Origin of the sequence: Shewanella donghaensis, from assembly GCF_007567505.1 — a bacterium.
Taxonomy (GTDB): Bacteria; Pseudomonadota; Gammaproteobacteria; order Enterobacterales; family Shewanellaceae; genus Shewanella; species Shewanella donghaensis.
In genome coordinates this window covers 2,018,502-2,076,172 of record NZ_CP041783.1, presented here as the reverse complement: position 1 = coordinate 2,076,172, position 57,671 = coordinate 2,018,502, and the positions used below count along the sequence as shown (strand labels likewise).

The 57,671-nt window shown below is 40.8% G+C and carries 56 protein-coding genes; 26 read left to right on the top strand and 30 right to left on the bottom strand.

What is annotated here, in order from left to right; translation table 11 throughout:
• Positions 1-396: 396 nt before the first annotated feature.
• From FPK91_RS08910 to bufA2, 3 genes are all read right to left on the bottom strand, one after another.
• Positions 397-1,194 carry an HvfC/BufC N-terminal domain-containing protein gene (locus FPK91_RS08910; protein ID WP_144210594.1) on the bottom strand — a complete coding sequence of 266 codons (798 nt, stop codon included), beginning with the start codon at positions 1,192-1,194 and terminating at the stop codon, positions 397-399.
• Positions 1,191-2,108: an MNIO family bufferin maturase gene (gene bufB, locus FPK91_RS08905; RefSeq protein ID WP_144210592.1), complete on the bottom strand. Its 918-nt coding sequence runs from the start codon at positions 2,106-2,108 to the stop codon at positions 1,191-1,193. Before bufB ends, FPK91_RS08910 begins: the two co-directional genes overlap by 4 nt.
• 137 nt (positions 2,109-2,245) lie before the next feature.
• The gene (bufA2, locus tag FPK91_RS08900) at positions 2,246-2,704 is read right to left on the bottom strand and encodes a BufA2 family periplasmic bufferin-type metallophore (protein WP_144210590.1); all 459 of its coding nucleotides are present in this window, start codon (positions 2,702-2,704) and stop codon (positions 2,246-2,248) included.
• A 437-nt stretch (positions 2,705-3,141) separates the two neighbouring features.
• Here bufA2 and FPK91_RS08895 point away from each other — a divergent pair, with 437 nt between their 5' ends.
• A complete protein-coding gene (locus FPK91_RS08895) occupies positions 3,142-3,525 on the top strand; it encodes an MAPEG family protein (RefSeq protein ID WP_144210588.1) in 384 nt (127 codons plus the stop codon).
• Positions 3,526-3,611: 86 nt separating this feature from the next.
• On the opposite strand, the gene FPK91_RS08890 is transcribed toward FPK91_RS08895, so the two are convergent.
• The 7 genes from FPK91_RS08890 to FPK91_RS08865 all read right to left on the bottom strand — a co-directional run bounded on the left by FPK91_RS08890 (position 3,612) and on the right by FPK91_RS08865 (position 9,339).
• Complete coding sequence (locus tag FPK91_RS08890; RefSeq protein ID WP_144210586.1) at positions 3,612-4,094, bottom strand: AAA family ATPase; 483 nt, start codon at positions 4,092-4,094, stop codon at positions 3,612-3,614.
• Positions 4,095-4,169: 75 nt separating this feature from the next.
• Entirely contained in the window at positions 4,170-4,772 is a 603-nt protein-coding gene (locus FPK91_RS08885; protein WP_144210584.1) for a LysE/ArgO family amino acid transporter, read from the bottom strand.
• Between the two features lie 96 nt (positions 4,773-4,868).
• Positions 4,869-5,024 (bottom strand): hypothetical protein, encoded by a 156-nt coding sequence (locus FPK91_RS20905; RefSeq protein ID WP_158638070.1) that lies wholly within the window; start codon positions 5,022-5,024, stop codon positions 4,869-4,871.
• Positions 5,025-5,468: 444 nt separating this feature from the next.
• The gene (locus tag FPK91_RS08880) at positions 5,469-6,458 is read right to left on the bottom strand and encodes an efflux RND transporter periplasmic adaptor subunit (RefSeq protein WP_144210582.1); all 990 of its coding nucleotides are present in this window, start codon (positions 6,456-6,458) and stop codon (positions 5,469-5,471) included.
• Entirely contained in the window at positions 6,455-6,979 is a 525-nt protein-coding gene (locus FPK91_RS08875; protein ID WP_227006720.1) for a magnesium transporter, read from the bottom strand. The genes FPK91_RS08880 and FPK91_RS08875 overlap by 4 nt, the downstream gene beginning before the upstream one ends.
• Positions 6,980-7,070: 91 nt before the next feature.
• Positions 7,071-7,328: a hypothetical protein gene (locus FPK91_RS08870; protein WP_144210580.1), complete on the bottom strand. Its 258-nt coding sequence runs from the start codon at positions 7,326-7,328 to the stop codon at positions 7,071-7,073.
• A 103-nt stretch (positions 7,329-7,431) separates the two neighbouring features.
• Positions 7,432-9,339: an alkyl/aryl-sulfatase gene (locus tag FPK91_RS08865; protein WP_144210578.1), complete on the bottom strand. Its 1,908-nt coding sequence runs from the start codon at positions 9,337-9,339 to the stop codon at positions 7,432-7,434.
• 126 nt (positions 9,340-9,465) lie between these two features.
• On the opposite strand from FPK91_RS08865, the gene FPK91_RS08860 reads away from it, so the two are divergent.
• Together FPK91_RS08860 and FPK91_RS08855 are read left to right on the top strand one after the other, a co-directional pair.
• Positions 9,466-10,389 (top strand): LysR family transcriptional regulator, encoded by a 924-nt coding sequence (locus FPK91_RS08860; RefSeq protein WP_144210576.1) that lies wholly within the window; start codon positions 9,466-9,468, stop codon positions 10,387-10,389.
• 145 nt (positions 10,390-10,534) lie between these two features.
• Positions 10,535-10,963 (top strand): GNAT family N-acetyltransferase, encoded by a 429-nt coding sequence (locus FPK91_RS08855; protein WP_144210574.1) that lies wholly within the window; start codon positions 10,535-10,537, stop codon positions 10,961-10,963.
• Positions 10,964-11,111: 148 nt separating this feature from the next.
• On the opposite strand, the gene FPK91_RS08850 is transcribed toward FPK91_RS08855, so the two are convergent.
• Complete coding sequence (locus FPK91_RS08850; RefSeq protein WP_144210572.1) at positions 11,112-12,017, bottom strand: LysR family transcriptional regulator; 906 nt, start codon at positions 12,015-12,017, stop codon at positions 11,112-11,114.
• Between the two features lie 145 nt (positions 12,018-12,162).
• Here FPK91_RS08850 and FPK91_RS08845 point away from each other — a divergent pair, with 145 nt between their 5' ends.
• On the top strand, positions 12,163-12,606 hold the full coding sequence (locus FPK91_RS08845; RefSeq protein WP_144210570.1) for a PACE efflux transporter: 444 nt from the start codon (positions 12,163-12,165) through the stop codon (positions 12,604-12,606).
• Between the two features lie 417 nt (positions 12,607-13,023).
• Here the strand turns inward: FPK91_RS08845 and FPK91_RS08840 are convergent, their stop codons facing one another.
• Both FPK91_RS08840 and FPK91_RS08835 read right to left on the bottom strand, forming a co-directional pair.
• The gene (locus FPK91_RS08840) at positions 13,024-13,638 is read right to left on the bottom strand and encodes a DUF3299 domain-containing protein (RefSeq protein ID WP_144210568.1); all 615 of its coding nucleotides are present in this window, start codon (positions 13,636-13,638) and stop codon (positions 13,024-13,026) included.
• 89 nt (positions 13,639-13,727) lie between these two features.
• Positions 13,728-15,248: a M20 family peptidase gene (locus tag FPK91_RS08835; protein WP_168926916.1), complete on the bottom strand. Its 1,521-nt coding sequence runs from the start codon at positions 15,246-15,248 to the stop codon at positions 13,728-13,730.
• A 271-nt stretch (positions 15,249-15,519) separates the two neighbouring features.
• On the opposite strand from FPK91_RS08835, the gene FPK91_RS21260 reads away from it, so the two are divergent.
• Positions 15,520-15,714, top strand: a complete 195-nt coding sequence (locus tag FPK91_RS21260; protein ID WP_144210564.1) for a DUF3465 domain-containing protein — start codon at positions 15,520-15,522, stop codon at positions 15,712-15,714.
• 418 nt (positions 15,715-16,132) lie between these two features.
• Here FPK91_RS21260 and FPK91_RS08825 read toward each other — a convergent pair whose 3' ends face one another.
• Positions 16,133-16,825: an SDR family oxidoreductase gene (locus FPK91_RS08825; RefSeq protein WP_144210562.1), complete on the bottom strand. Its 693-nt coding sequence runs from the start codon at positions 16,823-16,825 to the stop codon at positions 16,133-16,135.
• Between the two features lie 135 nt (positions 16,826-16,960).
• On the bottom strand, positions 16,961-18,127 hold the full coding sequence (locus tag FPK91_RS08820; RefSeq protein WP_144210560.1) for an MFS transporter: 1,167 nt from the start codon (positions 18,125-18,127) through the stop codon (positions 16,961-16,963).
• Positions 18,128-18,318: 191 nt separating this feature from the next.
• Between FPK91_RS08820 and FPK91_RS08815 the strand changes: the two genes are divergently transcribed.
• The 4 genes from FPK91_RS08815 (at position 18,319) to FPK91_RS08800 (ending at position 22,517) form a co-directional block, all read left to right on the top strand.
• Positions 18,319-19,200, top strand: coding sequence for a LysR family transcriptional regulator (locus FPK91_RS08815; protein WP_144210558.1), 882 nt, complete (start codon positions 18,319-18,321; stop codon positions 19,198-19,200).
• Between the two features lie 115 nt (positions 19,201-19,315).
• Positions 19,316-20,413, top strand: coding sequence for an alkene reductase (locus FPK91_RS08810; protein WP_144210556.1), 1,098 nt, complete (start codon positions 19,316-19,318; stop codon positions 20,411-20,413).
• Positions 20,414-20,422: 9 nt separating this feature from the next.
• Positions 20,423-21,511 (top strand): alkene reductase, encoded by a 1,089-nt coding sequence (locus FPK91_RS08805; RefSeq protein ID WP_144210554.1) that lies wholly within the window; start codon positions 20,423-20,425, stop codon positions 21,509-21,511.
• A gap of 64 nt (positions 21,512-21,575) precedes the next feature.
• A complete protein-coding gene (locus tag FPK91_RS08800; protein WP_144210552.1) occupies positions 21,576-22,517 on the top strand; it encodes an alcohol dehydrogenase catalytic domain-containing protein in 942 nt (313 codons plus the stop codon).
• A gap of 284 nt (positions 22,518-22,801) precedes the next feature.
• On the opposite strand, the gene FPK91_RS08795 is transcribed toward FPK91_RS08800, so the two are convergent.
• The 3 genes from FPK91_RS08795 to FPK91_RS08785 form a co-directional block, all read right to left on the bottom strand.
• The gene (locus FPK91_RS08795; RefSeq protein ID WP_144210550.1) at positions 22,802-24,838 is read right to left on the bottom strand and encodes an alkyl/aryl-sulfatase; all 2,037 of its coding nucleotides are present in this window, start codon (positions 24,836-24,838) and stop codon (positions 22,802-22,804) included.
• 60 nt (positions 24,839-24,898) lie between these two features.
• Positions 24,899-25,951 (bottom strand): AraC family transcriptional regulator, encoded by a 1,053-nt coding sequence (locus tag FPK91_RS08790; RefSeq protein ID WP_144210548.1) that lies wholly within the window; start codon positions 25,949-25,951, stop codon positions 24,899-24,901.
• 264 nt (positions 25,952-26,215) lie between these two features.
• Entirely contained in the window at positions 26,216-26,701 is a 486-nt protein-coding gene (locus FPK91_RS08785; RefSeq protein WP_144210546.1) for a VOC family protein, read from the bottom strand.
• A gap of 427 nt (positions 26,702-27,128) precedes the next feature.
• On the opposite strand from FPK91_RS08785, the gene FPK91_RS08780 reads away from it, so the two are divergent.
• The gene (locus FPK91_RS08780) at positions 27,129-27,467 is read left to right on the top strand and encodes a DUF1971 domain-containing protein (protein ID WP_144210544.1); all 339 of its coding nucleotides are present in this window, start codon (positions 27,129-27,131) and stop codon (positions 27,465-27,467) included.
• A gap of 142 nt (positions 27,468-27,609) precedes the next feature.
• Here FPK91_RS08780 and FPK91_RS08775 read toward each other — a convergent pair whose 3' ends face one another.
• Genes FPK91_RS08775 through rimK form a run of 3 tightly spaced genes read right to left on the bottom strand, consistent with a single transcriptional unit; the run spans position 27,610 to position 30,007 of the window.
• The gene (locus FPK91_RS08775) at positions 27,610-28,053 is read right to left on the bottom strand and encodes an ATP-dependent zinc protease family protein (protein ID WP_144210542.1); all 444 of its coding nucleotides are present in this window, start codon (positions 28,051-28,053) and stop codon (positions 27,610-27,612) included.
• An 8-nt stretch (positions 28,054-28,061) separates the two neighbouring features.
• Positions 28,062-29,087 (bottom strand): succinylglutamate desuccinylase/aspartoacylase family protein, encoded by a 1,026-nt coding sequence (locus FPK91_RS08770; RefSeq protein ID WP_144210540.1) that lies wholly within the window; start codon positions 29,085-29,087, stop codon positions 28,062-28,064.
• A gap of 14 nt (positions 29,088-29,101) precedes the next feature.
• Positions 29,102-30,007: a 30S ribosomal protein S6--L-glutamate ligase gene (gene rimK, locus FPK91_RS08765; protein ID WP_144210538.1), complete on the bottom strand. Its 906-nt coding sequence runs from the start codon at positions 30,005-30,007 to the stop codon at positions 29,102-29,104.
• Positions 30,008-30,145: 138 nt separating this feature from the next.
• Here rimK and FPK91_RS08760 point away from each other — a divergent pair, with 138 nt between their 5' ends.
• A complete protein-coding gene (locus FPK91_RS08760; protein WP_144210536.1) occupies positions 30,146-30,994 on the top strand; it encodes a LysR family transcriptional regulator in 849 nt (282 codons plus the stop codon).
• Positions 30,995-31,380: 386 nt separating this feature from the next.
• Here FPK91_RS08760 and FPK91_RS08755 read toward each other — a convergent pair whose 3' ends face one another.
• Together FPK91_RS08755 and FPK91_RS08750 are read right to left on the bottom strand one after the other, a co-directional pair.
• A complete protein-coding gene (locus FPK91_RS08755) occupies positions 31,381-31,884 on the bottom strand; it encodes a hypothetical protein (protein ID WP_144210534.1) in 504 nt (167 codons plus the stop codon).
• A 130-nt stretch (positions 31,885-32,014) separates the two neighbouring features.
• Positions 32,015-33,991: an alkyl sulfatase dimerization domain-containing protein gene (locus FPK91_RS08750; RefSeq protein WP_144210532.1), complete on the bottom strand. Its 1,977-nt coding sequence runs from the start codon at positions 33,989-33,991 to the stop codon at positions 32,015-32,017.
• A gap of 160 nt (positions 33,992-34,151) precedes the next feature.
• On the opposite strand from FPK91_RS08750, the gene FPK91_RS08745 reads away from it, so the two are divergent.
• The gene (locus FPK91_RS08745; protein WP_144210530.1) at positions 34,152-35,096 is read left to right on the top strand and encodes a LysR family transcriptional regulator; all 945 of its coding nucleotides are present in this window, start codon (positions 34,152-34,154) and stop codon (positions 35,094-35,096) included.
• A gap of 132 nt (positions 35,097-35,228) precedes the next feature.
• Here the strand turns inward: FPK91_RS08745 and FPK91_RS08740 are convergent, their stop codons facing one another.
• From FPK91_RS08740 to FPK91_RS08725, 4 genes are all read right to left on the bottom strand, one after another.
• Positions 35,229-36,329, bottom strand: coding sequence for an alkene reductase (locus FPK91_RS08740; RefSeq protein ID WP_144210528.1), 1,101 nt, complete (start codon positions 36,327-36,329; stop codon positions 35,229-35,231).
• Positions 36,330-36,467: 138 nt separating this feature from the next.
• Positions 36,468-37,571: an alkene reductase gene (locus FPK91_RS08735; protein ID WP_144210526.1), complete on the bottom strand. Its 1,104-nt coding sequence runs from the start codon at positions 37,569-37,571 to the stop codon at positions 36,468-36,470.
• Between the two features lie 223 nt (positions 37,572-37,794).
• On the bottom strand, positions 37,795-38,418 hold the full coding sequence (locus FPK91_RS08730; RefSeq protein ID WP_144210524.1) for a TetR/AcrR family transcriptional regulator: 624 nt from the start codon (positions 38,416-38,418) through the stop codon (positions 37,795-37,797).
• Between the two features lie 155 nt (positions 38,419-38,573).
• Positions 38,574-39,998: a coniferyl aldehyde dehydrogenase gene (locus FPK91_RS08725; protein WP_144210523.1), complete on the bottom strand. Its 1,425-nt coding sequence runs from the start codon at positions 39,996-39,998 to the stop codon at positions 38,574-38,576.
• A 366-nt stretch (positions 39,999-40,364) separates the two neighbouring features.
• On the opposite strand from FPK91_RS08725, the gene FPK91_RS08720 reads away from it, so the two are divergent.
• Entirely contained in the window at positions 40,365-40,796 is a 432-nt protein-coding gene (locus FPK91_RS08720; protein WP_144210521.1) for a universal stress protein, read from the top strand.
• 246 nt (positions 40,797-41,042) lie between these two features.
• Here FPK91_RS08720 and FPK91_RS08715 read toward each other — a convergent pair whose 3' ends face one another.
• Together FPK91_RS08715 and FPK91_RS08710 are read right to left on the bottom strand one after the other, a co-directional pair.
• Positions 41,043-42,599 carry a PH domain-containing protein gene (locus tag FPK91_RS08715; RefSeq protein WP_144210519.1) on the bottom strand — a complete coding sequence of 519 codons (1,557 nt, stop codon included), beginning with the start codon at positions 42,597-42,599 and terminating at the stop codon, positions 41,043-41,045.
• Positions 42,592-43,230 carry a PH domain-containing protein gene (locus FPK91_RS08710; protein WP_144210517.1) on the bottom strand — a complete coding sequence of 213 codons (639 nt, stop codon included), beginning with the start codon at positions 43,228-43,230 and terminating at the stop codon, positions 42,592-42,594. Before FPK91_RS08710 ends, FPK91_RS08715 begins: the two co-directional genes overlap by 8 nt.
• Positions 43,231-43,397: 167 nt before the next feature.
• On the opposite strand from FPK91_RS08710, the gene FPK91_RS08705 reads away from it, so the two are divergent.
• Complete coding sequence (locus tag FPK91_RS08705; RefSeq protein ID WP_144210515.1) at positions 43,398-43,703, top strand: winged helix-turn-helix domain-containing protein; 306 nt, start codon at positions 43,398-43,400, stop codon at positions 43,701-43,703.
• Between the two features lie 66 nt (positions 43,704-43,769).
• On the opposite strand, the gene FPK91_RS08700 is transcribed toward FPK91_RS08705, so the two are convergent.
• Positions 43,770-45,467: a sensor domain-containing diguanylate cyclase gene (locus FPK91_RS08700; protein WP_158638069.1), complete on the bottom strand. Its 1,698-nt coding sequence runs from the start codon at positions 45,465-45,467 to the stop codon at positions 43,770-43,772.
• A gap of 290 nt (positions 45,468-45,757) precedes the next feature.
• Here FPK91_RS08700 and FPK91_RS08695 point away from each other — a divergent pair, with 290 nt between their 5' ends.
• The 12 genes from FPK91_RS08695 to nqrM all read left to right on the top strand — a co-directional run bounded on the left by FPK91_RS08695 (position 45,758) and on the right by nqrM (position 57,640).
• A complete protein-coding gene (locus tag FPK91_RS08695) occupies positions 45,758-46,402 on the top strand; it encodes an alpha-ketoglutarate-dependent dioxygenase AlkB family protein (protein WP_144210511.1) in 645 nt (214 codons plus the stop codon).
• A gap of 128 nt (positions 46,403-46,530) precedes the next feature.
• The gene (locus FPK91_RS08690) at positions 46,531-46,830 is read left to right on the top strand and encodes a BolA family protein (RefSeq protein ID WP_144210509.1); all 300 of its coding nucleotides are present in this window, start codon (positions 46,531-46,533) and stop codon (positions 46,828-46,830) included.
• A 269-nt stretch (positions 46,831-47,099) separates the two neighbouring features.
• On the top strand, positions 47,100-47,609 hold the full coding sequence (gene luxS / locus FPK91_RS08685; RefSeq protein WP_144210507.1) for an S-ribosylhomocysteine lyase: 510 nt from the start codon (positions 47,100-47,102) through the stop codon (positions 47,607-47,609).
• Positions 47,610-47,808: 199 nt separating this feature from the next.
• Complete coding sequence (locus FPK91_RS08680) at positions 47,809-49,887, top strand: TonB-dependent receptor (RefSeq protein ID WP_144210505.1); 2,079 nt, start codon at positions 47,809-47,811, stop codon at positions 49,885-49,887.
• Between the two features lie 426 nt (positions 49,888-50,313).
• The gene (locus FPK91_RS08675) at positions 50,314-51,648 is read left to right on the top strand and encodes a Na(+)-translocating NADH-quinone reductase subunit A (RefSeq protein ID WP_144214275.1); all 1,335 of its coding nucleotides are present in this window, start codon (positions 50,314-50,316) and stop codon (positions 51,646-51,648) included.
• Positions 51,648-52,847 carry an NADH:ubiquinone reductase (Na(+)-transporting) subunit B gene (locus tag FPK91_RS08670; RefSeq protein ID WP_144210503.1) on the top strand — a complete coding sequence of 400 codons (1,200 nt, stop codon included), beginning with the start codon at positions 51,648-51,650 and terminating at the stop codon, positions 52,845-52,847. The genes FPK91_RS08675 and FPK91_RS08670 overlap by 1 nt, the downstream gene beginning before the upstream one ends.
• Entirely contained in the window at positions 52,837-53,631 is a 795-nt protein-coding gene (locus FPK91_RS08665) for a Na(+)-translocating NADH-quinone reductase subunit C (protein ID WP_144210501.1), read from the top strand. The genes FPK91_RS08670 and FPK91_RS08665 overlap by 11 nt, the downstream gene beginning before the upstream one ends.
• Positions 53,631-54,263 (top strand): NADH:ubiquinone reductase (Na(+)-transporting) subunit D, encoded by a 633-nt coding sequence (locus FPK91_RS08660; RefSeq protein WP_144210499.1) that lies wholly within the window; start codon positions 53,631-53,633, stop codon positions 54,261-54,263. The genes FPK91_RS08665 and FPK91_RS08660 overlap by 1 nt, the downstream gene beginning before the upstream one ends.
• Before the next feature lie 5 nt (positions 54,264-54,268).
• Positions 54,269-54,877, top strand: a complete 609-nt coding sequence (gene nqrE, locus FPK91_RS08655; RefSeq protein WP_144210496.1) for an NADH:ubiquinone reductase (Na(+)-transporting) subunit E — start codon at positions 54,269-54,271, stop codon at positions 54,875-54,877.
• Between the two features lie 46 nt (positions 54,878-54,923).
• Positions 54,924-56,171, top strand: coding sequence for an NADH:ubiquinone reductase (Na(+)-transporting) subunit F (gene nqrF, locus FPK91_RS08650; RefSeq protein WP_144210494.1), 1,248 nt, complete (start codon positions 54,924-54,926; stop codon positions 56,169-56,171).
• A 186-nt stretch (positions 56,172-56,357) separates the two neighbouring features.
• On the top strand, positions 56,358-57,371 hold the full coding sequence (locus FPK91_RS08645) for an FAD:protein FMN transferase (protein ID WP_144210492.1): 1,014 nt from the start codon (positions 56,358-56,360) through the stop codon (positions 57,369-57,371).
• A gap of 47 nt (positions 57,372-57,418) precedes the next feature.
• Positions 57,419-57,640, top strand: a complete 222-nt coding sequence (gene nqrM, locus FPK91_RS08640) for a (Na+)-NQR maturation NqrM (protein ID WP_076542875.1) — start codon at positions 57,419-57,421, stop codon at positions 57,638-57,640.
• Positions 57,641-57,671: the final 31 nt, after the last annotated feature.

The following is a 57,671-nucleotide window of genomic DNA, read 5'->3' as shown; positions in this document are numbered from 1 at the left end:
ATTTGGTGACGCTATTTTTATGATTATTTAAATTCATTCGTTGGAGCATAAACTCTAACTTAACAACTTGTTAACAAGTGTGTCAAAAGGTTTTTTAAGAATAGTTACTTAAAACTTGTGCATAAAACAAATGGTAAACGTTCAAGATTAATACAGAAGCTGCATTTGCGTTACGGGGATTAAACTGGCAGGAATGTAGGTTTACTGGGGTTTTAATCAGAGTGATATATTTTAAGCCTTATGCATTAAGGCTTGTAGCAACGTGCTTAAACAGTAACTTGGTTCAAGAAGAAGGATTACTTAAGGTTTAGTTTGGTTTAAGTTACGATTAATTCTGCCTCAGACTTTATACTGACGCCATGGATAAAGCTTAAGTATTTTTATAAAAATAATTAATTAAACTATCACTGAACGGATGATGCCCTTAGCAAACCAATCCTGCAGAGTCTGTAATACTTTCATCGGCGCTAAATCTGCTTCATACCAATTGAGCATTAACTCACATTGTTGAGCGAAGTTATGGCCTTCAATAAAGCCATTAATTAAAGCAAATTGACTTTGATGTAACGATTCAAATTGGGTGAGTCGTTGTTGGTTACGCCACAGTAACCAGTATCGCTCAATTTGATAATCTGGTGCTTTAGGTTGTTCATCCCCTTTCAATGCTTGCCAGCTTTCTACGGCATTACTTTTACATTTAAAAAGCTGCACGCTGGGGTGGAATCGTAAACAGATATCAGGCCATTGTTGAGGTGGGATATTTTGTAATTCACTATAATCAGCTCTTGGGGCTTCAGCAGCATCAAAGGCGTTGAGTAAACGGCGTTCAAATCTGGCTAAGTCAGCAAGTATTGGGTGTGCTGAAAAAAAGCTATCGCTAGCCAAAAATGAAGGTAAATTATCACAAAACTGACGTAAAGATTTGGCTTTAGAAGGAAATGCTTGGGTGTATTCTTTAGCCATTTTATCAAACAGATCATCACCCAAATATAAACCTAATATTTGATGATCAGTTTCCATGGTTTCGGTTAATCGAATTCGGTAGGCATTAGCGTAAATTTGTAATCGGTGTTTGGCCGATAAACCCTGTTGTTGGCTAATCTGATGAGTTAATTCTTCGCTATCTGATTTGTCATTATCAGCAGCTAAAAGGTAGTGCATAAACTGCTGCTGAATTTCTGCTAATCGACTCATGCCATTACCTTGTGTTGCTGTAACAGCGGATTATTCATGCCATTGGGTCTAAGTCTAGACTTAGCGATATCTGCATTATTTGGCAAGGTTAACTCTGCTATGTGTTTAGCTTCAAGTAGCTCTTGATACATCGCTGGGAACTCAGGGATATTAGCATCTCGCTCTATCATGGTACTGATTGAACCAAAGCGTTCTAATGCCGCTTGATAAAGTGTCCATACCGTTGGTGGCACATCATGATCGTGGGTATCAATAACATACTCACCATGATCTGAATGACCGGCCAAATGAAATTGTTGCACCCGTCGAGGATCAATTTTATTCAAATAATCTAACGGATTAAAAAAATGGTTACGGGCGCTGACGTAGATATTATTAATATCTAATAATATTAAGCAATCAGCTTCTTCCGCGACTTGAGATAAAAAGTCCCATTCATCCATGGTGGAATCTTTGTAAGATAAGTAGCTAGACACATTTTCAAGCAATAATCGTCGCCCTAAAAAGTCTTGAACAATTTTGACTCTTTCGGCCACATGCTTAACGGTTTCTTCGGTATAGGGCAGAGGCAATAAATCGTGACTGTTAATGCCATGGATGGATGTCCAACAGATATGATCTGAAATCCACTTAGGATTAATTTCGTTACTGAGCTTTTTTAATGATTTAAGGTAATCCATATCTAAGGGATCGGTGCTGCCAATCGACATTGACACACCATGCATGACCACAGGGTATTGCTCTGCAATGGCTTCTAGGTAATAGCGGGGTTTTCCACCATCTACCAAATAATTTTCAGTTAATACTTCAAACCAGTCGATGTCTGGTTGGTTATTTAAAATATACTCGAAATGATCTGTCCGTAGACCTAATCCAAAGCCAATAAAATCATGGGTGATTTTTGGGTCTATCATTCAATGTATCCTTTAAATCTTTATAAGACAGTTCAATACGTGCTAGATCAATAGAAGATCAACGATTCGGCATTCAGGGGATGAATCATACCGAAACGTTAATTCTATCAATATATGGCTAGCACAATTCGGTGGTATTACGAATTGGTGTTGCCGCCTATATCAGCACAAGATTTTGCAGTGGTATTTACAAATCCAGTCCCTTTACAGCTTGCATGACCGCCACAGGCATTATCAGCGCCTTTACAATCATTATGGCCTTTACATACATTCACGCCGTAGCAATGCACTAAGTCAGCCTTGGTTATTTTACCAACCCAATCATCTTTTACTGTTCCGCCAACATCGCCACAGGCTTTTGAAGGCATACCAACAAAGCCGGTTCCTTCGCAACTTGCTTGGCCCTTACAGGCATTGTCTGCTGTTCCGCAATCATTGTGGCCTTTACACACATTCACATCGTAACAATGGACTAAATCAGTTTCGCCAGCAGCAGGGGCCGTGTTTGTTTCACCCGCCATTGCTTGACCCGATAAACTTGCCATTGCTAGAGCTAATGCTGCACCTGATAAGGTATTTTGTGCTTTGGTATTCATGATATTTCCTTGCTTCAATAAGTAATATTTTGACCTGAATTCAGGCGCTAATCGTGGTATTTATATGCCTTCCTACCTATAGATTGATATGTATAACCAGTGTGTTTAACTGTAATCATTCTTCAAAGCAGGTGTTTATATTGACCGTTCACTGGAGCAAGAACTTTCAGTATAGATGAATATTGTTACTGAACTGTTACGTTTTTGAGGCGAAGAATTTTAGTTTTATCTTTATATTTTAGGCGCTTAAATATGATTCAGTTTGTTTAAATTAAATTCTGGTGACAGTGCATAAATTAATGATTAAGCGGTAGGTAAGCCATACAGTTGAACTAAAACAACCATTTATCAATGATAAGTTTTATTATTTGTTGCGTTAAAAAAGCAATTAATGATTTACTAGCAGCTAATAAACTTAACTTGCTCGGAAATAATTTATGCAAACGTTATTAATTTGTCTGTTTATCGCGATGTTATTACCTTATTTAGCCAAAGGCCCAGTTGCTGTTGCAATGGCAAAGTTGGGTGGCTATGACAACGATCATCCTCGGGCGCAGCAAGCACAATTAACAGGTTTTGGTGCAAGGGCGGTTGCAGGGCATCAAAATGCGTTTGAATCATTGATCGTTTTTGGCGTGTGTTGCTTAACTGCTATCGCAACCGATAACGTTAATGCCACGGTATCGACGTTAGCAATTGTCCATGTGGTGGCGCGAGTGGTTTATCACTTACTGTATTTGAAAGGGCTATCGACCATGCGATCAATGTCTTGGTTTGTGGCAATATTCAGTTCGTTCGGGATCTTTTGGCAAGCTTTTTAACGACTGTTTAATACACCAAAAGGGGATGTGTTGGTTCTCTTTTTATGTGATTTTTGTGTAATTGTTTGTACCACTCACTTGATGCATTAACCGTTGTTGATAAGCATGGTTTTTGTGCCCTTAAATCGGTCATAGAAGTCTTGATGAGATTGTTGAGAGAAGGTATCTGTTCTCTGATTATATTGCGAAATCCAGTCTAATAGCATGGCTAAGTTAGCGTCTTGAGCTTGTTTCGATTCATATTTGTGTGGCTCCCACGGTCGCTTTTTTGCATTTTCAATACAGACTTCAATGGGCAGATTCATGAAGATAACCTCATTGGCACTGGTGACAGTTAACTCCAGTAAGTCGGTATAACAGCCTTCAATAATCCAACCTTTATTTGCCGATTTAATGAATTTTTGTATGGTAATATTTGACGTCGTTAATGCTTCCCTTTGCGGTGGTATTGTTTTCTGCCACGCTAGGGTATCAAGATCTAAATGGGCTAGATTTTCTCTTTGAACTAATGACTTTGCCAGCGTTGATTTACCAGATGCCGAATTGCCAAACAGTAGAATTTTTCGCACGCTTTCACTCCTAGTATTGCAGTAAACAGATTCGATTTTATTATATCCCCAATAGTATCTATCAATTTATCCGTCTTAGTTATTAAAAATGAGAGATAAGGCCAGCAGTAACATGGTTAAGCCTACTAAGAATTCTAATATTTTCCAGGATTTTGGCTGACTAAAAAGAGGGGCTAAGAATTTACTGAAATAACCCAGTGAGAAAAAGAACACGAATGAAGCAGTGACAGCTCCTAGCCCAAATTCAAATTGGTGCGGTTGATACTGAGTCGAAATCGAACCGAGTAAAACGACGGTATCTAAATATACATGGGGATTTAGCCAGGTGAAGGCCAGCGACATTGCGATGGTTTTTTTCAACGAGTGTGGAGATTGTATATGGGTATCTAGGGCATGATTAGCCGTAAAAGCCGATTTAAAACTTAAAAAAGCGTAGATGAATAAGAACAATGCACCAGCATATCTGGCGGCTAATTCAATCTGTGGAAATTCGTTGATTAACACCCCAAAGCCCGCAACTCCCATGCTAATTAAGATGGCATCAGATATTGCACACACAGCGCAAATGATGAAAACGTGTTGGTTTTTTATGCCTTGCTTCAAAATAAAGGCATTTTGAGAGCCGATCGCAAGAATAAGTGAGAGCCCTAAGCTAAAACCTGCAATATACGAAGTCATTATTAATTGTCACCTTATTACAGATATTTAGGCTGCGAGTCTGCCCTATAAAATAATCAACTTCACCTGTGGGATATATACCTAATAAAGGGTGTTTTAGCTGTGCTTTTTGTTACGGTTAACAAGAAGTCCGTAATAACTTAAGCTACTAAAAGTGAGGATGACTAAGCCTAATAAAGCCAGGGTGTAACCGTGAAATGCCTTACGAACACCTTGTAAGATGAATAACTCAGGTAGTCCTTTATAAATCATAAATCCACTCAGAATGATGAAACCAGTAAATATAAACACTAACGCAATTAATCGACGTTTAGCGCATTGAGTTAGGAATTCGGAGCGTAAATAAGCATGGTAGAAGTGTTTTGATTTGAAAAAAAATATCAGCAGTAGAATTGACACTGGAGTTACCAATAAATCAATGGTGGTAATCGGTATTTGCTTGGACCGAAAAAATATCTCGAGACTGACCGTTGTGACAAATATGACAAAAACGAAAAGTGCTTTTTTCACTGATTAAAATTCCATTTTAATACTGCTCCTTAATTTGCAAAGCTTACCTGTAATGATATCGACTATAAAGTGTTTGCTTTAAATTATCCTTCAAGCCCTTAGGCTCATATCATGATTTATTCTTGACGAATAAAAAAGGCATTGCTGAATTCAATCAACAATGCCGATAGCCATTTTTAGTCAGTATTACAATGCATTCAGGTATGATTTGTACGAATGTAAACGAACAGTCGCAGCGCCGATTACATCTATGAAACCAAATGCTGAGTGAGGCTTATTAGCTGAAATCCAAGCTGAACCCGTTGCGCCAATAGGAATAAGCTTACCTTCTGGCTCAAAGATTTCTAAGATAACTGTACGGCCATGAGCACTGGTATTAGCCCCAACATGTTGGCGAACACTTTGTGGACCTTGGACTGGTGACACTGAAGATTCTCCGGTACCAGCAGTAAAGCTATGCACTCGCGCTCGGAAAACTTCACCCGGATAGGCATCAACATAGAATTCAGCAAATTGACCTGGTTCTACATAACGATATGTTTGGTCTGCAATGCGCATTTCCATAAATTTACGTGAAGTATCGTAAATGTGCATGTTGCCTACACGGCTACCATCAGCGACGTTAACGACGGCAATCTGGCCATCAAATGGTGCTCGAATGGTTTTTCTTTGTTGCTCAAACTCAACTTGCTGATGATCTGCATGCAATGATGTTAGCGTTGCAGCAGCAATTCTTAACTCTGATCTGTAGCTTTCGATATCACGCTCTTTGAAAATTTCAGGTGATATTTTTGCACGAGCTAAATCTCGGTTCATCTGTGCCATCGCTTCTTCTTGCTTAACGATAGATGCATTAATTTTTTCTAGCTCAGCGTTCGAGCTGGTATCAACTAGGGTGTAAATGACATCACCTTCTTTCACATGCTGATTGTGGTCAACATAAATGGTATCGATTTCTTCACGCAATAATGTTGAAAGAATTGAGTGTGGTGCTTTGACTGTTGATGAATAAGTTAAATCTACTGGAGCCCATAAGCGCGATAATATGCCAAGAAAAACCAGAATGAATACACCGCCTGATGAAATCCAAAAAGCACTTTTTAAGTTCCACTTAATTGCGCCTGTTGAAACAAGTATCCACATGAGTAGTACGTAAGGGATCATAATTTCTTTCATGACTGAACCTCCGATTGGGTATTTGTTTTCTCTGCATCCACTGCGTCAGTATTAGATGTTTTAAAGCTCTTAAAACCATCACGAATAACACTACTGATTGATGCGCCAATGTGTTCCCAGTTAGCGAATGCGATAATAATCGCTAATACCCACCAGGCTTTATGTAAGAACAATCCACATAAAGACAGCGCGAAGACTAATTGAATGTGAGAACTCTTTTTCTCTTGTGCTTTATGTACGGCAACTTCGTGAAGTTCCCACAATAAGTAAGCCACAAATAACGCTAAAGCAATGGTGACGGCAAATAAGTAACCGCTGAAATATTCAGAGTTAAAAATGACCATCATTGTTTCATTTGGGGTATTGGTAAACAGGCTTAAATCAATGTCTTTTGAATTAATTGTGCCCATTGGTGCGAGGATATAAGCGCCACCTAACATCACAGCCATGAAGCTGATGAACTTAAGTAACACCTTAAAAATTGTAAAGATTACGCGCATAATACTTTTGATTACGTTCATAATGCTTTCCTTACTGTAGTTGACTAAAAATAGTAAAATCTAATATTGAAAATGTGTGTTTAGGATTCTATTAAGCAATGAATTAGGTGAACTAATCGGCTTTAATCTCTTTTTCATGACTGACCACTTCATGATGATGTTTTTCAAGTTTGCCAGCGAAAATCTGATGGATGTCTATTTGCTTAAGCTCGGTTTGCATCAGTTTGCTATGGTGGGCGTTTTTAACGCTGTTTAGCATGTCTGCTTCGTCATGGATATGCGGTATCGACATGTGTACATCGCCGCCACAGGCTAATGTAGTAGATGAAAAGGCTATCAATGAAAGAGTGATTATTTGGCGTTTGTTCATTCTGTGTCTCCCTAAAGAGTACATTCCTTAAAGATTGCTCTCACTGATGAGAGCATGTCTTAAACAGAACATGCCACAAGCGTGGCATGTTCAGGTTCAGTATTTAACGTAATGTAATTTTTGGGTCTGTCGCTGGCTTGTCGAATAAGCTGAAGAACTCTGCTACTGCTGTAGCATCGCCACCAATTTGGATATAGCCATCTTTAACTGCTTGGGTAAAATCAACTTTGCCAACCAGTAAACCTAAGAACACAGGCTTGGTGATTTTAACCGTTGCTTTAGCTTCGCCTTCAAAATCTTTATGGAACTGAGCGACGCTGCGTCGAATTTCAAGTGCGTGAGTCTCTTGGTAATCACCGAACTCAAATGCAACAGTAAAGTGCTTATCTTGGCTACGCTGCGCATTTAGACTGAAGCGCATCGCACCAACAAGTTGAGATGGTTCAAACTCGGCCATTAAATCAGGCGCTTGAAGGTTAATTTTCTTAGAGTAGTCGATGGTACCGTCTAGCTCTTGAGCAGACGTTAAGTACCAGTTACGCCAGTTATTGTTGGTTTCACGGTAGCCCAATTCACGTAACGCTTTAGCCTTCAATAAACGCGGCTCCATGTCTTCTAAATCAACACGAACAGCATGAGTAGCAAGTTCAGCACACCATTGGTAGTCACCGGTTTCACAGGCTTGATTCGCTAAGCTCATCATTGCATCCTTACCGCCAACCATTGATACATAACGCTTTGAAGCTGTTACTGAGTAAGTTGGGTTTAGTGTTGTTGGGTCTCCATCGAACCAACCCATTTCACCGACGAATATCTGCTTTGCTGCATGGCGGATTGAACCGTAGAAGTCACCTAACCAAGGGTGGCTTTCAAGATGTTTAGGCAGCTTGATTTGACGAATCAAATCTTCTTGGGTTGCACCATCGTTAATGGCTTTAATTGACTGGTCGTAAGTGAATTGAATCGCATCGCGGTAAGACGTTAGCGTGTCATCAACGTGCTTAGCACCAACAACAGGACGGCCATGAGAAAGCATCATTGCTTTAGCGTTATAGTCACGTAATGTATCGATACCAGGGAACCAAATACTTGGGTCACGGTACTGAGTACCACGAATAGTATGTAAGTTAGGGAAACTCTCGCCTTGAATGACTTCTGAGCCAAATAATAAATCGAACTCAGGGAAGTAAGCGGTTATTTCATCAGATGCTTCAGAAGGTACGTGTTTAAACTCAACCTGTACGCCTTCAATGGTCATTTCTAAGATGCCATTTTTACCTTTAACTAAGGTATTTGGTGCAATTAAGCTGTGCTCACGGATTTCAAAGTCAGGTCCTAAACCCCCATTGATACGTCCGTCTTCTTCAACGCTAAGTAATGTCCCTAATGAATAGTCAACGCGGAAACCAAGTGCTGGACCGTTACCACCCATAGATCCTTTTACAACGTTAGCCATAAAAGTATCGTGAGCAATAATTTTAGCGTTTTCAGCGCCTGCAATACCACGTACGCCAGCATAATGATCAGGATGCCAATGTGAATACATAATCGCGGCGACAGGTTTCAAATTACCGGTAACCTTGCGGAAATCAGTCATAACATCTTTCATTTTGTCGACTGATTCAACAGGGTCTAAAATGATTAAACCATCATCACCATCCACAATCATGGGAGATGTTAAGCCGTAGCCATAAACTTGGAAGAATTTTTTCTTGAATGAAAAAATACCTTTTTTCATTTTGTTTGAATGGGCAGTCAGCTCTGGGTGAACCTTGTCTGAAACTTGCTCGTAAGCATCGTTACCGCCAGTCGCAGTGAATGACATATCTTTGTTGTCACCGTGCCAAAAATGCGTAGCGCCAGAACCTTGACCTAAATAGTAGTCATGAGACAAGGTTGGAATTTTAACGCTTACACCGTCAAAGCGATGATTGTGGCTTTCATCTGCAATACTGATAGATGAGAAAGAGGTGGCGAGTAGTACTGATAACGTAATGATAGATTTCTTCATATATAGCCTCGAATGACTTTAGTTACTAGTTGATGGCGCTATATTAAGAAATTTTCACAGAAGATGGCTGATATGTGATATAAGTTTTCTTATATCACTAAGGGTTATTTCATTTTAGGTTAAGTAATGAAGCATTCAGACTACAGTTTGATCCCCACATTTGTGGCCATAGTTGAAGAGAAGAGCTATACCAAAGCGGCAAAACGTTTAGGTATTAGTCAATCGGCGGTAAGTCAGGGGGTAACAAGGTTGCAGGAGGTGTTTAAGGACACCTTATTTATTCGTGGTAGTCGCGGAGTTGAGCCAACACAATTTGCGTTAGATATTTATCCCACGCTATCTAATGCGGTTGAAAACATCGCTTATATGATGCCGGAATATAAAAAGTTTGACCCTTTAAAGTGTGATAAACAATTTACTATTTCTTCTTTGAGCGTGTTCGGTTTCACTATTTTACCTGAGCTGGCATCAATGATGGGACAAGATGCACCGTTAGCCAGTATTAAGATTGAACCACTTTATAATCACGACTTAACCAGTATGTTGCGATCGCAGCATTTTGACTTAGTGATTGAAGCGCATTCGAATCAATATCCACAGTTACGCTCGAAAGTCATTATGGAAGATACCCTGTGTGTGATGTGCCGAATTGATCATCCAAGATTAACCGGTGATTCAATTACACGAGAGGAGTTTTTAGCTGAAAAGCATGTTACCCATTCACAGCTGGATCAAAAAGGCGGTTACCTTGTGGGTCGTGGCTTAAAAGAAGAAGAACTACTAGGAAAACGTCAAGTGGCGTGGCAGGCCAGCGGTATTATGGAAATGCTACCTATCATCGAACGTTGCGATTATATCGCGCTATTACCTAAAAGGCTGGTGGATCAGTATCGAGATACCTATCAATTGAAACAGCTTAAAACGACCTTTTTAATTGATCCGATCGAAGTGGCGATGTATTGGCATTCATCCAGAAGCAATGATCCAACTCATAAATGGTTAAGGGAGCAAGTCGTTAAGGCGACTCAAAGGTTTAGAAAAAGTGAATAGGGTTAAATTCAATGTAAATAGGTGTGACAAATCCCCAAACTATCATCAAAAAGCGTGATGTGATGGACATACATAGGCGTATGAGCTGGTTACCATTCTCTGCTGCAGTTCTGATAGCTAACGCCACGCTAATGAGAAGATTAAAATGATAGAAAATGTCCTACCTGAAGATTATTCAGAAATGCTGACCGTTTGGGAGAGCTCAGTTCGAGCGACTCATGACTTCATCACAGAAGATGATATCGCTTTTTTTAAACCCATCATTATGGAACAGGCTTTTCCTGCTGTTACGTTGAAATGTGTTAAAAATGAAAGTGGCGCAATCGTGGGTTTTGTCGGTGTCCATGAAGCCAAAGTTGAAATGCTATTTATTGCCAATGCATCAAGGGGTCTTGGGATCGGTAAGTTGTTGTTACGATATGCCATTGAACATTTAGGCGCGATGAAAGTGGATGTAAACGAACAAAACCCGCTCGCCGTCGGTTTCTACCTACATGAAGGCTTTACTGTGACTTCTCGTTCACCACTTGATGATATGGGTAAACCCTTTCCGATACTGCACATGGCGCGCTAACTGTTATTTCTCGGTTCTTAATGTTCGGTTATCAAGGTTCAGTTATCAAAGTTCAGTACTTAATTTTCAGATCTCAACATTCAGAGCTCATTTATTAGCTTGTCGTCATCACATTAGCGAGAAGCAGTCTTCTCGCTTAAACCTACTATTAACTTCTAACCTTCCAGCTATCGTGACTAAAATGATGCAGTTGCAGAGCATCGATCAAACTCGCCAGTACTGGGCCTGATTGGTGGCTTCGTGAAACCAAGCACCCCACAGGGGTTAGCCAGCCATTGTATTCATGGGTAACTGGCAAGGCGATAATCTTACCTTGGCTAATCAGCTCTTTTACTAATAGCTCTGGCACGTTCGCCCAGCCAATGCCTTGATGAACTAACTCAACCAGTGTTTGGTGAGTATTGGCATACCACAGCATCGAGCTAATGCCGTAACTAAACCACAACTCCTTTTGTTCTGCACTGCGATGTACGCATTGTCGATAGCGCTTTAAATCTGCATCTTGCACCTTAGTGAGTTTAGCTAACTCGTGATTAGGTGATGATACAGTCAAAAAACGTGCCTGCCCCAACAGGAAAAAATCCATATCCACTTTTAATTCACCGTCCGCATACACAATACCGGCTTGCGCCTTACCAGATCGGACGAGTTGTTCAACATCAAACGTTGACGTGGTGATGATGTCAAAGTGGGTGATGGGGTACTTATCTGCAAGCGGTGTGAGTATGTTTAAAAAATCCGCGCTCATTACACTCTCATCAACGGCGATAACGATTTCATGTTCATATTCTTTGCTGAGCGATTCTATTTTTTGATCAAAATACTTTTGTTGATGCAGAATCGATTTCGCAATTGGCAGCAAGGCTTTGCCGTTATCAGTTAAAACAGGAGTGTTTTTATCACGGTTGAACAACTCTTGATTAATGGCTATTTCAAGGTTTGAAATAGCTTGGCTTACGCCTGATTGAGCACGCTTTAATTTACGCGCCGCCGCTGAAAAGGAACCTGTTTCGCATACGGTGATAAACACTTTTAATTGCTCAAAGCTATACATGGCGTCTCAAAGTTTTACTGGTATTTGACTCAGGCTATCACTCTTCGTGATGGTTGTTAACTTTATCTGTTTTTATTTACTGTCATAATCGCCGCTTAACAATTTCGTTACCCTTGTGTAGATAAGATTTTATTGGAGAAATAGTATGGGAACATTAGAGCGTGTGTTTCATTCGGTGTTATTTGAAGTATTAGCAGTGACACTATCGATTGCGGGTCTGGCTATTTTTACTGATCATGATGTCGCTTCATTATCAGGAACGATGATAGTTATTGCCAGTATTGCGATGGTTTGGAATTATGCTTTTAACTGGGTATTTGATCTTTATGTCAAAGGCGATAAAACCAAGCGTACGTTTTCAATGCGCATATTTCATGTCAGCTTATTTGAAGCGGGTTTATTAGTGTTAACCATTCCGGTGATGGCTTATTTTTTATCGGTGAGCTTATGGAATGCTTTCTTAATGGATTTAGGTGTGACGATTTTTATTACGATTTATGCTTTCCTATTTAATTTAAGTTACGACCATATTAGGTCAGCAGTCATGCAACGCCGCGCTAATAATGTGGTAGTTAACAGCGCTATGTGATGGGATATTATTACTGAACGAAATTGATATTTTAAATGTGATAAAACGGACATAGTGGCTCGTATTAGATAAGGCATAATATCGATCTCGCACCACTAATTGACGCTATATCAATGGTGGTGCAATTCAGTTTTATGGAGAATATGAGTGGAATGAAAAGGTTGTGTCGTGTCTTTGTGCGGTAGCCTAGTGCATTGGACTCACTGAGATCCAAATGGGAAACACATACACGGTTGGTTAAAACATAATGGCAGAATGTTTCAATAGCGGCCTGATGATTAAAACTACAGGTAACTCACTTTTCCCCTAAGGCCTTAGTCATAGAAACTAGATTTATTAAGGCCAAATCCAAAGCCCTACATAGAGCTATTTTGTTCGTCGGCTACGTAAACGTCTGCCAATTTCGGACTTATTCCTTTATTGATACGTTTCAATAGCCGTGGCATTAATCATATAACCCGTGTCACGGATTTGATTGCCATCAGACAAGGCTACCGAGGTCGTAGCCGATCCCGCTTTAATATCACCTTTTATCAATACTCGCGTATACAAGCTAGGTAACTCATATCCTTCAGGGAAGTTGACCAATACCGTTTGGCTTGCTGGCGCAGGCGCGGTATGGCTGCAAGCCCCTGCTGTTGGTACTAAAACAAACTGCGTTCCTGTTTTATTTTCAAATGCCAGCGGGACTAAATAACCTGTCAGTTTAATGTCTTCAGCAGCCAGTTCGCTGACGGTATTATGTGCTTCTAGTTCACTATTTTCTATTTGTTCAAGCAACTCTCGCACGTTCAAATTAAACTTTTGAGCTAACAGAACACGTTGGTTGTAACCATCCATTTCCGCTGGACTTAACTGACGCGATTTTTGCGCAACCTCATAGGCATAAATCTCGTTAATAAGCGCTTTATTAGCCGGCGAAATTTCTTGATATTGAGTCGTCAAAGGTTTTAATGATTGCCAAGTTATAGTTTCAGATGCATGGGTATATTGAGTAAAAACGGCGGCTAACATGAAGATTATGTATTTCATTTCAATATTCCCAATTTGTCGAAACTAAAGTTAATAAAACGGTGGACTATCAATAAAATAGGCCACTGCAAGCAGTGGCCAGGTGAGGATTAAAGTTTATCTAGGTTGTCCATCAGTTGATAAAAGAAACCGATTGAACGTCCGTATTCGTCAACAAGAATACGTTCATTTACACCGTGAAAACCTTCGAATTCTTTGGTGCTTTCTAGCTGGATTGCCGTCATGGTGTACACATCTGGTGCGAAGCTACGTGCTTGGAAATGCTTTGAATCTGAACCGCCAATCACAAAGAAAGGTGATACGATTAAATCATTGCCCCAAGTTTGACGAATGGTTTTCTCTAATACTTTGTATCCTTCACCATGCGGATCAGCAACGTTAGTCGCGGGCGTTGATGCAGAGATGTCACGGATGGTCATTCTGTCATCACCAATCGCTTTTCTCACATGCTCAATAATCACTTCAGGTGTATCACCAGGCATAGGTCTAAAATTGACTACCGCAGTCGCTGCTGGTGGCAGTACATTATCTTTAATACCTGCATTAAACATGGTTACAGCCGTAGTGGTGTGGATCATCGCACGGGTTATTTGATTGGTCGCCATGACGTCTAGGAACTTTTTCTCTAAATCAGTCACGGTATCATCATTACCATAAGCAACGGCTTTATAAAGAGGTTGCTGTTCTTCTGCTAGCTCTGGCCCCATAAAGCGGTACTGGTATCGAACTGCCTCGTGAATTTTATAAGGGAACTGCGCCGCCTCGACTTTTTCTACTGCTTTAGCTAATGCCACAATGTTTGACTCGTCACCGGGTTGCGATGAATGGCCACCGACACCATTAATGGCAATTTCTAAACTGACAAAGCCTTTTTGAGCAATACCGATCAAGGCGGTATTTTCACGAATACCAGGGAATACACCCGGAATAAGTGGCGCAGATTCGTCCATCACAAAGGCAATTTTTTCATAACGTTTTTCAATGATATCAGCGGCGTGTTTCGCGCCTTCAGGGCCACCGACTTCTTCATCATGACCAAATACAAAAAGAATGGTGCGTTCTGGTTGGAAGCCTTCTTTCAGTTTCATTTCTGTTGCTTCAAGGATCGCATGAATTTGGTTTTTATCATCTAAAGAACCACGTCCCCAGATATAGCCATCTTTTACATCACCAGAGAAAGGTTCAACTTTCCATTGGTCACGAGACTCTTCAGCAATGGGTACCACATCTTGGTGAGCCATAAAGATTGCTGGTGGGAGTGATGGATCTTTTCCTTCCCAGGTGTAAATCAAGCTAAATGGGCGTGGGGCACCCACTTCTTCGCGTTTTAGTGTTTTATGAACCAAAGGGTACGATTCTTCAAGGAACTGGTGATAGTCTTTGAAAGCTTGTTCATCAAAGTCACTGCGATCCTGGTTTGAGATAGTTTGAAACTGAACCGCTTTTGATAGACGTTGTGTTGCGCCTTCTAGATCAACCTTTATCTCAACTTGTTCAATACCTTGCATTTGCATTGAACTAAAATCCTGGTCATCAGCCCAAGCAGTAACGCTTGCTGTTAATGCCAGTGCTGAGGCGATACTGGTAAATATTTTGGATGGCTTAGTCATTAGAATATTTCCTTAAGTTGATAAGAAGTCGATGTCTTTTTGATGTGCCTAGTATTGTTGAAAAAAGTCTACTGAACGAATCGCTTTTAGAGGATCTCACCCTGCATAAATAGAATAGTGCAATAAAGATATTGTCTCTATCTGACTTTTGGTTGATTAACATACTGTAAAATTGATGATCAAATTCTATCTTTTTAAGCTCTCGACAAGGATGACGAATGGCAGGTAGGTTTACAGATACTTAGAAAACTGAATACGACTTCTAGTCTTTATGTTAAACACTAATAATATCGTTCTCGCGCTGCGAATGAACCCTATATCAATGGATGATGCAATTCAGTTTTATGGAAAGTTTGATGGAATGATAAAGGTGGTGTCGTGGTGTAGTTTAGTGCATTGGACTCACCGAGATCCAAACGGGAAACACATACACGGTTGGTTAAAACATAATGACAAAATGTTTTAATAGTCACTTATGAGTTAAGGAGTACTTAACTCACTTTTGCCCCATTTCACGTTAACGTATTTACTCCGCTTTAGATCAAGCCTGAAAGTTTTCCATAGGTTCATTAATCTGCTTAGACTTTTTTTCGTTTATTATAGTGACTGATAATGAAATACTTAAAGCCCCTAAGATGTTACCTCTTCATCGGGCTTTAATGCGGAAAGCTTCCAAAAATCACAACTTGGTATAGGAAGCTTTAATGTAGACAATACCAAATCATAGGTATTCATCGTCTTCCCACCCCCAGTCAATTTGGGAAATATCACAAGACACTTTTTGCAAATACCAGCCGAGCAAAGCAATAATGAAAAGCGTTAAAATCATAAAAGCGAATAACATTTTGTAGCCTCAGAACGTGTAAATGACGTCAATACCCGATTTACCATGGCAGTTGAGTGCCATCGTAAACAAAAAATGAGCCTGAGTGTTTTGCTTTTAAATTATCAATGACATTAAGCATTCCCTTGACACTTGCTTCAGCTGTCAACTTGCCGTCTTTTCCGCCCATATCGGTTTGCACCCAGCCCGGATGAATCGCCATGGTTTTTACACCAGAGTCCGATAACTCACAGGCCAATGATTTAATAATCTGATTAAGTGCTGCTTTTGATGCTCGATAGCTGTATCGGCCCCCTGAGCGGTTATCATCAATGCTGGCCAGTATTGATGTCATCCCAATAATGGTTTTATCTTGGCCTGCGAGAATATTATTGAGCAAGGCTTGTGTAATTAACATCGGTGCGATGGTATTAACCTTTAACACCTCGACCCATCCTTGCTGATCCATATTGCCTAAGTTGTCACATCCTTCACCACTCACCCCAGCATTATGAATAAGCACATCAATAGGTTGATCTTTAAATACCTCAGTTAAAGCGAGAATATCTGTTTCATTACTGACATCTAAAGCATAAGGGTGAATGGTTGAAAAATTTTGTGCTAATAGGGTTAATTCATGAGCTGAATCAATATCGCGACAGCAAGCGATGACCTTGTAGTTACGCTGTGCATATTGCTTTGTAAGCTCTAGTCCTAAGCCACGATTAGCTCCAGTAATAAAAACGGTTTTCATTATGTACCTCTGTCATTTTTGAATTTTGTTTAATACCGATTAATATAAGTTACGAAGAGTTGGCCAATGCGGCTGCATAGGCCAATCTCTAAGGGTAAGAGTCGTGTTTATTTCATTAATACACTTTTTATAGCACTAACTTTCTGCACGCTTATCTAGGTGCCCACTAAAGCGGGTCAAAGCAAGCGCTATCAGTACCACTACCGCACCGATCCAAGGTGTATGCATTAACCCAGCTTCAGAGACAATCACTCCTCCGCCCCATGAACCAAGTGCAATACCAACGTTAAACGCTGCGATGTTCAAACCTACAGCAACATCCACTGCATCTGGGGTGTATTTTTCAGCGAGTTTCAATACATATACTTGTAAACCAGGAACATTACCGAATGCAAATGCCCCCCAAACTAAAATAGTGGCTACCGCTGCAATAGGGTTAACGGCGGTAAAATTGAACACGATAAGCACAGCAGCAAGACCAGTAAAAATAATGGTAAGTGCTTTTATTGGTCCCATTTTATCGGCCATTTTACCGCCCCAAATATTACCAATAGCAACGGATACACCATAAACCAACATAATTAAACTAATTGCATTAGCACTAAAGCCTGTTTCTTGCTGCAAAATCGGGGCAAGGAAAGTGAATGCTGTAAAAGTACCGCCATAACCCAGCGCGGTAATCGCATAAACCAGTAATAATCTAGGTTGAGTTAACACCTTAAGCTGCGATGAAAGCTTAGCTGCGGGAGGTTGCTTTAAGTTATTTGGTACTAATAAAGCACTACCAATTAATGCGATTAAACCTAATAGCGCAACAATTAAGAAGGTTGATTGCCAGCCAAAGGTTTGACCTATGTAAGTCCCAAGCGGCACGCCTGTGACTAACGCCACGGTTAAACCAGTGAACATAATCGCAATGGCGCTTGCAGCTTTTTCTTTTGGTACCAGACCTGTAGCAATGGTTGAACCAATTGAGAAAAATACACCATGGGCTAAACCCGTCAAAATACGAGCGATAATCAAGGTGTTATATCCAGGTGCTTGCCATGCAATTAAGTTACCGACAACAAATAGTGACATTACGGTAATCAATACGTGTTTACGATTCCATTTTCCTGTTAAAGCCGTTAAAACGGGGGCACCAATGGCAACACCAAGTGCATAAAGGCTAACCAGCAAGCCTGCTGAAGGTAGTGATACATTTAAGTCGGAGGCCATGGTCGGCAGTAGCCCCACGATCACAAACTCCGTTGTTCCGATAGCAAAGGCGCTGAGCGTCAATGCGAGAAGTGCTAAAGGCATAATATTTATTCTCTGTTGTTTGAAAATGACCAGCGATAGCTGATGTATTTGTTGCTATGCAGTCGTGTAGTTAATTGATGGGGGCATTTTGCATTAAAGCTGTTTTGTGAAAAATAGAGGTTTTTACAAATAATATTTGTTATAAATGCAATAAAGCTGATGGGCGAGTTGATAAAATTGAGGGGAATAGCATGCGAACAAAATCTGATGATTTAGCCATTTTACAAGCTGTAGTCGATACGGGAGGTTTTTCAGCGGCAGCAGAGAGCCTAGATATTCAAGTCGCGCGAGTATCCAGAGCGGTCAGTAAAGTGGAGAGCCAACTTGGGGTCACTATTTTAAACCGAACCACCAGACGTATTGAATTAACCGATGAAGGGCGCCAGTTCATTGACTCAGTGCGGGTGGGGTTAATGCAATTACAACAGGCGGAAGAAGATATTATTTCCCGTGGGGAATTGCCCAAAGGCCGTTTACGTGTCGACGCGGCTAGTCCGTTTGTGTTTCACCAACTGGTGCCATTGGTGCAGTCATTTAATCAAGCCTATCCCGATATTGAGTTAGAAATAACCTCCAATGAAGGCATTGTGGATTTGCTAGAAAAGAAAACCGATTTAGCAATCCGTATTGGCGCGTTAAGCGATTCGACCTTGCATGCTCGGTCGCTGGGTCGCAGCCCCTTGTATATTGTGGCTTCACCAGAATATATATCAAAACGAGGGCTCCCCACTAAAACCAGCGATCTCGCTCAGCATAATCTCATTGGATTTGTCGCCCCCAAGATTTTGAATGACTGGCCTTTAAAAGGTTTTAGCCAGTTAGACGCTTTAATGTCATCAAGTAATGGCGAAACTATTCGACAAATCGTGTTGGCAGGAAATGGCATTGCATGTCTATCAGGGTTTATGGTGAATAAAGATATTGCCGAAGGACGTTTAATCCCGCTGTTGGAGAGTGAAAAAATCAGCCACCCAAGAAGAGAGCAAGTCAACGCTGTGTATTATAAGACTTCTTCTGTGGCCAAGCGGATCTCCGCTTTTATTGATTTTATTAAGCCTAAGTTAACCCTGTAGACAGCATAAATGAGCTAATTATTGCAAATTTAACAAATATTATTTGTCTTTGTTGCTATAAATGCTTGGTGATTCATTTGCTAGTATGCACCTATCAAATGAAGAGGGCTCAACTATGTCACTATCACTATTTCAACCATTCACGCTGGGTGGACTCACACTCAAAAACCGCATTGTCATGCCACCGATGACGCGTTCAAGAGCCAGTCAGCCTGGTGATGTCGCTAATGACATGATGGCAACCTATTACGCTCAGCGTGCCAGTGCAGGGCTGATAGTGTCTGAAGGCACGCAAATTTCAGCTACTGCAAAAGGCTATGCGTGGACCCCAGGAATTTACACACCAGAGCAGATTGCTGGTTGGCGTAAAGTGACAGACGCTGTGCATGCCAAACAAGGCGCGATTTTTGCGCAGTTATGGCATGTAGGCCGAGTGACTCATCCAGATAATATCGGTGGCGAACAACCCATTTCTTCATCATCGCTAAAAGCTGAAAATGTAAAAGTATTTGTCGATAATGGCAGTGATGCGCCCGGTTTTGTTGATGTGGTAGAACCCAGAGCGATGACAAAAGCCGATATTCAGCAAGTGATTGAAGATTACCGCCAAGCCGCATTGAATGCCATTGAGGCAGGCTTTGATGGTATTGAACTGCATGCCGCGAATGGTTATTTAATTAACCAATTTATTGATTCAGAGGCGAATGATCGCACTGATGAGTACGGTGGCTGCCTTGAAAATCGTCTTCGTTTTCTTGATGAGGTTGTTACTGCAATGGTCGATGCTATTGGCGCAGATCGCATTGGTGTGCGCTTGGCACCTTTAACAACCCTCAATGGTACCGTTGATGCGAACCCTATTGATACCTATACCGCTGCCGCAGCGTTACTCAATAAACATCAGATCGTGTACCTACATATTGCTGAAGTCGATTGGGATGATGCACCAGATACACCCGTCTCATTCAAACGTGCAATGCGCAATGCTTTTCAAGGCGTGCTGATCTACGCAGGTCGCTATAACGCAGACAAAGCAGAACACGCTATTAATGATGGATTGGCAGATATGATTGGCTTTGGTCGACCTTTTGTGGCTAATCCAGATTTGCCTGAACGCATGAGAAATGGCTATCCCCTTGCTGAGCACGACCCAAATACCTTATTTGGTGGCACAGAAAAAGGGCTCACTGACTATCCAATTTATCAAGCTTAGGGGAAACACATGTTAAACACATTCAAAGGTAAAACACTAGAAACCAATAATCGGATTGCGATGGCACCGATGACTCGTTCACGCACTTCTCAACCTGGTGATATACCTAATGAGATAATGGCGACATATTACCGTCAACGAGCCAGTGCTGGACTCATTGTATCTGAGGGCACCCCGATATCAGCTGCTGCACGAGGTTATTCGATGACTCCGGGCATTTATACCCCAGAGCACATCGAAGGCTGGAAAAAAACCACCCAAGCCGTGCATCAAGAAGGCGGGAAAATATTTGCACAACTTTGGCATGTGGGGCGACGCAGTCATTCTGATATTTCAGGTACTAAGCCGTTAGCCCCATCAGCGATTAAAATACCAGATCAAGTATTTGGTCCACTAGCTGAAGGTGGCTTTGGGATGATTGAAACTGAAACGCCACGGGAGATGACGCTTCAAGACATTAAGATCACGATTGCGGATTTTGTACAAGCTGGCAAAAACGCCATTGAAGCTGGTTTTGATGGCGTGGAAGTCCATGCAGCACATGGGTACTTATTTGATACTTTTTTGCGTTTAGAAAGCAATCAACGAACTGATCAATATGGCGGTAGCCAAGACAACCGCATGCGTTTTCTACTTGATACGTTGCAAGAACTTACAGAGGCAATTGGCGGTGAAAAAGTCGCCGTACGTTTATCGCCTCATATCGGTGAAGGCTTTGCTGGAGATGACGCTGAAATTGTTCCCTTAACGCTAGCATTATTGCAAAAACTGCAGCCAATGAACCTTGCGTATGTGCATTTTTCAGAAAACATTTCGCGTTATGTAGAGGTGCCTGAAGCATTTCGCCAGCAGGTACGTCGCATATACACTAACCCGATAATGGTTGCAGGGAAATTAACTAAGCAATCTGCACAAGCATTACTTGATAAGCAGTACGCAGATTTCGTTGCCTTTGGTACTCCTTTTGTCACTAATCCAGATTTAGTCTCCCGTTTTGCTCATGATTGGCCACTGACTGAGTTTGATGCCGATGCCAGACTTACACTGTATGGTGGCGCTGAATCTGGCTACACCGATTACCCTACTTATCAGGGCTAATATACTAGGTACCAAGGACAACGCCTTGGTGCCTTGTTTTTTTTATTAAGCGAACGGAAAAACGATGCAACAACATCAAATTTGGCAATATCAAACTGAGTTAAATAGTGTTGCTTTAGGTAAGGCCGCAATTCCACTTTTAGCAGACAATGAAATATTAGTGCTAAACAAAGCCATTGGTATCAATCCTGTGGATTGGAAGTTTATTCAAGCCAACCCCTTGAATTGGCCCGATGGTCATGTGCCAGGAGTTGATGGTGCAGGTGTTATTGTACAAGTCGGTACTAACCTTGATCAGAGTTTAATTGACCGTCGAGTGGCATACCATGCATCCCTTAATCGCCATGGTAGCTTTGCTGAGTGTACAGTGTTGAATGCTGGGCGAGTCATGATGTTGCCTGATAGTCTCTCATTTGAACTTGCCGCCGCGCTACCTTGCCCAATGCTCACTGCATGGCAAGCATATGAAAAAATTCCATTAACCAGCCAGAGGGAAGTCCTTATCGTTGGTTTTGGAGCGGTCAATAATTTGCTATCTCAGATTTTAATAAATGCAGGTTATATTGTTGATGTTGTCTCTGCTAGTTTGAGCGAAGAGCGTGTAAAAAAGCTTGGCATACGCCAGCTTTATAGAGAACAATCGCAACTTAATATAAAGTATTTCGCCATTTTCGATGCGGTCAGTGGCGAAAATTCCGCTCATTTAGTGCCACAGTTAAGAGCAAATGGACACATTGTTTGTATTCAAGATCGCATACCTGCGCCCATTGACCCAGCATTTACCCGCACTATTTCTTATCACGAAATTGCACTTGGAGCGTTACATGATTTTGGCGATATAAATGACTGGAATGCCCTGATGCGAAACGGCGAAGCATTACTTGAACGAGTTGCTAAAGGTCATATTGATATTAGTGTTCCAATCACTTTTAAATTTGGGCAGATGCCTGAAGCATTGGAGCACAGTGAATTAAAAAAATTAAAAACTGTAATTACATTGAGTTAGATTGCACGATGTAACTTCTTGGGCTGAGTTACATAACTGGCTCCCTACGCTTAGCTTGGATAGTGGATCACATAACTGATGATGAGTAAAACTAATCTTTACGACTTTTTTTTAAATCATGTACTAAATGATTTCTGTCCAAAAGTGATTTAGAAATATCGACTTACCTTATCTATAAACAAACATTTTTTAGCTTATTATCTCAATTCATTACGTTTATGTTTAAGTGACTAACTCATCGTCTCAAGCAATGAGTTAGTCCTATTAAATCGTCACCTCAAACCTTACGGGGTCACGATATTAAACACGCCTTTAGGTTTATCTAGTTTAGAGAAAAAACTGGCTAAATCGATCTTGCTGCCTTCTATCTCTAAATCATCTGAGAACAAGACATCTGACACTCCGACGTTACCGATAATAAGGTCGATAAACAGTTCGTGACTGATATTTAGCGTGGCATTTGCTGTGGTCGATTTAGAGGCCAATTTGTGGTGCAGTACCGCATTACTGAGCGTTAGCACGTAGTTTTTGTTCAAATCAGTAAAGTTAATATTAAGCTCAAAGTCTTCGCCAAAGACTTCAGGGCCGATAACTCGTGAGGCCATTGATTGCAGGAAATTTTCTATGGGCGATCGCATTAAGATTTGCTTCATCGATACGAGATCGATGCCCTTTTCCGGCGCGCCGTGACGTAGCTCAAAAGCCGCGCTTAAGTAAACATCTCGCCATGGCGCTGACTCTGATTGATAACCTAGCTGATCATAGCTGCTCGCCAGTAATTCTTTGGCGCGGCTGTTGCCGTCATCTGCTACAACAAGGTGATTAATAAGCTCGGCGGCCCAGCGATACTCGCCGTTGGCAATGGCTATTTCAGTCTGTTGGATGACCTTGTCAGCGCCGCCAATCAATTCTACATATTTCACTGCTGAATCGACTGCTGGCAACGGGTCTAGGTGAACCGGATTCGCATCATACCAACCTAAGTAAGCTTGATATACCGCCTTGGCATTATGCTTGGCTGTGCCGTAATAGCCGCGGCTAGCAAAGGTGTTTGCAAGCTCGGGTGGCATGACGATGGCTTCAGCAATTTCAGCAGGAGTGAGTCCTGCGTTAAGCATACGAACGGATTGGTCATGGATGTATTTGTAGGTATCACGTTGTTTTTCCAAAAAGCTGTTGATGGCATCTTGTCCCCAGATTGGCCAATGGTGACTGCCAAAATAAACTTGAGTATCGCGTTGGGCGTTAAGCGCGCTGTCGATTGCGCTGCTCCAGGTGAGTGCGTCACGCACCTTAGCGCCGCGAAGCGTATAGAGGTTATGCATGTTCTTAGAGACGAGTTCAGCGCCGCAATAAGCCTGTTGCTCAGGTAGATAGAAAGTAAACTCTGCAGGGGCTTCAGAGCCCGAGACTATTTGAAATTCAAAAGGTACGCCATCGATCATTTGTGTTGAGTCTTGCTTAATTACAGTGGTGGGGCTTAAGATCCCAAATTGACCGAATGCAGGCTCTTTGCCTAAACCTGAGTCAATATGTCCTCGAGCAGAGCGGGGGAGTTGCTTGCCATACATATACATGGCGCGGCGACTCATGGCGGTGCCTGCCATAACGTTTTCGCTGGTGGCTTCATGCATAAAGCCTGCGGGGGCAATGATATCTATGTTTTTAAATGCTTCCTCATCCAGAGTTTTATCGCCTAATAATCCTAATGCGCCGCCAAAATGATCCATATGGCTATGGGTAAATAATATGGCGGTAATGGGTCGTTTGCCTAATTGTTGATTAATAAACTCAAGCGCGACAGTGGCTGTTTCTGCAGTGGTCAGTGGATCGACAATGATCCAGCCGGTTTTACCTGAGATGACGGTCATATTGGCTAAGTCAAAACCGCGCAGTTGGTAAACGCCTTTAGTGACTTCAAATAAACCGTCATAATTGTTTAATGTCGCTTGTCGCCATAGGCTAGGGTTAACACTGCTGGGTGCTTCGCCTTTAACGAAGTCATAGCTGGTTCTATCCCAGATTGTTTTACCCTGTTCATCAACCACAATCAGCTCGGGCATTTTGGCAATAAACCCCCGTTGAGCATCTTCGAAATCTTGAGTGTCGCTAAAGGGCAACTCTGTTAATACGGCATTATTGGCGTCGATAGTGTGAGTACTTGCTGAGGTAAAGCCATATTCATCAACGGCTTCGTTGTTAACAGTGGTTTGATTTGGCTGGCATCCCACGAGTAGCAAAGCGGTTAGGCCACTGACTAGTAGAGGTGAGTAAGTACTGGGAGTAGACAATAAACAGGATAATTTGGCTTGGGTTAGCATAGGGACTCACAGGCTAATAAGTTAACAATTACCTGTAAGTTATTACAACTTGATAACTAGTTAGTTATCATTTTTCGCCAAATTTGCGGCGGACTCTAAATGACTGCTGCATTGTAAGCGGTAATTTGATGGACTCATGCCTTGCCAGTTATGGAAAAAACGACTGAAATTACTGACGCTGCTATAACCTAGGGTGTCAGATAAGCTACTGATGGTCATTTGGGTATTCGCCAGGTAATGGAGAGCTAATTCTTGGCGCTTTAATTTCAACAGCTCCCTAAAGCCAGTCCCTTCAAGTTGCAGATAACGGTTTAAACTGCGTTCGCTGATATTAAACATCTGCGCAATTTTCAATGCTCTGGGTTCTTCGTTAACAAGTAATGCATGGATCCCTTGGCTGGTTTTTTCTTGCCAGGTTAATGCCTGCATCTTATCTAAATATTGTCGTACTGCCTTTTCGCTGAGTTTGGCGAGTAACGGATCTTTACTGATGATACTTTGCTCAAGCATCGCCCGATCCATCCACATACAGTTATTGCCCGCGTTCATCGTCACTGGGCAATTAAACATATCTAACCAAGGCTGTTGTGATTTTGGCTTGGGTCTAATTAATTCTACTTTGCGGACAAAATCGCTATGGCCAATCATTTGTTTACCATGAAGCATCAAGCTTGAAAAAAATGCGTCTATGGCTAGATGACTAATCTTAACGCCGTTAAGTGGGTTAATGGTGAAGCCGAGCAGGTGTGGCGTTCGTTGCAAACTAATCACGGCAGAGTTACTGACTAATGCTGCATAATCGGGCAAGGTTTCGAAGGCTTGTGCTAGCGTATCGCAGCGCATCATCAATGCTCCCAATGAGCGAAAATTGATGGGGTAAGCATATTGGCCAACGGTTAAACCAAAGGCCATTGAGCCAGATGCATGTTCGGCAGCTTGCCAAAGTAAGGTCATGTTATCAATAGCGACCCGTGAGTCGGGCTCGGATTCTAATTGAGGTAGGCTTAACCCTGCTTCACCAAATATTGAGTTAGCGTCAATATTACTGGCGCGAAGTGCACGGGCTATCGCTAGAGACCAAGCTGCTATTGTGCTGTATTTGGGGGATGTCAAAGATACCTACTTAAATGTACTCAGCTGATATTGCTAGCGTATTATTAAAGTCATTGTATCGCTAAGTTATTATTAATTGATATGACTGTTATTGATATGACTGTTATTGATTCTGCACTCATTCATTAGCGTTTAAGTCTGGCGAACTTGCTGGCTGTAAACGTATGCAGTAATAACAAAAAAATCAGCAGCTAACTGATGTCGGCTGCTGATTTATGATTGTCTGACTTATTAATAGTCTAACTTTAAGTGGTTAACTCGTGCTTATTCGTACTCAGATGAATAAGTTTCTGAATATGAATGAGAATATAGTTCAAGCAGGCTACCAAATGGGTCTTCTAAATAGACCATTTTGTATGGCTTGTTATCATCTTCTGGATGATATCTCATGGTGTCCATTCTTGCTTTACCGCCGTATTGTTTAACACGCTCAATCACACCTTCGAAATCATCTGTTTCTAAAGCGTAATGAAATAGGCCTATTTTGCTGAAGTCGACATTATGTCTAGCTTCACGGTCTTTCATTTCAAATAGCTCGAAACCAATACCATCTTTAGTGACAAGGTGGGCAATATTAAACCCTTTGAAGCCTTCACCAAATACTGCGATACACATGGCGCCAATGGCTGTTTCTTTTTCTTCAATGACTTCAGACTTGCCCATGACAATTTCAAGACCTAATGCTTTGGTATAAAACTCGACAGCTATATCCATGTCGCCAACCATAATGCCTATATGACTCATCTTCATATTGATTCACCTTTACGTTAATTTATCGTCGTTGCTTGTTCGTTTTGATGGGAGAATTATAGGGATAACTTTCAATTCAGTAAAATTATCAAAAATTATAAATATAATAATTTTTTGTTATCGATAAAGGCGTAGCTTCAAGTTACTGGGCCAAAGGTTATGATTATTTCAATGCGGGCATCAAATCTTAGTTCCATTTTAAGGTGTAACTTATATACCGTTATCGGTCAGGCCGATTTACCAAGCTTTGAGCTTGATCGTTCGGATGGGAAATAAAAATTTAGCGCCAAAGGTTTGCTACCTATCAATCTATAGAGAGGCTATCAACCTATAGAGAACCTATCAATTTGGTGTTACGGTATATTGCATAAGACCGTGTTATAAAACATATTCTGATCAGCAATTAATTTAATACCAAAGGATCAACATGATATCTATTCCAGACGATTTTATTAATTACAAATCCACACCAGAGTTTACCAAAGCGACTATCCCAAAAATGTTTTTACATTTACACAATACCAAAGCGGGTGTGTACGGAAAAATTGGCGTAACCAAAGGCCAATTAAAATTTTATGGCTTTACTAGTCGTCGTGGTGAGGTCGAGCAAGAAGTGATTATTGAAGCCGGAGATTCGGGGATATCACCACCAGAATATTGGCATAAAGTGGCGTTTTTAACCGATGACACAGAGTTTCATGTGGATTTTTACGCACAGAAAGATTCTGACATTGTGAAACAAAACTTATCTGAACGTAATGATTAACTAGCACTAGCAATAAAGCAGTCGCTCGATACTATCTGTTAAGCATACAAGGGGGGTTATTCATCCCCCTTAAACATGCATTTTTGAGTTAGTTCGAGTAATAGCGTTGAATAAACTCTAGCGGTTGTTAAATCAATAGTGATTACTCCGATGGTTCACTTTTGGCTAGAAACACTTGCGATGGGTCCACTAAAAACCGAGAGCCAAGAGCCTCACGACCGAATAGCATCAAATAGCTCATATCAGAACGGTCAGTCAGCGTGATTTCAATTGACCATTTCTCACTGCCCATAATGATTGGTGTGGTAATCACGTAACGCTGCTCTGAAGTGCCATTAGATGATTTAATTTTACGTATATCACTGATCGGCGCAGTACACTTTTTAATATTTTTTACATTGTGTGAATCAGGATGAATATCAAACGACACACTATGAACACCATCAATGATTATTTTTTGAATATTATCCACATGAAGAGAGGATGTTTTCGCGCCAGTATCGACGCGAACTTGCAACTCTTTTATCCCCATTTTAGGCAGGCTTATAGACTCTAACCGCCCAATAATCGTTTTATTCTCTGTCATTTTGTAACCTAATAATCAACATTAACGGGTAATAATTGCTCTTGTACATTTTCAATTTGTTCGGCAATCTTTTCATCATTTTCACTAAAGTAGGCAATATGGAACATGGCTTCGCCTTCTTGTACTAACGGTATATTTTGTTTACCGATCAATATGCCGGAGCGTGATGCTATAACTGAGTCAATCACTTCGCCATAGGGACTGCCAATTTCTGCCAGCACTTGCCCTTTAGATATTTGGTCTCCCAAATTAGCCAGGTTGTGCACAATACCGCTGGCATTTGCGCGAACCCACTGACTGCCGTTGGCAATAAAGGGGGCGAGCTTTTTCTTTTTATTAATTGATACTTTTCTTATCATACCTAAATGTTGCAAGACATTAAGTATACCTTTCATTCCTGCTCTTATTGAGAACTCATCAAATCTTAGTGCCTCACCAGCTTCATATAACAGTATTTTGGTTTGATTTTTCACTGCTGATTCTCGCAATGAACCATCAACCAAATTAGAATTCAGGATAACCGGTACACCAAAGACTTCGGCTAACTCTTTGGTTTCTGCATCAGCCATATCCGCTCTTATTTGAGGTAGGTTAGACCGATGGATTGCACCTGTATGTAGATCAATACCGTAGTCACAATGCCTTACTATTTCATTCAAGAATATATGCGCTACTCGTCCAGCTAAAGAGCCTCTGGCTGAACCTGGGAAGCAGCGGTTCAAGTCTCGTCTGTCTGGCATATATCGACTTTGATTAACCACACCATATACGTTCACCATTGGCACCGCGATGAGTGTACCTCTGGTGATTTTGAATTTGTTTTGTTTAATCAATCTACGAATAATTTCAATACCATTTAATTCGTCGCCATGAACCGCTGCACTCACAAATATCGTTGGCCCTGGTTTTTTAGCGCGAATAATATGCACAGGTAAAGAAACATCCGCATCGGTATATAACTTAGCAACAGGTAGCTCTATTTTTCGTTGCTCGCCGGGTAATATTTCAAAATTACCAATGGTTAATTTTTCCATTTTTTAGACCCTAATTAGCCTTTGCCACGAGTTTTGTTGCTATGGGGTTTGGCATTTTTTGCTAAAAAATCAAATACCATAGCTGCTACATCTTTACCTGTTGCTTTTTCAATACCTTCAAGACCCGGAGAGGAATTGACTTCCATTACCATTGGGCCATTTTGAGAACGCAGTAAGTCTACACCACATAAATTGAGTCCCATTATTTTGGCTGCATTGACCGCTGTTTCACGTTCTTCTTTGGTTAATTTAACCACTTCAGCAGAGCCACCACGATGTAAGTTAGAACGAAATTCGCCTTCTGCACCCTGACGTTTCATTGCTGCAACGACTTTTCCGCCAATCACTAGGCAACGAATATCAGCACCACCTGCTTCTTTAATAAATTCTTGTACTAATATGTTTGCCTTTAAACCCATAAATGCTTCAATGATGGCTTCTGCTGCTTTAGCTGTATCAGCTAACACGACACCAATGCCTTGAGTTCCTTCTAGCAATTTAATCACCACGGGTGCGCCACCGACGTTCTTGATTAAATCTTTGATATTGTCAGGCTTGTTAGCAAAACCAGTACGCGGCAAACCGATACCTTTACGTGACAATAATTGTAATGAACGTAACTTGTCTCGTGAGCGGCTAATTGCGACCGATTCGTTAATGTTGAATGTGCCCATCATTTCAAATTGTCTTGCCACCGCGGTGCCATAAAACGTAACGGATGCGCCAATACGAGGAATGACAGCGTCGTACATTGGTAGCTCTTTACCATCGTAACGTAACGTAGGCTTACTGCTGGTGATATCCATATAACAATGAAGCGTATCAATAATATCAACAGTGTGGCCCATGGCTTCGCCGGCTTCTTTTAAGCGACGAGTTGAGTATAACTTTGGGTTTCTTGATAAAATGGCAACTCTCATAATATGTCCTTATTGTTTCTTTTATTTTGTAATGGTGGTGTAATTAGCCGCAGTGTAAGCCCACATTTTAGATTAATAAAACGTTATATTTTGATGTGTTTAATCAAAAAAATTAATCACTGCTTTTTAAGGATTTTAATGAAAATTGAATTATTAAAGACATTTTTGGAAGTCAGCAGTACCTTGCATTTTAGGGTGGCATCGGAAAATTTATTTATCACCCAGTCTGCAGTGAGTGCCAGAATCAAGTTGCTAGAAGATGATCTTGGTGTGTTGCTTTTTGACCGGAGTAAAAAACATCTTAAGTTGACACCTGAAGGCAATCGATTAATCAAGCACGCCAATGAATTACTGATGATGTGGCAGAAAACCAAGCAAGATGTTGGTATTGCAGATGGTGATACTCATCAACTGGCTATCGGTTCAATCATGTCGATATGGGATATCGTACTGCAAGGCTGGTTAACTAAAATACATCTCAATATTGAAGGCATGAGCTTATTAACTAATACGCTTTCACCTGTTGAATTAAGGAAAAGTTTATTAAGCCGAGTGATTGATGTGGCCTTCTTATTTGAGCCACCATATGTGGAAGATTTAGTGATAAAAAAAGTGGCGACTGTCCCTTTGTATCTTGTCAGCACTGAAGTCAACCGCGACAGCCAAATGTCGACCTTAGAAAACTATATTATGGTGGATTATGGTGAGTCGATTAACACCCAATATAGACGAAGCTTTCAAGATGCACCGCCAGCAAAGCATTCTATGAATCAGCCGAGAGTGGCGTTAAACTTTTTACTGGATGTGGGAGGTTGTGCTTATTTGCCAAGACAGATGGCCTTTGAATACATTGAAAGTAGACGTCTTTTTGTTGTAGAAAGTGCACCCGTATTTTCCCGTGAAGTGTTTGCCGTATATTTAAATAAAAGTCAGAAAGTCGATATTATCGAACAAACACTACAGCTATTCCCTCATCTAAAAACCTAAGACTTTTAAGTTTTCTTTATTTGCTGAAAATAACAGTATCTGAATAGATTTATCTGATTTATGCCATCAATCAAGGATTGTATGCCTGGCTAATGGCTAATGGCTAATGGCTAATGGCTAATGGCTAATGGCTAATGGCTAATGGCTAATGGCTAATGGCTAATGGCTATGCTTTAGTTATTACTAGCGTATGCTTTGTTTGATGAGCACTTCGCTATAGTCACTTCGCTATGAATACACCAATTCTCTAAACCACTATTTTCGACATTATACTTGCTTCGGCAGTATTAGTTTTTTCAACCTGTATATAGAACCATGTTGTTTTTAGCGTTAATATCGAAGCATGTTTTGAGAGTTTACTTGGGTCCAGTACGGGTAAGCTTTGTTCAAAGCGTGTCTGGCTCTGGGAACATATGGTTAAACCATATATCTAAGGTTTCTACCTCGTCCTTCAAACCATTTACGGTGACTAAGCCTAAGGTTTTAGCTTGTTGCCACGATAACTCATTGGTGGCGAGGGCATCCAATATATCAACTTCAGTAATGACTAATAAGTTGGTTTCATCTGGTTGCTTATGTCGGGCTTCGATTGCAATAGTGTTATTTATAAGGACTTCACTGTAATGGCCCTTTATAGCTTCAAATAGGTTGAAACTTATTTTATCTGGGGCTGGTTTATTCAGTGCGGTGTTAAATGAAATACGCTTTAAATAATCCAATTTATCAGCGTTGCTGAGTAGATTCGATTGCCTGATCTCTACGACTTTTCCAAACACGTCTAAAGAGCCGGGCTCAGTGACAAAGTTGAATCCGGTATCATTATGCACCCCGCAGGCTAGGGAAGTTGAAGATATAAAAGTTATTAAAAGTAGTAAACGATGATATTTCATGGCCGGCTCCAAGGTGGTTATTAGCAGTGCATCAATCAAATTTTGGTGATAAAAAAGGAACCAACACTGGCTTGGTAGCTGGTGATGGTCCCTTATAACTGTTGTTACTTGAAGGAAGACCCCAAGACTATTAACGTACGATAAGCATGATGTCCTGTGGCGACATAGGTGTATCGAAGTAGCCCATGAACTTACCAAAGTCTTGGATGCTGCCGTTTGCGAAGCTAAAGTCACCCGATTGTAGGTTGCTACCAATCACTTGCTGGGCATTAGGCCCCGCCATTAATATTTGGTTAAGCACTTCTCGGCTAGTGTTGATTTGAACGTCAGCACCTTCAATGGCTTTTTCATGTAACTGAGCAATACCGTTACGAATTTCAATAGTGAATGCTTCGTTAGTATCGGCAAAGTTATAGGTCATGGCCATTTGCACATCTAAGGTGTTTTCAGCAATTAATGTTGCTGTCATCATGTCAAAGATTTGCTTGCTTGGTAGTGCCGTTAATACGTCAACCGATGCGAAGCTGATTAGGTTAGAAAAGTCACGTGTACCTTCCAGTTCAGCCGCGGCATTTAATGCCCAGTTGCGCCAGTTGATGTTCACTTGATCTGCTGACCATGCTTTGTAAGCCATCGCTTTCAGTTGGCGAGCTTGTGTATCATCTTTGTTCACCGTGATCGGGTAAGACAAAATTTCTGCGGCAAAGGTGTAGTTTTCTGCTTCAATTGCGGCAGTTGCTGATGCGATAATGTTGTCACGACCGCCCATGATTTCAACAAAAGCTTTAGCACGTTGCTGGTATGCCATTGGCTCTAACTGCCATGGGTCGCCCTCAAAGAAACCGTTATAACCTACATATATCTGACGAACCGCATGGGCTACCGTGCCGTAATGCTCACCTAACCAAGGGTGCTCGGCTAAATGTTTCGGTAGTTTAACTACCTCAACTAATTCATCTGGCGTCATACCTTTATTCATATAACGAATAGTTTGGTCATGGGTGTATTGAATCGCGTCACGGTACGCTGTTAATACATCAGCAACGGCTTCTTTGCCTTCAACTGGGCGACCATGTGAGTTAATCATAATCTCGGTGTCGAAGCCGCGCATTACATCAATACCTTTGAACCACATTGCTGGGTCGCGGAATTTTGTGCCGCGAATAGTGTGTAAGTTAGGGAAATTCTCGCCTTGTAATACTTCTGCAGCATGTAAGATTTTTTGCTCTGGAAGATACACTACAATTTCATCTTTGGTTTCAGAAGGCACGTTTACAATCTGCATACGTACGCCTGAAATCGTAATATCTAAGGTACCGTTTGCTTCTATTAACGTGTTTGGTTCAATAAATGAGATATCGCCTTGCATGAAGCGAGGGCCTAAACCGTCATTAACAGTGCCGTGTTCACCTTCTTCAACATGCTTAGCGCCAGTGTATGATGTGCGATGACCGAATAGCGTTCCTAGGTTTGAAGACCAGTTAGCGACAGCTGCAGTTAGCCCTTCTTGAGCGATGATTTTCACTTCACCAGAAGCGACAGCTTCATCGGTTGTCCATGCTCGAACACCAGAAATATGGTCGATATGATTGTGCGAGTAGATGATAGCTTTTAAAGGCTTATCGGTGATCTGACGGAACTGCTCTCTGACTGATTCAGCCATTTGCACTGATTCACCAGGATCGACAATGATAATGCCGTCATCACCAACGATCATAACCGGAGTATCAAGTCCGAAGCCGTAACCTAAATAGACATTGTCATCGACTTGAATGATGGCTTGGTCCATTTTTAGACCGTGCTTAGTCAGTGTTGGATGTACATGTTCTGATTCAGCAGTAAAAGCTAAAGAGTCGCCGGTTTTAGACAATACTTTTATGCGATCGCCTTTACCCCAAAATAAGTTAGATTCATTTTCAAATAACACCTCTCCTTGGTAACGGGCATTCAAATCAATATTTTGGTATTGAGATGCAGAGCTAGTTTGAAGCTCCTGACCAAGGGTTGAAGTCGCTTCAGTTACGGGAGTTGAGAGTGCACAACCTGAAGTAAATAGAATACTTGCAATAGCAATTGGGAGAGCCATTTTTTTAAATGTATTAGTCATGGTGACGACCTTAATTTAGTTTTTAAACGGAGAAGTATTTTCTTGTCACTAATATTAGGCGTCAGCATCATTTGAATATATAGGCTAATACGATTTCAACCTATCGTTTTTACGATAGGTCATGTAATGTTAGCTATGTCATATATCTAGGTAAAAGAGCATGAATAACGACATTCCCAATTTTAATCTGTTAGCGGTGTTTGCTGCTGTGATGGAGCAAGGCACGCTAAGTAAGGCGGCTGAACATTTGAATACTAACCAGTCGACAATAAGTACTGCACTAGGAAGGTTAAAGGCTCACGTTGGCCAAGAGCTATTTGTGCGAAGTGGACGAAGTGTGGTGCCAACAGCATATGGGTCAAGTTTATATTCGCAGATTAAAATACCCATTCAGCAGCTCAATAGTGTATTTGAGTCACTTGGTGATTTTGACCTTGAAACATCAGCACGTCGTTTTGTGATGACGGCTCCAGAGCATTTACAGTGGATATTACTGGATCAATTTTCTGATGAAAAAAATAAAAATATTAGCTTAGAAATTTTTGACCAACCTGATGATGATGACAAAATGTATGACGGGTTATTAACTCAAAAATTTGATGTGATGGTGGATATTTTCCCCCCAGATCATCCAAACATTGAATCAGTAAAATTGTTTGATGGCGACTTTGTGATTGTTTGTCGCCAAGATCACCCTCGAATTATTGGACAGATAACTGAAGCACAATATTTAGCTGAAACCCACGTCGTACTTGAACGTACTCGAAACCAAAAACGCAGTTTAGAACATTATACCAATATTGATATTAGTCAGCGTAAGGTGGCATATCATGGACGGTCTTTATTTAATAATTTGTTATTTTGCAGCAAGTCTGATTATTTAACCGCTGTGCCTTTATCGATGGCGCTTCAATTTAAAGAGCAGTTACAACTACAATTGTTTACCCCACCCTTTGAATATAAACAGATATCAAATTACCTGATATGGTTAAAAAAACTCAATAAAGATCCAAGCCATAAGTGGTTTAGAGAAAAGCTGGTTGGGATTTCCAAAAATATTATGATGCAAACCAGCAGTAAGGCTTCAGATAGAAGTTATATTTAAGAGAGAAGTAATAATTAGGTTAAGTTCAAAATGGATTTCTCAAGATGAAAAATAACGCCTAATTCAGTAAGCATGAATTAGGCGGGTATTAATACTTATTCAGTGATTAGACTTATTTCACTTATATCGTTTCTAGCTGGCTGGTGGGTAGTCGGTATAACCTTTCTCATCTCCGCCATATAAGGTGAGTCTTGCATCGGCATCAAATTCAGCAAGCGTGACTCCTCGCTGAAAGCGTTGCACTAAATCAGGGTTAGTGACGTACGGAGTGCCAAAAGCGACTAAGTCTGCATAACCCTTTTCTAGTAACTCTGTCGCACTTTGTTGGGTTAATTTACCTGCGACCATGATGGTATTTGGGTAAATTTCACGGATGTGTTGTCTAAACTCATCAGTTGCTTCGGTGTAGTCGCCAATATTTTCAGAAAAGTGTATATAAGCTAAATTCAATGGCGCCAGCTGCTTAAGCAATAACTTAGTCACGTCGATGATGTCATCATGTTTGCCTGAATCATCACTATCAACGCCTTCACCGACTAATGGTGATAAACGAATGGCGACTTTATCTGCACCTATGGCTGCGATTACCGCATTAGTAATTTCAATGACAAATCTAATGCGATTTTCTTGGTTTCCACCGTATTGATCAGTACGTTGATTGCTGACGGTTCGCATGAATTGGTCAAGCAAATAACCATGGGCTCCGTGTAATTCAACGCCATCAAATCCTGCATTAATGGCATTCTCAGCCGCTTGAGTAAAATCTCTGATGGTTTGGTTAATATCATCAAGGGTCATTTCACGTGGTGCTGAGGTTTCAACCATTCCAAAGCCGCCTTCGGCTAACGGACCATAAACTTTATCCGGTTGTTTTAAGGCTGACGGTGCCACAGGTTGCTCACCGGCTATTTCAGTATGTGAACGACGGCCCACGTGCCAAAGTTGGGCAAAGATTTTACCGCCTTGTTGATGAACGGCTGCGGTGGTTTTTTTCCAGCCCTCAATGTGAGCTTGGGTGTATATTCCTGGTGTTAATGAGTAACCTCTGGCGACTGCCGAAATAGGGGTGCCTTCAGATATGATAAGACCTGCAGTTGCACGTTGTTGATAATAAGTTGCCATTATATCGTTAGGTACATCACCCGGTTGGCTAGTACGAGAGCGGGTCATTGGTGCCATAACAACTCGATTTGACAGTTTGTCACCTGCAAGTGGATATTCAGTAAAAATCATAATAATTCCAAAAGTGTTAATTAGAATGAGCACGTCGCTAGGTTTGTATTCGCTAGCAACATTGCTTATAAAAAATGTTTATAAATGGCTTAAATAGCCGAGTTTTTCTTGCTAAGTTGATATTGTCTAATCAGCCATTTATTTTGTAACTGAGTAAGTAGGATAATCTGTTAGCCCTTTGTCATTACCGCCAAACAACGTTTGTGGGTCATGTGCAGCCCATGGCAGGTTATTTTTTATGCGTTGTGGTAAATCAGGGTTAGCCACAAAAGGTCTGCCGAAGGCAATCATGTCGGCTAAACCTGATTCAATAGCTGCAGTCGCCCGTTCTGTGGTGTATTTTCCCGCATAGATAATGACACCTTTAAAAACATCACGCAGTGCTTGTTTAAACTCAGCCGCCATTAACGGCGCATCGTCCCAATCAGCTTCAGCAATGTGTATATAAGCAATACCGTGCTTATTGAGTAATTTGGCCGCTGCGGTATAGGTTTGCTGCGGATGGGCATCAACAGTGCCATTTAATGTGGTTAACGGTGCTAAACGCACTCCGATTTTATCCGCGCCGATGGCTGCAACCATTGCCGCAATAACTTCATCAAGAAAACGTAATCGATTTTCTAAGCTACCGCCGTAATTATCAGTGCGAAGGTTAGAAGATGAATCAATGAATTGATTGATTAAGTATCCGTTTGCCGCATGAAGTTCAATACCATCAAACCCAACGTTGACCGCATTGAGCGCTGCTTGCTTGAACTCTGCAACCACCATATCAATATCATCTTTATTCATTTCCCGTGGGGTGCTTACCTCAACAAAACCTGGGGCATTGCTGCCGTCATCAATAAACACTTTGACGTTTTCTGCCGCAATGGCTGAGGCTGAAATTGATTGTAATCCACCAATGTTTTGCGGATGAGTGACACGACCGACATGCCAAAGTTGGGCAAACATAATGCCATTATTTGCATGTACGGCATCGGTTACTTTTTGCCAGCCTTGAAGTTGCTCATTTGAGTAAATACCGGGAGTCCAAGCATAACCTTGGCCCAAAGCCGACACTTGAGTCCCTTCACTGATAATCAGTCCTGCTGAACTACGTTGACCATAGTAAGTTGCCATCATCTCATTGGCGCTATTACTCGGTTGGCTTGCTCGTGAGCGTGTCATCGGTGGCATAACAATTCGGTTGGCTAAGGTTAATTTTCCAAGTTGAATTGGATTGAATAATGCTGCTGTCATGGTATTACCTCAAATTTACAAACATTGCGGTACTAACTGAGTTAGGACTCGCTGTATGCTTTGGAATTGAGGTAAGAATAGCGTCATTGTAGATTGATAAAAACAACGGTTATTACAAATAACTTTTGTTAAAATCACAATAATTAACGGTGGGCTGACACAAAATTTTTAAATTGGAGCGTTATCTTAGAATGCCGTTGTGGATGACTTAGGTGGCTTTATCTTACTCAGCTTTCATTGAACGCCAAAATAATTCAAAACTTGCTTGGCGCTGGCTTTGATCACTACCCCATTGCGGGTTATCGGTAAAGTAGCGAATAGCAGCGAGGTATTGACCGTGGCAGTTTTCTAACATTAATGCGATGGGAAAATCGGCAATGATTTTCTGTTGTTGGCCTTTAGCAATGAGTGCAACGACAAAATGTAAAATGCCATTCATGGCTTGATCTCGAGTGACGCTATTAATATCTGAGGACATAGAATATTGCAAAAAAAATCGCTGTTTAATGGGATTGGCTAAAGCCCAATTAATGGCTTGTTGCCATAGGTATTCGGCATCAGTTTTTAAGTCTTTCCCAGTGTTAATCATGGTCGATAATGCTTGGGTTATATCATCTGCAAACTCTTGTTTTATTGATATAAACAAGTGATTTAATAAGTCATCTTTACTTTTGAAATGATGAAATAGCGTGCCAGTAGCAACACCAGCATGCTTAGCTATTGATGCGGTAGACGTTCCGTGAAAACCTTGCTCGACAAATAAGTGTAAAGCGCTATCAAGAATAGCTTGCTTCTTGTCTTGTCTCTTGTCTGGTTTTTGAGGCTTTTGGGTTTCAGTTATTGTCATATGCAGTTATTAACTCTTAACTTTTCATCAATACATTATGTTTCGTAGCGAGTTTAGCATGAAGCTATTTATTGCTTATATAGGCTTGCTCGCTGGCTGCGACATTATCAGCTTGTTCAGCTGATAATGTCTCGCCTAGTATTTGTAAACGTTATTTATCGTAAAAACATCTTCATTAACAAGGCTTGAATTTTTGTACCATAAGGCGGGTGTATAAATAATCCTGAATTGAACTTACCGCTTTTTAGTACCGTTTTAGCATGGCTCAAAGTAAGGAATCCTTCTTTACCGTGATAGTGCCCCATACCTGAAGGGCCAATACCGCCAAAGGGCGCATCATCTGCAGCAACATGGAATATGGTTTCATTAATACATACTCCACCAGAGTGAGTCTGTTGGATAATGCGTTGTTGGGTTTGACTATCAAAACTCATGATATACAACGCGAGAGGGCGCTCATTGTTATTAACATAGCTGATGGCTTCTTCGAGGTTTCCATAACCCATTATTGGTAATAAGGGTCCGAATATCTCTTCTTGAATGACAGTCATATCATTACTGACATTAGTGATAAGTTGAGTGGGTAACTTACGCACATTATTATCAATCGTGAATTCAGTAGCGGGATGAATTTTAGCGCCTTTTTGCTTGGCATCCTCAAGTACTGATAATAAACGGTCATACTGACGTTGATTAATGACATTGCCATAATCAGGATTGTTAGCAAAATCAGGATACATCTTATTGAAACGGGCTTGATATGCGGCAATGAAACTCTCGATTTTATCTTCTGGACATAAAATATAATCGGGTGCGACGCAGATTTGGCCAGCATTTAAACATTTACCGTAAATAAGGCGCTCAACAGCAGTGTCGATATCCATATCTGGCGCAACAATCACTGGTGACTTGCCACCCAGTTCCAGTGTTACTGGAGTGAGATTATCTGCTGCAGCTCGCATCACATGGCGTCCAACCGTCGTCGAGCCGGTAAATAATAAATGATCAAATGGAAGGGCAGAAAATTGTGCCGCTATATCAGCCTCGCCTTCAACCACTGCCACTTCGTCTTCGGTAAATATTTCAGCCAATAAGCCAGTCAATACTTTGTTGGTGGCTGGGGTGAACTCTGACATTTTTAGCATGGCGCGGTTACCCGCAGCGATAGCAGTAATTAGTGGGCCGACAGCCAACATGATTGGGAAATTCCACGGCACGATGATGCCAATAATACCCAGAGGTTGATAATGGACTGCGACAGAAGAAGGCGCGAGCAACAAACCTGCATGACGTTTGTTTGGCTTCATCCAAGATTTTAGGTTTTTAAGGGTGTAGTTGATGTTATTCACACAAGGCAATATATCTGACACTAGGGTGTCGTTAGCTGAGCGATGACCATAATCAGTAGCGAGTGCAGAAACCAACTGATCACTATAGCTGAGTAAACTGGCTTTTAATTTATTGAGTTTATCGACTCTTGATTGATAACTAGGTGCTGGCGCTGATTGATAAGCTTTACGTTGCTGCTCGAGTAGTTGCTGTAATGGACTTTGCTGTGCATTGTTGACTGCCATATTCATAAAGCTCTCCTAGAATGAAATCAATGATGATTTCAACTGTACAATTAAAAACCGACTGATTAGTCGGTTTAGTATGTGTCGGATTAATAATAATTGCAAGTGGTTCGATATTTGAGCTGGGTCAACGTGGATTTAGCTAATGTAAACTACACTAGTCATATGGATGCTTTTGAAGTCAAAATCTAAATGAAATACCTAGATATTAATACTGGAAAGTATTAAGTTAATGAGGGATATTTATTCTATTTATTGTCATAAAATATTCATCAATGAGTGAGTATAAAGCAGTAAAGTATTCACCTAATATGCTGAATAAATTAATGTAATATTAAAGTTAATTTGTTCTCACTACAGGAGGAAGCCAACATGCGTTCACGTTTAATATTATGGCCGACAGATTTTTCTGAAACGGCTTCTCATGCACTTCGATATGCCATCGAGATGGCGAATTTATATCAAGTGGGTATCCGTATTCTTCATGTTGTTGATCAACCTCTGGGTGATGAAAATTACATGATTCTTGCCATCACTCCTGAAGAACTCGCTAAAAGTATGGAAGAGGAAGCGGCGAGTAAAATGCGCAGTTTATTATCAGAATTAAAAACTGATTTGAGCATTGAAACAGTGATCAGACGCGGTGATGCTATTGAAGAAATTGTCGATGAAGCCAATAAAGGCGACATTGGTATGGTGGTTATTGCTAGCCATGGCCGTTCAGGTTTAGCGCACTTTTTACATAGTAATGTCGCTGAGGAAGTCGCCAATCAGGCGAGTTGTCCAGTGCTGGTGGTGAAGTAGTTAAGCAGCCCAGTCGTTAAGTTGCTTTGTCGTTAATGAGCAAAGTTATCAATTAAGTCACTAGTAAAAGGTCGAGGTTTTTATTGTGACCAATTACACTCTTGCTTTTGACGCCAATGCTAGCAATAAGATTATTGCTAGCACAGAGCTTATGATTTCATTGCGGCTCAACTCAAAGCTTCATATATCATTTCAGTTTTTTTAGGAAAACCGAAACCTTCTACATGCTCCCCGTAAGCATCGTCGTTAAATCCAATTGTTGTAATCTTGCTTAGTGGTTTTCATGGCTTTTTCTGCAATAAAGAGTGCATCTTTTTCATTGATATAAGGGAGTATGATACTGCCGCTTGCCAGCCCTAGCTCTATATATGCATAACCTTTTTGTTTTTGGCTTTTAGTTTGGGTGATCGAAATGTGCTGGATTTTTTCAAATGGAATCCTTTTCCAGCTTTGGCCAAATAAACCTGTATGCTGCCACACCACTTCATTTTCGATAACATAACCCCATTGTTTATAGCGCAAAAATGTCAGCCCCATAATGGCGGTGGCGATGAATAATGTTGCTTCTGATAGTGGAGTTATGCCATCAAAGAGTAAGATCGCAATAGCGGGGATGAACATAACAAACCCGCGCCTTAAAAACCAAGCCCAAGCGATAGGTTGATACTGTGAAGGCAGGCTATTGGTTGAGCCCGCTAATTCTGGAATTTGCAGTAATATATCGTCGATCTCAGCTGTTTTAATGCTAGGTAGTAACATGTGCTCTTTGGTTTTTTGCTCTACCTCTTGTCCTTTTACCTGCTTAAAATAAACCGTCCATAAGCCCAGTAACTTGGCCAAAAAAGGCTGGCTGCAATGCAGTAATTGTACCCGTCGAATGGCTAAGGCGTCTTGTTGGTGAGAAATAACACCGCCACTGCGTTGTAATGTTTGTTGATGCTTTTCGAGTTTATAGGGGTAATATTTAAGCACTGCAGCGGCGATAGATATTAATGAAAATAGGCAATACACAAAGAATAGTGTGATGAGAATTCCCACGATTTGCAGTGTGATGCTTTGGCCACTGTAACTGACTATTATGCTCCAAAATTGCTGCACCACAGGGAACTCGGCTAACTTTTCCCATTCTATTTGTCCCATGATTGGGCCTGCGATAACGGCAAACCAAATAAAGTTGTTTTGATAGAAGCCAAATTGAATGAGCTGTTTTAAATTACGTTCAACAATAGGCTTATTTACGGCGGGTTGTTGAGTGTCATCCACTGATGTTTGCTGCAAAGTGAGTTGTAGCAATTGTTGTTTTAGTAAATTTGCTTGTTGGGCATCAAGTGCAGCTAAATGGGCTTCGTCATCTTTAGACCCCGCCGTTTCAATGATCAATGTACCAAGATTTAGCAGCTTAAAATAAAATGGCTGCGCGTAGCGGATATTTTGGATCTTATTGAGGGGGATTTCATCTTTGCGGGTGAAGAATAGACCTCGCTTTATATTCAGTTGTTCTCCTGACAGCTGAAAGCGGTATTTTCGCCATTGAATGAATGAGAAGGCCGCGAGTAAAAATATGGCAATGACCAGTGCAATAAGGCCCATCTGTAGGTTAAAGCCATTTTGCCAACCCGCATAAAAGATGGGGATCAGGGCATAACCGTTAGATAATATGGCTTTTGCGGTACCGAAACTAAAGCTGAGCATTGACCAGGGTGATAATGCCTGCCACTCGCTAACATCGTGGCCCAATTTATTCAGGTTATCATTTGGTTCATCATTTGGCTCATCAATTTGAGGGGCGTGCTGATTACTCATCTATTGCCTCTGCTGTATCAATGATACCTTGGTCATTTGCTGATGTTTGTTGATGGGACGAAGCTCTATTGAGTAGATGCTGCCTTAATTGCTCCGCAGTTTTAAAATTTAAACCAGGTAGAAATATCTCAGCGGAGCCACTGCCTGCACTAAAGCATTTTAAGGTCGCTAACTTGAAACGTCTTTGTAATGGATTTTGCGATAAGCTGACATGTTGCAGTCGGCTATAAGGTAACGCAGTAGTTTTGATCCACCATAAGCCTCTGCGAATCAAAATTTCATGTTCAAGTATGCCGTAACAAAGTTTCTTTGCTGCGAAAAAACGGATTAACGTCAAGTTTGTTCCGACGGCAAGGATTGCTGTAATAACAGCATATTCATTCGATCCTAAAGCTTCATTTAAGGTCATGACAACAACTAAAGCTATGATGGCGATAATGAGCATAGATATGTTTTGAACGAGCACTTGCTTGGGATAATTTTTATCGACCAATGTGAGCTCAACTTCAGTGTAGGATTGCCATACCGATTCGGCGATGAGAGTTTTATTCGATGTTGTTACATCAGCATCGGCAATGATTATTTTAGGGGGAACTGACTCTGTTGCAGTTGGCTCTGGTGTTACTGACATAAATGAATCCTTTGGGTGGCGCGAATTACCAAAAATGGTGAATGAAGCTGAGTAAAATACGAATAATCCATTATTTTGATTTTATCATCATTTAAAATAGGTCAATATGGAAACAATAACTAAATCAATCGATAACTAAATTAGCTGGTCGCAAAGAGAGTAAGTATATGACGGAACAACAACCTATTTCCAAAGCCCATAAAGCTTTTTTACGTAAAGTTTATTTAGCGCATTTAATTGAGCAACAATCACATAATTTATTGTCTTTGCAGCAACTGACGTTAATGCCGCGACGTACCCTACAAGATACCATTGCCGCATTTGGCGATGTTGGTCTTGAAGTACAATTTATCCAACAAGGTGAGCGTCATAATGCAGGTTTTTATAAAGTGATTAACTGGGGGCCAATTAATCCTGCGTGGGTTGAAGCCAATTTAAGTTTGATTGAAACAGCCCTTGAAGTGAAAAAATAGTCTTTATCATGAAGCATAATAACCTTGAAGGCTGTATTCGTGATAACTAAAGCTTATGAGCAAGCGTTAAACGTTAGCTTGTTCAAATTCAGGCGTTGGTTGGCTACTGGCACATATCTGATTTCTACCAGCTCGTTTAGCTTGATATAAATGCTTATCTGCTTGCTCAATTAATAGCGGCAATTGATTGATAGCACTGCAACTGGTGACGATACCAATACTGGCTGTGACAGTGACTTTATGTTGCATTTGATGAAAGTTGAGTTTGGCAATACTTTCGCATAGTCGAGTCGCTAAAGTATTCGCTTCCTCTTCGAGGGTGTTAGGTAAAAAAATGATAAATTCTTCCCCTCCCCAGCGTGCTAACACATCATGTTTTCTTAGAGTATCTCTGATGAGCGCCGCGACTTTCACCAGCACTTTATCGCCAAAGTTGTGACCGTAGGTATCATTAATATCTTTAAACTTATCAATATCAATCATAAGCAGAGATGCTGATTTTTGAATCCTTTGCTCACTAAATTGAGGTTCAACCAATTGATAAAATGCACGGCGGTTATTGAGCCGCGTTAATGGATCCATTTGTGCCATTTTTTCAGCGATAGTCTTTTCATTCTCTACTCGTCTAAATCGCTCTGTTAATGCGAGCGCTAATAGTAGTACGTCGATAAACACCCCAATCTCAGCCGCACGATAAGTCAACTCATTAAAAGGAATATATGACCACACAGCAAGGCTTGTGGTTGCTATGCCTAACATTGATGATATAGATGCCATTAAAAAGAAGCGGGCGGAGATATTACCGAAATTTAATGACAACACGCCTAATACAATCATTAATCCGCTAAATATCAGCATTAAATCAAAGGCTAAGATAAGCCCTAATGTTCGATCTTGTAATATTACTGCGAGTAACATTAATAATGGGAATATGATGCATAAGCTTTTTAAAATTTTGTTTAATACGGGTAATTGGAATTTTAAGCGTAAAAAATGGCAGGCGAATAATATTCCGCTGGAACAAAAAGTGACCATTAATAAGGGTATTGACCATTGCTGCCACAATGGTGAGTCTGGCCATAACCATAACGAACCATGGCCACTGTATGCCATATTCAACAATAAGAAGTTGCATAAATAAAGACTGTAATAGAAGTAGCTTTTTAAACGTAGTCCAATAAACAGGATGAAGTTGTATATGAGTAAAGCGATGGTAGCGCCATAAAGGAAACCATAACTATAAGCGTTAAATGCGTTTTTCTTGGCTATCTCATCGTTATCAAGCAAAAACACAGGAATGACCATTGGATCAGGTGTTTGCACTCTGATTAATACGGTGGTTAATCCTGGTGGATAGTCGTATCGGAAATTAAAACTAGGTTGTAGAGTCGCCTGCTGATAAAACAGAGATAAGTCACCTTGGTGCTCAAAGTAGTCTATTTTATCTGAATGAAACCAATAGCTACTTATTTCATCAAGCCAAAAATTATCAATATGTATGGTCCGGTCTAGTATGTCCTGCGTATCATTATTGAGTGTTAGGCTTAACCAAACGGGCTTGGCACCGATACCATAATTACTTATTGATTGCTTAACTGGACTAAACTTACCTTGTTGAAGTAGTTGGTATGCATTAGATGCATTAATGCGTTCTTGTTCAACATATTGCTGTATCGATAAGCCGATAGGGGAAGTGCGGCTTTCGGATAAATCTAATACCTCTGATTGAACATGGGCTATGTTCAAAGTGAGTACGAGTGTCAAGCAGAGCTTAAATATCCATTTCATAAGTTCGATAAAATACCGTAATTAGTCTCTTGCAATGAGTACCATGCCGTTAATCGCAGGTTATATTGCTAAAGGTTGAGCATTTAAATAGTGGTTCGCACTGACTCAACAAGGTTTTACATTCCATGTTAGTTTTAGGATCTCATATTATATGGAACCTGAATATTAAAAATATGTAAAAAGATATTGTTACTAGACTAAAGAGGTAGCACAAAAGTAGATGCTCAAACACAAAGTCGTATTAACAATGAATGATTAAGTGAGATATGAAGCAAATAGATCTCGATTTGAGTATAGAAGAGCAAACTGAGGATGTCAGTCTAATGGATGGCATTTCTACCGTGCCACTGACTTACATAAAGGGCTTTCTATCTGAGGTGGAGCAACAGCAAATATTTTCAGAAGTTGATTGTTACCCATTTGATAGGCCCATTATTACTATTTATGGCAAGCAACATCCTATACCTCGTTCCCAAGTGTGGTTTGCTGATAAGGGTTGTGAATATCAATACTCTTCATTATTAATCTCGCCAAAACCTTGGCCGTCAGCCTTGTCTCTATTAAGACAACGGATATCAAACGAACTACAGCTTCAAACTAACGGAGTATTGGTTAATCGATATGAGAATGGAACCGAGTCAATGGGCTGGCACAGTGATGATGAAGCTGAAATTGTGGCTGATACTGAAATCGTTTCAGTGAGTTTAGGCGCTAAAAGAACGTTTGCGGTACGTCATAAACAGAGTAAGTTTACGCAGCACTATGAACTTGAAAGCGGTGATTTACTGATCATGCATAAAGGTATGCAAGCCCAATGGCAGCATTCAGTCCCAAAGCGTTTACGAGTCAAAGATTGTCGTATTAATTTGACCTTTCGCCAACTGGTTGTTGGCTATCATCAGCCATCATAAAATAATCAGTGTAAGTCTTATGTTTCATTAAATTGCCACCTAAATCAGATTGCAGGATTGCTGGTTTGATTTTTCAGCAGTTAAGCAGTAGTCTTCAATCTTTCAGATGTAGATATAAAGAGTTTGTTATGTCAGTTGAACAAATCATTACCGATAAACTGAACCAGTCATTTAGTCCAATTCATCTTGAAGTGCTAAATGAAAGTAATCGTCACCATGTGCCACCCAATTCAGAAACCCATTTTAAAGTTGTGGTTGTCACTGAGCAGTTTGAAGCTCAACGATTAATTGCTCGCCATCGAGCTGTTAATGCCGCTTTAGCTAATGAGTTAGCGAATGGTGTCCATGCATTATCAATTAATGCTTATACCCAAGAAGAATGGCAAGCATTAGATGTCGTGCCAAAAACACCAAACTGTAAAGGTTAATTGCGATAGCGTAATGATTCTCTATTGTTTGTGCTGTTTTGACCTTTAGTCCAAATGAAGAAAACCAAAACCTCGTCTTTGTATGAGGTTTTTTGCTTTTTATTGCTTAGTGTTATTTGAGGTAACTGAAGCTTGTCATCAGTTCGTCATCAGCAATTGCTATTACATGAAGATAACTCCTGTTTATATCCACTTTACAGAGCTGTAGCTTTTTATTTTTGATGCTATGATGCCTGACATATCTTTTACCTAGCCTTAAGGAATGAGTCATGCCTTTACTCGATAGTTTTACCGTTGATCATACTCGAATGGAAGCACCTGCTGTCCGTGTAGCGAAACACATGAGCACACCAAGTGGTGACAGCATCACGGTTTTTGACTTGCGTTTTTGCGCACCGAACAAAGATATTTTAAGTGAACGTGGTATTCATACGCTGGAGCATTTGTTTGCTGGTTTTATGCGTGAACACTTAAATAGTGACAAGGTCGAAATAATTGATATTTCGCCAATGGGCTGTCGCACCGGCTTTTACATGAGCTTAATTGGTGAGCCGACTGAACGATTTGTTGCAGATGCCTGGTTAGCGGCAATGGGTGATGTGCTCAAGGTTGTCGAGCAAGGCGAAATTCCTGAGTTAAATGAATTTCAATGTGGTACTTATGAAATGCACTCACTTGAACAAGCACAAGATATCGCTCGAGCGATTATCGCTGCGGGTGTAAGCGTCAATCGTAATGACGATTTGAAGCTCAGTGATGAGATTTTAGGCACGTTATAATTCATTAAATATTTAGTAGTTTGATTTTGATAACAAAGCGGCTTCGGTCGCTTTGTTTTTTTATGGTTAAAAATTTATTAAAATACTGTTTTTATTCCTATGAAAACGTTATTGTTACCAGTTGGTAATAGGATGTTATTTATAATAATAAATGTGTCGCGGTTTGCGATGCAGATGATGTATTTTTTGGGAGTTAACCATGTCTAAAGGTCAATTCAGCTTGTCTGTAATTGCTTCTGCTGTGCTTTTTGTTTGCCATTCTTCTGCAAGTTTTGCTGCAACCTCAGTCACAGCCACTATGGATGAGTCAAATAATACGGTGGTGCTTACTCAGCCTCAGACTGCGCCAATGCATTATCGTAGTAGTTCAATTCCTTTAGCCCTATCAGGCATGACAATTCTGCCTTCGGCTTTAGGGCAAGCAACAGCTATCAGTCATCGCGGTGCCACGACTGGTATTGCTATTTCACAAGACCGAGTGAGTTTTTCACCTTCTCCTTATGCTGCGCCTCATTTAGTGTTACAACCAAATTTAGCATTACAAAGTAAAGTAGCTGCAGCTAGCATCACAGATGTGGCAAAAGGCGGCAAAGGCGCGTTTGGCAGTTTGGATTATACCACCGCAGCGATCAGCCCGACTGAGTTAGCGGGTTACGTTAACATGGAAATTAATGAGAATGGTGATGGTCGAGTCGGCGCAATTGCCAGTGGCTTAAATAAAGAATACGGCATGTTATTCGCCGTTGATTATCAAAATACCGCCGCAGAGTCTGGTTTTGTGAGTGCTTTTGATAATGAACAAACACAAACCGATATCATGTTCAAAATTAATGCTGATAGTCTTGTTGGTGCTAGAAATCCGCAACAAACTGAGTTTATGTATCAATATACCAACTCAGAAAATGATTATTCAAATATTGGCTTAACCTCGCAAGATTGGCAGGCTAAAGCGGGTAGCGGTTATTCTGCAACACAAAACGATAAACAGGAAGGGCAACGTCATAAGTATCAAGTGACTCACATCGTTGATTTAACAGATGGCTCAAAGATGGTGTCTGATTTTTATTATCAATCTTATGATGAGCAAGTATCGCAATTAAATTCATTATCGGGTGAGTTTATTGGCGTCACTGAATTAATGGCAATTGCAGCTTTTGATAAGGCCCCAACAACTGATGGCATGACTTTAGGGTCAATGCTTGAAGATAATCACTATGCTGGTTATGGCTTGCAGACTGAAGGCATGAGTCAGTACGGTGAACATCAAATTTCATATGGTGCACTTTATCACTCTGATAAAGCCGAGATGCGTTTTGGTCAGCAAGATTTGATGTGGGGACAAGACCGAAGCTTTGTTAGTAGTAATGTCGATAATGCTGTGTTGGCTTATGTTGATGATGTCAATGTATTAACCACCACCGCGGATGCCAAGTTAAATTACGGCGCCTTGTCGTTGAGTGTGGGTTTAGCCTTTGAAAGTGTCAGTACCACCCGTGAAATAAGCGTTGAGGCTTACGATATAGAAGCGGCTGACTTTTCTGATGATGGTTGGATCCCGTCTGTTGAAATCGCTTATACCACTGGTGCTTGGAAGGCTGCGGTATCGGCTAAACAAGCTTGGACGGCTGCATCAGCAGGTAATGCCTCACAAGAAGCGCAAGAGTCACTGCATTATCAGTTAGGGTTAACTTATCAAAATGACGCGTTAAACGTCGGCGTTAATGCCTACGTGCAAGACTTTGACAATCAGCATGTCAGCTGTATGTGGAGTATGGCCTGTGATTATTCACAGCGTTATGTGCAAGACAATATTAAAGATGTCTCAGTTAACGGTGTAGATTTGTCAGTTGATTACAATATTGGCTTTGACAGCTTCTCTATTCCAATGTCTGTTCAATACCAATATACCCAAGCTGAGTTTGGTCAGACGGGCTCAAATGATCTCATCGGCCTTTATACTAAAGGTGAGCAACTACCGTGGGTACCAGAGCAACAATTAGCTGTCAGTAGTGGCTTTATTATGGGTCAGTTTAGTTTAATGGCTCAAGCCTTGTACCAATCTGAAATGGGTTACGCTACTGCCATTAATGGCGGTAAGAAAATCGATAACCAATGGAAGGTTGATCTTGCTGCTAACTATCATTTATCCAATGTACATGAGTTTTATATACGAGTTGAGAACCTACTTGGTGAAGATTTAGTCAGCCAACAATCTGATTTAGGGATTACCTCTCAAGGTGAAATGCTAAGTTATATTGGTTACCAGGGAAAATTCTAAATTCTGTTCAACTATCCTCGATATATATTATTGTTTTAATTGTGCTTTAGTATGAGCTGTTTTAGCTCATACTAATTGCTACAATTGTTAACAAACTTCTGACTTACTTCTTCTATTATTTCTTTTAAAATTAATGCTATAGTGCCTCTGTTACTGAAATATTGCACACAATGACGTTAAATCAGTCTTTTCCACACCCTGAATAGGTGAATTGTTTAAAAACGAACAATCAAATAACTCAATCACCTGTTTTTTTCATGGCGATAGCGCACATTTTGGGGTAAAATGCGCGCGACCAGCGTGATTGTGATCTCAATTTAGTGATAAATCTGCGCTAGCTCAACACTGAAGTGTTTGTTAACACTTTGTTTTTTTTGGGTAGGAACGCGGCGCATTGTCTTTCCTTCAAACGTAGTGCTTGTGGATATGATTACAATAAAGAAAGGATTGGAACTACCTCTAGCAGGTAGCCCAGAGCAAGTTATCCATAATGGCCCAGCCATTAAGAATGTAGCGACTTTGGGTGAAGAGTATATTGGCTTACGTCCAACGATGAAAATCAAGGTTGGCGAAAAAGTTGAAAAAGGTCAGGTTATTTTTGAAGACAAAAAGAACCTTGGCGTTAAATATACTGCTTTAGCTAGTGGGACTGTATTAGAAATTAACCGGGGTGCTAAACGTGTACTTCAATCAGTAGTTATTCAGATTGAAGGTGATGATAAGGTCAGCTTTACTCAATATAGTGCTGATGAACTTAACACGTTAGATGCCAAAGTTGTCAGAGAGAGCTTGATTGAATCAGGTCTATGGACAGCTTTGCGAACTCGCCCTTTCAGTAAAGTACCTGCCGTTGATTCTGTCGCAGCTGGTATTTTCGTCACCGCAATTGATACTCAACCATTAGCTGCAGATCCTGTAGTTGTGATTGCTGAGCACAAAGAAGATTTTGCAAATGGCTTAACGCTGCTTGCTAAATTGACTGAAGGCAAAGTTTTCCTTGCTAAAGCCCCTGGTGCTGACATTCCTTCTGGCAATGCTCAAGTCGAAGAATTTGCAGGCAAACATCCTGCTGGCTTAGTGGGTACTCATATACATAATCTTCTTCCTGCTTCTGCAACTCGTACGGTTTGGCATATTGGCTACCAAGACGTGATTGCTGTTGGTCAACTATTCACCCAAGGTGAACTTAACACTCAACGTGTTATTGCTATTGCTGGCCCAGAAGCTAAAAATCCTCGTTTAATTCGTACAGTATTAGGTGCTAGCACTGTTGAATTAACAGCGGATGAATTTGAAGCTGATAATGTTCGAGTAATCTCAGGCTCAGTATTGAGTGGTCGCCAAGCGACTGGTCCTCACGGCTATTTAGGCCGTTATCATCAACAAATTAGTTTGTTGAAAGAAGGCAATGAAAAAGAATTGTTTGGCTGGGCTATGCCTGGTTCAGATAAATACTCTATCACTCGCGCATTCTTAGGTCACTTTAACCGTTCTGGTCTGTTTAATATGACGACTACGACGGGTGGTTCAGACCGTGCCATGGTGCCAATTGGTAACTATGAACGTGTTGTTCCTTTAGATATCTTACCTACAATGTTACTACGCGATCTTGTATCTGGTGATTATGACGGTGCTGTTACGCTTGGCGCGTTAGAACTCGATGAAGAAGATTTAGCATTGTGTACCTTCGTATGTCCAGGCAAGTATGACTATGCATCATATCTGCGTGATTGTTTAGATACGATCGAGAGGGAAGGCTAATGAGCTTGAAAGATTTTATCGAGCGTATTGAACCGCAATTTGAAAAAGGCGGTAAGTACGAAAAGTGGTATGCCCTTTATGAAGCGGCTGCGACTGTATTTTACACCCCTGGTAAAGTAAACAAAGGTACTACGCATGTGCGTGATAGCCTTGATCTAAAACGTATGATGATTACGGTTTGGGCCTGTACTTTTCCGGCAATGTTTTTTGGTATGTACAACGTTGGTTTACAAGCTCAAGATGCGCTTATTGCTGGCTTTGCTACTCCTGATGTATGGCAAGTCAGCCTATTTAGCCTATTCGGTACTGAATTAACCGCAAGTTCAGGCGTGCCTGCACTCATGTGGTATGGCGCTTGTTGGTTCCTACCTATATACGCAGTGACATTCGCTGTTGGTGGTTTCTGGGAAGTCATATTTGCGTCAGTCCGCGGCCATGAAGTTAACGAAGGTTTCTTCGTCACTTCTATTCTATTTGCATTAACGCTGCCAGCAACAATTCCTTTATGGATGGTTGCATTGGGTATCACCTTCGGTGTAGTGGTTGCAAAAGAAGTATTTGGTGGCACAGGACGTAACTTCCTTAACCCTGCGTTAGCCGGTCGTGCATTCTTATTCTTTGCCTATCCCTTAAGCATGTCAGGTGACACCTCTTGGGTTGTTGCTGATGGATACTCTGGTGCTACTGCACTGAGCGCTGCTGCACAAGGTACGTTTGAATATACGAGTGCTAACTGGTGGGATGCCTTCTTAGGTTTCATTCCAGGTTCTGTGGGTGAAGTGTCTACCTTTGCTATTTTGTTAGGTGGCGCGGTTATCGTTTATACCCGTATCGCTTCATGGCGCATTATTGCTGGTGTGATGATGGGCATGATTGCAGTGTCTTACCTACTTAACTTTATCGGTAGCGACACTAACGCAATGTTTGCCACGCCTTGGTATTGGCATCTTGTCTTAGGTGGTTTTGCCTTCGGTATGATGTTTATGGCGACTGACCCAGTTTCTGCGTCTTTCACCAATAATGCTAAATGGGCTTACGGTATCTTAATTGGTGCAATGGCAGTCTTCATTCGTGTCATTAACCCAGCATTCCCTGAAGGAATGATGTTAGCCATCCTGTTTGCTAACTTATTTGCACCGTTATTTGACCATTTTGTGGTTCAAGCAAATGTGAAGCGGAGGATTGCTCGTGGCCAGTAATAAAGAATCAATCGGCAAAACATTATTTGTTGTAATCGGTCTTTGTTTTATCTGTTCAATGCTTGTTTCGACAGCAGCAGTATTACTAAAGCCAATCCAGCAAGAAAATAAATTATTAGATAAGCAAAAGTATATTCTTGAGGCTGCAGGTTTAGTTGACCCTAAAGCTAAAAAACTTGAGAAAAAAGCTATCCAAGATCTTTACGGTGAATTCGTAGAGGCTCGCCTTGTTGATTTAAAAACAGGTGAGTTTGTCGATGGTGATGCAGATACTTTTGATGCTGAAAAAGCAGCGCGCTCTCCAGCGACTTCTTTCAAGCCTAAAAATGATATTGCCTCAGTTAAGCGTGTAGCAAACCAAGGTGTTGTTTATCTTGTTAAAGATGAAAACAACAAACTACAAACCGTAATTATTCCTGTTAAAGGATACGGTTTATGGTCAACCATGTTTGCATTCTTAGCGGTTGAAGCGGATATGAATACCATTCGTAGCTTAGTGTATTACGACTTCACAGGTTCTGGTGAAACACCCGGTCTAGGTGGTGAAGTTCAAAATCCTCAGTGGATTGCTAAGTGGGAAGGTAAAAAACTTTATGATGACAATGGCGAATTAGCTATTCAAGTCACTAAGATCCCAACAATTGCATCTTCTATTCACGGTGTTGATGCACTTTCTGGTGCGACATTGACCAGTAATGGTGTTCAATATTCACTAACGTTCTGGTTAGGTGAAGAAGGTTTTGCACGCTTTATTGAAAAAGCACGCAATGGAGGACTAGGCTAATGGCTGACGTTAAAGAACTCAAACAGGTTCTGACTGGACCTATTATCAATAACAACCCAATTGCTCTGCAAATTCTGGGTGTGTGTAGTGCACTAGCTGTTACCGCGAAAATGGAAACGGCTATTGTAATGACATTAGCATTGACAGCGGTTACAGCGTGTTCGAACTTATTTATTTCGTTACTACGTAATCACATTCCAAGCAGTGTTCGTATTATTGTGCAAATGACAATTATTGCTTCATTAGTAATTGTTGTAGACCAAGTACTACAAGCATACGCATACGATGTTGCAAAGCAATTATCAGTATTCGTTGGTTTGATTATTACTAACTGTATTGTAATGGGTCGTGCAGAAGCATACGCAATGAAGACACCACCATTGATGAGCTTTATGGATGGTATTGGTAATGGCTTGGGCTACGGTGCAATTCTATTATCAGTCGGTTTCTTCCGTGAACTATTCGGTAACGGTTCATTGTTCGGCGTTGAAATCCTCAGCAAAATCTCTGACGGTGGTTGGTATCAGCCTAATGGCTTGTTACTTCTTCCTCCGAGTGCGTTCTTCTTGATCGGTATGTTGATCTGGATTATTCGTACTTATAAGCCAGAGCAAGTAGAAGCAAAAGGGTAAGCGCAATGGAACATTATATTAGTTTATTAATTCGTTCGATTTTCATTGAGAACATGGCGTTGGCCTTCTTCCTCGGTATGTGTACTTTCTTGGCTGTGTCTAAGAAAGTGACAACGGCGATGGGTCTGGGTGTTGCAGTTATTGTGGTACTGGCTATTTCAGTACCCGTTAACCAAATCATCTATCAAGGTTTACTGGCTCCGGGCGCACTAGCTTGGGCAGGTGTTCCTGATGCAGATTTGAGCTTCTTGAAGTTCATTACCTTTATTGGTGTTATTGCTGCATTAGTACAAATCTTGGAAATGGCGTTAGATAAATACTTTCCACCTTTGTACAACGCATTAGGTATTTTCTTACCATTGATTACTGTTAACTGTGCAATTTTTGGTGCAGTTTCATTCATGGTTGAACGTGACTATAACCTTGGCGAGAGTTTGGTATTCGGTATCGGCTCGGGTATTGGTTGGGCATTAGCAATTGTATTGCTTGCCGGTCTACGTGAGAAAATGAAGTATTCTGATGTGCCTAAAGGCTTACGTGGTTTAGGTATTACCTTCATCACTTCTGGCTTAATGGCGCTAGGTTTTATGTCGTTCTCAGGTGTATCTCTTTAATAGATACCCATACGACGTATTAATTTGAACCTTAAAGGATAAGTTAATGGATATACTTAAAGCTACTCCGATAGATGTTTATCTAGGCGTGAGTATGTTTACCGCGATTGTACTGGTTTTGGTATTAGTGATTTTATTTGCTAAATCTAAACTTGTGGCAAGCGGTGATATCACTATCTCAATTAATGATGATAGCGACAAAGCAATTAAAACCGGTGCTGGTAGTAAGCTTCTTGGCGCACTCGCTAACAACGGTATTTTCGTTTCAAGTGCTTGTGGTGGCGGTGGCTCATGTGGTCAGTGTCGCGTTAATATTAAGTCTGGTGGTGGTGATATTCTGCCGACTGAACTTGATCACATAAGCAAAGGTGAAGCACGTCAAGGTTGCCGTTTAGCCTGTCAGGTTAATGTTAAAACTGACATGGAAATCGAACTTGATGAAGAAATTTTCGGTATCAAGAAGTGGGAATGTGCTGTTATCTCTAACGATAACAAAGCAACCTTCATTAAAGAACTTAAGCTGCAGATCCCTGATGGCGAAACAGTTCCTTTCCGCGCTGGTGGTTATATTCAAATTGAAGCACCTGCTCACCACGTTAAATATGCTGACTTTGATGTACCAGCAGAATACCGTGGCGACTGGGAGCACTTTGGTTTCTTCAACTTAGAATCTAAAGTTGATGAAGAAACTATTCGTGCATACTCAATGGCTAACTACCCTGAAGAGTTTGGTATCATCATGTTGAACGTGCGTATTGCTACGCCGCCACCAAGAAACCTAACACTGCCTTGTGGTAAAATGTCATCATTCATTTGGAGCCTAAAAGACGGCGACAAAGTGACTATTTCAGGTCCATTTGGTGAGTTCTTCGCTAAAGACACTGATAATGAAATGGTCTTTGTTGGTGGTGGTGCTGGTATGGCGCCAATGCGTTCTCATATCTTTGACCAACTTAAGCGCCTTCAGTCTAAGCGTAAGATGAGTTTCTGGTATGGTGCTCGTTCTAAACGTGAAATGTTCTATGTAGAAGATTTTGACGGCTTGGCTGCAGAGAATGAAAACTTTAAATGGCACGTTGCATTATCTGATCCGCAAGCGGAAGATAACTGGGATGGCTACACTGGTTTCATTCATAACGTATTGTACGAAAACTACTTACGTGACCATGATGCACCAGAAGATTGTGAGTACTACATGTGTGGTCCTCCAATGATGAATGCAGCCGTAATTGGTATGCTTAAAGACTTAGGTGTTGAAGATGAAAACATCTTACTCGATGACTTTGGTGGTTAATGATTAACCACTAATCATCCGCAAAAGACATTGAACGTCATAAATTGCAGCTCGCTGACACGGTGGTCACCATTGTTAAGCTAGCTGCAATTTTTATTTTAGGCCTTTTTAAGTTTAGTTGTTATTGCTTTAGGTAATAATAATTTAGACGTTAATCATATTGAATTAAATAACTTGAAGATTGAGATGATAAAGACTTCGATTAAAACCCTGACAGTATTCTTCGCGCTATTTTTATTAACTGCGTGTGGCACAGAAGATGAGATAGTCTCGCTGTCTGGCAATACTATGGGAACGACTTATCACATAAAGGTCGTTAGGAACGAACGCTTACCGACAACTGATTTACTGCAAGCGGAAATTGATTTTGCACTTGAGTTGGTTAATGACCAAATGTCGACGTACAGGCCTAAATCTGAGCTATCTCAATTTAATATGCTTACCGTTAATCAAAGTTTAACGGTATCAGCTGATACGATTACTGTGTTCAAAGAAGGCCTTCGCCTTTATGATACAACTAATGGTGCATTGGATATCACCTTAGGGCCACTGATTAATTTATGGGGTTTTGGACCTGATAAGCGTCCTACAGAAATACCAACCCCTGAACAAATAGCGCGCGTAAAAGACAAAGCGGATATTAACGGTTTTAATATTAAAGGTTTAAAACTGACTAAAACCAATCCAGATATCTATGTTGATCTATCATCTCTTGCTAAAGGCTACGGGGTTGATAAAATTGCTAGTCTATTGAACAAATACAATGTTGATGGTTACCTAGTTGAAATCGGCGGCGAGATCAGTGTCAAAGGTGTCAAAAATGACGGTTCTCCTTGGCGTATTGCGGTAGAAAAACCGTCAACTGAAGGTGCTGTTATCCAGCAAGTTGTAGAACCTGGCAACATGGCGTTAGCGACATCGGGTGATTATAGAATTTACTATGAAGAAAACGGCGAACGTTTTTCTCATTTGATAGACCCGAGAACGGGGTATCCGATTAAGCATAAATTAGCGTCGGTAACCGTTTTACATCCAAGCAGTATGACAGCTGATGCGTACGCAACAGCAATGATGGTACTAGGTACGGAAGAGTCTTTAGCGTTAGCGGACCGTGAAAAATTACCGGTAATGCTAATTGAAAAAGATGAAGATAATTATGAAGTTTTTTATAGTGAAGCATTTGCGCCTTACATTCGTTAATCGCATTTGAATGTCTATATGATGACAAAATTAAGTTGGAGATGTTTATGAGTACCTTTATCGCAGCCTTTGTAGTGTTGTTATTATTCTTTTTATTGATGTCAGTCGGCTATATCGTTAAGCGTAAAGCTGTAGAAGGTAGCTGTGGTGGATTAGGCGTTTTGGGCATTGAGAAAGCCTGTGATTGTGATGATCCTTGCGACAAGCGTAAACGCAGAATGGCTGAAGCTGAACGAGAAGCAAAGCTAAATCAAAACCGCATTATTTAGCTCAGGCTTGGTTACGTAAATTATCTGCGTT

Excerpts from the sequence above, each read along its gene's own strand:
- nqrF (WP_144210494.1), top strand. The coding sequence starts at position 54,924 with ATGGATATACTTAAAGCTACTCCGATAGATGTTTATCTAGGCGTGAGT.
- FPK91_RS08895 (WP_144210588.1), top strand. The coding sequence starts at position 3,142 with ATGCAAACGTTATTAATTTGTCTGTTTATCGCGATGTTATTACCTTAT.
- FPK91_RS08780 (WP_144210544.1), top strand. The coding sequence starts at position 27,129 with ATGATATCTATTCCAGACGATTTTATTAATTACAAATCCACACCAGAG.
- FPK91_RS08855 (WP_144210574.1), top strand. The coding sequence starts at position 10,535 with ATGATAGAAAATGTCCTACCTGAAGATTATTCAGAAATGCTGACCGTT.
- FPK91_RS21260 (WP_144210564.1), top strand. The coding sequence starts at position 15,520 with ATGTTAAACACTAATAATATCGTTCTCGCGCTGCGAATGAACCCTATA.
- bufB (WP_144210592.1), bottom strand. The coding sequence starts at position 2,108 with ATGATAGACCCAAAAATCACCCATGATTTTATTGGCTTTGGATTAGGT.
- FPK91_RS08730 (WP_144210524.1), bottom strand. The coding sequence starts at position 38,418 with ATGACAATAACTGAAACCCAAAAGCCTCAAAAACCAGACAAGAGACAA.
- FPK91_RS08725 (WP_144210523.1), bottom strand. The coding sequence starts at position 39,998 with ATGAATATGGCAGTCAACAATGCACAGCAAAGTCCATTACAGCAACTA.
- FPK91_RS08850 (WP_144210572.1), bottom strand. The coding sequence starts at position 12,017 with ATGTATAGCTTTGAGCAATTAAAAGTGTTTATCACCGTATGCGAAACA.
- FPK91_RS08805 (WP_144210554.1), top strand. The coding sequence starts at position 20,423 with ATGTTAAACACATTCAAAGGTAAAACACTAGAAACCAATAATCGGATT.
- FPK91_RS08660 (WP_144210499.1), top strand. The coding sequence starts at position 53,631 with ATGGCTGACGTTAAAGAACTCAAACAGGTTCTGACTGGACCTATTATC.
- FPK91_RS08690 (WP_144210509.1), top strand. The coding sequence starts at position 46,531 with ATGTCAGTTGAACAAATCATTACCGATAAACTGAACCAGTCATTTAGT.
- FPK91_RS08840 (WP_144210568.1), bottom strand. The coding sequence starts at position 13,638 with ATGAAATACATAATCTTCATGTTAGCCGCCGTTTTTACTCAATATACC.
- FPK91_RS08785 (WP_144210546.1), bottom strand. The coding sequence starts at position 26,701 with ATGAAGATGAGTCATATAGGCATTATGGTTGGCGACATGGATATAGCT.
- FPK91_RS08880 (WP_144210582.1), bottom strand. The coding sequence starts at position 6,458 with ATGAAAGAAATTATGATCCCTTACGTACTACTCATGTGGATACTTGTT.
- FPK91_RS08875 (WP_227006720.1), bottom strand. The coding sequence starts at position 6,979 with ATGAACGTAATCAAAAGTATTATGCGCGTAATCTTTACAATTTTTAAG.
- FPK91_RS08910 (WP_144210594.1), bottom strand. The coding sequence starts at position 1,194 with ATGAGTCGATTAGCAGAAATTCAGCAGCAGTTTATGCACTACCTTTTA.
- FPK91_RS08800 (WP_144210552.1), top strand. The coding sequence starts at position 21,576 with ATGCAACAACATCAAATTTGGCAATATCAAACTGAGTTAAATAGTGTT.
- FPK91_RS20905 (WP_158638070.1), bottom strand. The coding sequence starts at position 5,024 with ATGATTTATAAAGGACTACCTGAGTTATTCATCTTACAAGGTGTTCGT.
- luxS (WP_144210507.1), top strand. The coding sequence starts at position 47,100 with ATGCCTTTACTCGATAGTTTTACCGTTGATCATACTCGAATGGAAGCA.
- FPK91_RS08825 (WP_144210562.1), bottom strand. The coding sequence starts at position 16,825 with ATGAAAACCGTTTTTATTACTGGAGCTAATCGTGGCTTAGGACTAGAG.
- bufA2 (WP_144210590.1), bottom strand. The coding sequence starts at position 2,704 with ATGAATACCAAAGCACAAAATACCTTATCAGGTGCAGCATTAGCTCTA.
- FPK91_RS08835 (WP_168926916.1), bottom strand. The coding sequence starts at position 15,248 with ATGACTAAGCCATCCAAAATATTTACCAGTATCGCCTCAGCACTGGCA.
- FPK91_RS08775 (WP_144210542.1), bottom strand. The coding sequence starts at position 28,053 with ATGACAGAGAATAAAACGATTATTGGGCGGTTAGAGTCTATAAGCCTG.
- FPK91_RS08710 (WP_144210517.1), bottom strand. The coding sequence starts at position 43,230 with ATGTCAGTAACACCAGAGCCAACTGCAACAGAGTCAGTTCCCCCTAAA.
- FPK91_RS08860 (WP_144210576.1), top strand. The coding sequence starts at position 9,466 with ATGAAGCATTCAGACTACAGTTTGATCCCCACATTTGTGGCCATAGTT.
- FPK91_RS08750 (WP_144210532.1), bottom strand. The coding sequence starts at position 33,991 with ATGACTAATACATTTAAAAAAATGGCTCTCCCAATTGCTATTGCAAGT.
- FPK91_RS08740 (WP_144210528.1), bottom strand. The coding sequence starts at position 36,329 with ATGATTTTTACTGAATATCCACTTGCAGGTGACAAACTGTCAAATCGA.
- FPK91_RS08865 (WP_144210578.1), bottom strand. The coding sequence starts at position 9,339 with ATGAAGAAATCTATCATTACGTTATCAGTACTACTCGCCACCTCTTTC.
- FPK91_RS08675 (WP_144214275.1), top strand. The coding sequence starts at position 50,314 with ATGATTACAATAAAGAAAGGATTGGAACTACCTCTAGCAGGTAGCCCA.
- nqrE (WP_144210496.1), top strand. The coding sequence starts at position 54,269 with ATGGAACATTATATTAGTTTATTAATTCGTTCGATTTTCATTGAGAAC.
- FPK91_RS08695 (WP_144210511.1), top strand. The coding sequence starts at position 45,758 with ATGAAGCAAATAGATCTCGATTTGAGTATAGAAGAGCAAACTGAGGAT.
- FPK91_RS08870 (WP_144210580.1), bottom strand. The coding sequence starts at position 7,328 with ATGAACAAACGCCAAATAATCACTCTTTCATTGATAGCCTTTTCATCT.
- FPK91_RS08885 (WP_144210584.1), bottom strand. The coding sequence starts at position 4,772 with ATGACTTCGTATATTGCAGGTTTTAGCTTAGGGCTCTCACTTATTCTT.
- FPK91_RS08735 (WP_144210526.1), bottom strand. The coding sequence starts at position 37,571 with ATGACAGCAGCATTATTCAATCCAATTCAACTTGGAAAATTAACCTTA.
- FPK91_RS08820 (WP_144210560.1), bottom strand. The coding sequence starts at position 18,127 with ATGCCTTTAGCACTTCTCGCATTGACGCTCAGCGCCTTTGCTATCGGA.
- rimK (WP_144210538.1), bottom strand. The coding sequence starts at position 30,007 with ATGAGAGTTGCCATTTTATCAAGAAACCCAAAGTTATACTCAACTCGT.
- FPK91_RS08645 (WP_144210492.1), top strand. The coding sequence starts at position 56,358 with ATGATAAAGACTTCGATTAAAACCCTGACAGTATTCTTCGCGCTATTT.
- FPK91_RS08795 (WP_144210550.1), bottom strand. The coding sequence starts at position 24,838 with ATGCTAACCCAAGCCAAATTATCCTGTTTATTGTCTACTCCCAGTACT.
- FPK91_RS08680 (WP_144210505.1), top strand. The coding sequence starts at position 47,809 with ATGTCTAAAGGTCAATTCAGCTTGTCTGTAATTGCTTCTGCTGTGCTT.
- nqrM (WP_076542875.1), top strand. The coding sequence starts at position 57,419 with ATGAGTACCTTTATCGCAGCCTTTGTAGTGTTGTTATTATTCTTTTTA.
- FPK91_RS08715 (WP_144210519.1), bottom strand. The coding sequence starts at position 42,599 with ATGAGTAATCAGCACGCCCCTCAAATTGATGAGCCAAATGATGAACCA.
- FPK91_RS08705 (WP_144210515.1), top strand. The coding sequence starts at position 43,398 with ATGACGGAACAACAACCTATTTCCAAAGCCCATAAAGCTTTTTTACGT.
- FPK91_RS08720 (WP_144210521.1), top strand. The coding sequence starts at position 40,365 with ATGCGTTCACGTTTAATATTATGGCCGACAGATTTTTCTGAAACGGCT.
- FPK91_RS08670 (WP_144210503.1), top strand. The coding sequence starts at position 51,648 with ATGAGCTTGAAAGATTTTATCGAGCGTATTGAACCGCAATTTGAAAAA.
- FPK91_RS08770 (WP_144210540.1), bottom strand. The coding sequence starts at position 29,087 with ATGGAAAAATTAACCATTGGTAATTTTGAAATATTACCCGGCGAGCAA.
- FPK91_RS08810 (WP_144210556.1), top strand. The coding sequence starts at position 19,316 with ATGTCACTATCACTATTTCAACCATTCACGCTGGGTGGACTCACACTC.
- FPK91_RS08745 (WP_144210530.1), top strand. The coding sequence starts at position 34,152 with ATGAATAACGACATTCCCAATTTTAATCTGTTAGCGGTGTTTGCTGCT.
- FPK91_RS08755 (WP_144210534.1), bottom strand. The coding sequence starts at position 31,884 with ATGAAATATCATCGTTTACTACTTTTAATAACTTTTATATCTTCAACT.
- FPK91_RS08760 (WP_144210536.1), top strand. The coding sequence starts at position 30,146 with ATGAAAATTGAATTATTAAAGACATTTTTGGAAGTCAGCAGTACCTTG.
- FPK91_RS08845 (WP_144210570.1), top strand. The coding sequence starts at position 12,163 with ATGGGAACATTAGAGCGTGTGTTTCATTCGGTGTTATTTGAAGTATTA.
- FPK91_RS08815 (WP_144210558.1), top strand. The coding sequence starts at position 18,319 with ATGCGAACAAAATCTGATGATTTAGCCATTTTACAAGCTGTAGTCGAT.